The organism is Hahella sp. NS-SX17, from assembly GCF_057367735.1.
Genome location: NZ_CM170632.1, coordinates 2,427,672 through 2,485,342, shown reverse-complemented (window position 1 = coordinate 2,485,342; position 57,671 = coordinate 2,427,672). Strand labels below are relative to the sequence as shown.

Here is a 57,671-nt window from a genome sequence, read left to right as displayed (position 1 = left end):
TTAAATTCGACGCGAAGAGGGTAAAGCTATCATCCCAAGGCAGAGTCAACCGCTGCTCGGGCATAGTGGAAAGCGTAACATTCGCGAAACGACCAGAAGGGCTGATAGCCCGTAAAAACTGAGGCGCGCCAGCAGGCAACAGACTTGTAGTGGATTTGATTGCGCTGATATCCCTCCAGGGAATCGCCAGCAAAATTAAACCCACCCACACAGCACTTAGCGGTCTAAAGACCCACTTCATGCAGGAGTTCCAACTTGCTCGGCGATGGCCGCACGCCAACTATCCCGCCCAAACAACACAAAGCGAAAGACCGTATTGTCATGGGTGCTGATAGCCAGAGAATTAGGATAAAGGGGAACCACGCCAAACAACTTGGTCCAGCACTTGGTTAACTTACAAACCTGCGCCAAAGGAATCTCCGTCACACCGCCCTGCACATTCAGAGCATGCGCCCGAAAAACCAGACGCTGATTAGTCAAATACAGCTTACCGCCCACCGTCTCCACGTTTTTCTGCAAATTGGCGACGCCTTCCTTCAGAATATCTTCACCGGGCGCAAGATGTATCATGGAGACACTTCCAAGTAGATGGCTTAAAAAAATCGCCCGAATCATAGCGTCATCGCGTAAGTCTGGGCAATGGCTTTGCTTTAGCTAGATACGTTAGAGTCTGTACGAGATGAAAAACCTCCGCAACAACTCAAACTTCACAAGGGAAACTTTTCATAAGCCTTTCTTGTATCAAACTCAAAAATATCCACATACTCTTCAATTCCTTTTATAGCATCATCCTCACATAAAAATCTTTTTTGCAAAAACTCCACTGCATCTGAATAAATAAGATCTAAACAGTTTTCAACATCGGACTTTCTAAATCCAATTAAGCAAACAATATACTCACCCTCCTTTTTTTGAGCTGTAACCCAGCAATAACAATCTTCAGATAATCCATACACATCCCCCACCAACAAGTCACCATTTTTAAGTCGAGATGAAACCGACCTTCTTTTAGTTTCAATCGTGACTGGCAAAGACTTTTTTCTCTCTTCATCAATACACCTTTCTAGAGAATATCCATAGTATTCATAAGCATAAACTGCTTCATCCTCAGTTATACAAAGGCTTCTCTTGATTACATCTAAGTTTTTATTAATTTCTTTTTCCAAAATAAGTTTAGCCTCTTCGTAGCCATCACTCATATCAACAGCTTTCTTTATTAGAGAGAGTGGATATTCTGCCTCATTTCTTAGCTTGTTAATTAAACCTATTTTTTTCATTTTATTGGTATCCGGTATCATCGGGCCTGAGCTCCTATTAGCTCCATACAGAACCATCATGCCGGTCAAACCCAAGAACGACTATAAAACATCAAAACAAAGTCATCCGACACACTCTCGCATGAAAAATTATTTATGGACTATCCTGCATATATTCTTTTATACAGACCAAGTTATCTATATACCTATCAATATGAGGAATCGAATCATCTCCTGCGAAATCATAATAGGAATTCCTCATCTTCAAATACAAAGAATTACATCTATCGCTACCGCGATCCTCACATAGATCGAACTTATCATCACAAAACGGAAAAGTAGAAATAAACCTTTTCCTCATATCTAAAACAACGTTCAAAATCTCTTCAGAAAGAATATTTTCAAACTCGAAAAGTGAGTTCCTATACGCCACAGCATCACATATACAATAATCTATATTCCGCCCATAATAATCTACATAATCTTCAACAGACTTCTCGTCCTCATCCCAATCATAGGCATACGGAGGAACAACCCAAAATCTTCTTTCTTTAATCCGCTTAATCGCATCAATCACAATATTTAAAAAACAGTTCCCAGAATAATATTATTTTCAAATCTTTTACCAACATTGACAGCGAAGATACCGTCTACTGCATAAAACAATATCAAGTCTCACTCATCTAGCTGCCTAAAACTATCATACCCTCCATACTCATCCGCCTTCCAGCCTATGAAGATCCACTCTCCAGAACTCTCATAATCATACTCAAAATGAGAAAAGTGCTTAAACCCATAAGTTTGATCAAGGCGCACTGATCCACTATAAACCATCACATCTGCGATGATTGATGGTCTATCTCCGCTGCAGTTCACAATTACATTCACCAACAGTGAAACATCAAGGCAACCAAAACTAGATTCGGCTGTATACCCAATGCAGCCAACGATATAATTATTAGTTATAGGCTGAACATCAAAAAGAATTTTAACGCCTAATTTTTGCGCCAAAGACATAGTCAGCATAGAAAACAATTGGTAGCATTCATCGCCCTCACAAAAACCATTAACTTTAATTTTATTTAAAATAGAATCCATTTTTTTCATAATCAACCCCAAAAATAAATTCATTCTAGCTCAAATAGCGGATAGTCCTTATTATTAATTCTAACATTCCTATCATTAGGATCTATCTCCGCATACCGTTCGTTAATATCGCTACCGTCATCCCCTTTATGCTTCCAGCCAACGACTGACTCTTGGCCGTCAACGGTCCTTTTATATTCAGGGTCAACCCATTGATCAATTTTGACATCTTGAGCATCCCGCCAGCGACCTCTTGTTTTCTTCTTCCCTTCTATACGTCCATATACAGAAATAATACTTCTTTTATTTCCTGCATCAGTGAAAACGGCACTACCTTCTTTATAATATATATCAACGTGATTACCCCACTTATTCCTTCCTGTAAAAATTCGCTCCGGGCTATTCAATATTTCCAACACCTTAGGATCTTTTATGTTTATTTTATGTTTATCTCCAGAGTGTCCTGGCGTCCTGCCCGGCATATCAAAATCATAAACATCATTTTTATCAATTATTTCAAACACATGATCATTCGAAAATGGTATTACACCTCTGTATACTCCATTTTCATCAAACCCAATTCCATTTTCAATGCGATAATTATCAAGCTCTTTACCTTCTTTACAAGTCAACCCAAACGGGTCCACCCATCCTGTGGGGTTTGGCGCATATTGATAGTTGTTGTCTCCCCCCAACAGTCCAACGGGGTCCTGATTGATAAACCGTGCGGCGCTGGGGTCGTAGTAGCGGTGCCGGTTGTAGTGCAGGCCGGTTTCTTCGTCGTAGTACTGTCCCTGGAAGCGCAGTGGGTTCTGCACGTCTTCGACGTCTTTAAGCGCTAGGTTTCCGTAAGCTTTGTAGCGGGCGGACCAGACGACTTCGCCTTCCGCATTGGTCATTTCCTGCGGCGTGCCCAGGTGGTCCAGGTGGTAGTGGTAGACTTGTTTGTCCTGGATGAACGCCAGAGGACGGAAGCTGTTGGGTTCGTAGACGTAGACTTTGTTCAGGTGGTTGCGCTGTTCAGATAACAGCACGTCGCCGTTCCAGAGGAACTCGGTCTTGCCGAAGGCGTCCTGTTTGGCGATGCGGCGTCCCAGGGCGTCGTATTGGTATTCGGTCTTTTGCCCGTCTTTTTCGATGGCGACCAGTTGGTTCTGCTTGTTGTACTGGTAACGGGTTTCCAGCTTGCCGCCTTTGCCGCGTTTTTCGCGGATCAGGTTGCCGGCGGCGTCGTATTCGAAGTGGCGGTCGCCGTGGAAGTTCAGGCGGTTGCCTTTGGCCTGGTTCTGGCCGTCGAGAATATTGCCCGCCGGGTCGAAGGCGAACTCTTCGTTGCAATAGCCTTCGACCGTTTTCAGGCGATCGAGGGCGTCGTAACGGTAATGGGTGGTTCCTTTTTTCAGGTCGTCGATCAGCGCCAGATTGCCACTGGCGTCATAGCCGTAGCTGCGCTCGATGATGCGCGCTTTGCTCTGACGATGACTGACCCGATGACGAATCAGACGTCCCATGACGTCGTAGTCGTAGCGGGATTCCGCCGCGCCCTGGCGGCGACGTAATTCGCGTCCGTCCTGGTCCCGTTCGATGCTGGTCAGGACGTCGCCGTTGTGGCTGACCTGGGTGAACAGGCCATGGCGGTCATAGCCGAAACCGAGGACGCCGCCGTCCGGTAATAGTGATTGGATGCGGGCGCCCAGCGGGTTGTATTCGTGACGCAGACGTTGGCCGTCCTGGATTTCCTCCGCCAGACGTCCTGTCGGCGTATAGGCGAATTCAAGGGTGCGGTATGGGTTGCTGGCCTGCGTTAATTGTCCGTTGGCGTTGTAGGCGAAGCGGCTGATGTCGCCGTCCGGGCTGTGTTTTTCGCGCAGGCGGCCCATGGGGTCGCGTTTGAACAGTGTGGTGTGTTGCGCGCGAATGCGTTCGTCTTCGTGTACGCCTTCGATATGCGCCTTCAGATGGCCCGCCGGGTCATACTGATATTGCTGCACCCGACCGTCGAAGCCGATTTCCTGAATCAGTCGTTCGTTGCGGTCATAGGCCAGTTCATAGCGCTCGCCTTTTTCGTTGATCAGGCCGATCAGGTTGCGTTCTTTATCGTACAGATACTCAAAGCTCTGACCAGCCGGGTCGATGCGCTTGCGCACCTGGGCCAGACCGTCATACACGTATTCCGTGCAACGGCCGGCGGCGTCGATGAAGTGCGTCAGCTGGTCGTTGGCGTTGTAACGCATTTTGAGGACGGAGCCGTCCGGGCGTTTGACTTCGGTGACGTTGCCGTTGCGGTCGTACTGATAGGCTGTGGTTTGCCCCTGATGATCGGTGGCGGCGCGGACCTGTCCCTGCGCATTGTAGGCGTAACGGGTGGTGTGCTGGTTGTCCGTTTCGCTGACCAGTTGGCCTTCCCGGTTCCACTGCAGTTCCCGGGCCTGTCCCAGTGCGTCGATGATCTTTTGCGGCAGGCCCTGGGCGTTGTATTCGTATTGGGTCTGCGCGCCTTCCGGGTCAGTGATGCGGGCCAGCAGGCCCTGTTCGTTGTACTCGCGACGCCAGACATGGCCCAGAGCATTGGTGATCGCCACCGGCATGCCGTCGTCGTTGTAGTCGATCTTGTAATGGCCGCCGTTGGCGTCGATCAGGGCGGTCAACTGGCCGTTGTCATTGTAGGCGTAGTGGGTGCTGTGGCCGTTAGGATCGGTCTGCTCCACCAGATTGCCGGCGTTGTCGTACAGGCGTAGGGTGATGCCGCCCTCTGGATCGATTTCTTTAACGATCTGGCCGCGATCGTCGTAGTGGAAGGTGGTTCTGCCGCCGTTGCTGTCGATGGCGTGGGAAGTCTTGTTGGCCGGGTCCCATTCGAAACGGTAGTCGTAGACGCCCTGATCGCCCCACTGACGCACGCAGCGGGCGGCTTTGTCGTAGCGGCTCCATTCGAAATAGAAGCTGAAGCCGGTCTTCAGGGTGCGGCGGGTGATGACGTGATTACGATAGGCGTAGGATTCACCCGCGCCGGCGGGGTCCCGCACCTGCACCAGATCCTGGGCGTCGTCGTATTCGTATTTGGCCAGGGTGTCCACATCGCCGTCCGCGCGCAGCGACTGGATCTCGCAGATCAGTCCCTGAGCGTTATGCAGCACGTACAGGCGTTTGCCCCAGCTGGTCTGAATAAGGGTGACCGGCCGCTCGTAGCCGTCCAGGTCCTGCCAGTATTGAATACGCACGCCATTGCCGACGCCATCCAGCAATCCTTCCAGACGGTAGACGCCATCAGCGCCTACGAACAAGCGGGTGGGTTCGCCGCGTTGTTTCAGTACGTAATGGGTATCGTCGATCCGACGCAGCTCCAGATGCTCAGCCGAATTACGAACGGTCTGGCCCGGCTCCGCCAAAGGAAAATCAATGTAGCGGCCTTCGTCCGTGGTGAAGACCAGACGCCCTTCCTGCTCCTCCAACTGCTGACACAGCAAATGAGTCCAGCCCACGCCCAGACCGCGTTGATGGGGATTGGAGGATTTATAGGTGCGTTTCCAGATAATCGGCAGCGGGCCGGCGACGGTGAAGTCGGTCAGATCCAGCAATTCCTCGCCGGTGACCATGCTGATGGGTTCGCCGCTGGTGCAGACATTTTTGTTATCCGGCGTGGTCGCGCCATTATCGTTGCTGCCGGATTTTTCGCTAACGCTGCTGTCGCTCGATGGCGATGCGCCACTAGCTCCGCCGGATTTTTCGCACTCCTCGCAGAAAGGCAATTCATCTTTGGCGGTGTTCTTGAGAGCTTGTGCTTGCGCCTGCTCATCCACGGCGCTTTCCGAGGCTGCAGGAGCCGTCTGGGCGGGAGGCGCAGAATAGGTCTTGGGCGGAGCCTGATGACTGGTGGATTCTCTGGGTTTGCTTTCCCACCCCGGATTGCCATTAAGCGCAGTGACATCCATGACTTCGCCAGTGATCGCCGGCGGTGGAGGCGGCGCAGGGTTAGCGCGGTTGATCAGGCGTACGGCCAGCGTCAGTTCAGACACATTGGGCTTGAGGCCGTCTTCGCTTTCACTCACAACAGAGCAAAACGGTTTCTTCTTGTCAGAAAAGACCAGCAGAATTTCGCCGCGCTCGACGCCTTTGACAAAGTCTTCTTTCCATTTGCGCAGATGCCGCGATCCCCTGCCGGGAAACGCGCCAAACGATGAACGAAAGTGACTCCCCTTTAGGTGGTTAACGACATCGCCGACTTTGGCGTCTATGTTCAGACAACGCTCGGCATAGCTGGAGGCGAAGAAAGGTGATTCAACAAACGGCAGGTCAGCATTGGTAATGTCAGTCAAGTGCTTGAACTCATACGAGCGAGAGGAAAACATTTGAAAACATCCCTAGTATTACGCCATTCCCAGCCATGAAGAAAATATGGCAATGAATATTGCGCGGACAATAAATAGCCACATTCTACGTTTCAAAGAAGCACGCATGAATCATCCACATCACCTAATACAGAGGGAGTAATGGACAACTATCATGAAGACTTATGCGACCCAGTCCCAATAAAATCCAAGAGCTATCTGCCGCGATATTCTCAATATCAGCTAACGATTTGCAAAAGGCGCCATAGCCGGATGTCTGACGTTCTCCCAACCTCTCAAAACCACATTGTCGAACGCCGCTCGCATTTGCGTCGCTGACTCGACTGCGTCCATGCTTCCTACGCCAGTGCAAAGGCTGGGTATGGCGATATGCCTGATTTTGTTTTCCGACTTCGCATTGTATCGGGCAAGCGCCAATAACAAGCCGCGCATGGCCAGATAGGCGTTGAGCGTAGCGCTGACGTTGCCGGGAATTCTCATGGTCGGCGCCAGAATCAGCACCGGAAATTGCTGCGTGCGCATATCCAACGCCAACCCAGCGCCGACGGGCAGCTCACCAAGGTACTCCTGACGAATCGCCGCACTGGCTTTTGTTTGCGCCTGGCCGTCATAAAAGTCGTCTATCGCTTTATCTAGACCGCCGCTCATTTCGCCAAAACTGTTGCTGGGGCTGACCAACGCATCACACTTCAAATGCAGGATGTCGCCCTGCGCCACCTCAACTTGATCAATACCAGCAAACGCAGCAACCAGCGCTTCCGCCGTCTTTTCTTCGTACCCACACAGATGAAACGCCACCGCTTTCTTATCCCTATTATCACCAAAAGGTTTCACCACTTGCGGTCGTTTCCCGGTGATAGAGGCGATCATCGATTTGAACATATTTTTGTTTGTCTCCCTTAACGAAAGATCTTTAAAATGCTGCACTCAATGCATTTCTACAATGATAAAGCCTGAAGCCTATGTCCTACTCCGAGCACTATATTGACTCTCATCACTTTACATATGGCGCATCACATTTCCGAGGCGGTCAACTTCCAAGCATAAAGAGTTTATTAAACAAACAGCTTGTAAGAGTCAGAGGCTATCAAAAGTTTATACCTGAATATCCACAAGTGAGATGCTTGCCTTTGGAGTTCTTCTACACCTGCTACCATTGTATCTGCGCCATGGACGCCAAACTTTTCGAAGATATAACAAATAGGGGCAGCCGTAGCCTGGCGTGGGCATCCTGGCTCGCCCTCGTCACGCCATACCCCGAGAGCTATATGCTTCAGCAACTAGAGCAGATTATCGAAAAAAACTCTGACTATTCTGATTTTTATATCTTGACTATGGCGATTCGCAGACTGGAGGAGCAAACGCCAGAATGTCAGGAAACAGCCGATATGTTTAGCGAGTATGGTAGTTTCCTATCCTTGCTTCCAAGAATAAAAATCCCTTTACGCGCCCCCCCGACTGAACACTACTTCAAACAACGTAAATATAGAGCGGAGACCATCAACAATATTTATAAAAACAAAGGGACTGACGCCGCCATAGCGTATATAAAAAGCCTTCCTGTGCAGGAAGAAGATATGGACTATAAAGAATGGTTGCGACTACAGGCTTTGCGAGAAGAGCATCAGCATAAAAACAGTAGTTTCTTAGCCAAACTCTTCCATCATACAACGTAGGTCGGCATAAGGTCTTCTATGCCCATATGACTAAATAGCACTGGGTCTAGAGGCCCCTTTACTTCGCATTTTGGCATTGTCTTTCGATACATGTACCCTTCCTCAGAAACCTAATCCGGCCCCATCGGCGTCATCAAGCTTCACGCAAAGGCGTCAATTTCTGCTTCATATTCCAATCAGTCTGAAACGCCAATCGCCGCAGAGACGCCGCCAGTGAGCGATAGCAAGTCTTGAGGAGCAAGTTCTATTTCCAGGCCTCGCTTTCCTGCGCTGACGAAGATGGTGGCGTAGTTGAGAGAGGTATCGTCAAGGACGGTAGGCAGGCGCTTTTTCTGGCCCAGTGGGCTGATGCCGCCGACAATGTATCCAGTGGCGCGCTCGGCTTCCTTTGGATCCGCCATTTCCGCTTTTTTGGCCCCAAGCGCTTTCGCAACGGCTTTCAGGTCCAACTTGCCGGAGACCGGCACTATTCCCACGGCGAGCTTTTGCGCACCGCCGGTCAATGCCACCAGTAGCGTCTTGAACACTCGCTCGGCGGACACTCCCAGCGCCTGTGCGGCTTCTTCGCCATAGGATTCAGAACGCGGATCATGTGCGTATTCATGAACTTGGTAGGTTACCTTGGCCTTCTTGGCCTGATTAATCGCCGGCGTCATGGGGCTCCCTTCTACTGCTCAGTAAAGTCATTCAAGACTGGGTAGTTTCCACCATTTTTCGGAATCGTCCAAGCGCCGCCAGAAACAAGGCTAATCCAATCGCCGTGATGGCGAGAAATTGAGGCCATACCGCGGAGAACCCGGCGCCGCGATAGATAATCGCCTGCGCAAAACTGACGAAGTGTGTGGTCGGCGCCGCCAGCATGATGTATTGCACAACATCCGGCATGCTTTCCCTTGGCGTAATGCCGCCGGACAGCAACTGCATGGGCAGTATCACCAGGATAATCAGCAATCCCAGTTGCGGCATGGAGCGTGCGACCGTACCGAGGAATATCCCCATGGAGGTCGTGGAGAACAGATGCAACGCCACGCCAAGCAGAAACAGCGGAACAGATCCGGCGATCGGCACATCCAGCGCGCCCTGAATCACCACATACAACGACATGGCGGCTCCCAATAGAACGACCAAACCATTGGACCACACTTTCGCCGCCATGATTTCCAGCGGCGACAACGGCATTACCAACAGATGCTCCAGAGTGCCGTGCTCTTTCTCTCGGATCAACGCAGCGCCGGTGAGAATAATCGACAGCAGTGTGATCTGAGAAATAATCTCCATCACGCCACCGAACCAGTATCCCGTCAGATTGGGGTTAAACATGACGCGCACATTCTGCTCTATCGGCAGCGCTGCTTCGTCTCGGCGACCGCTGACGAACTCGTTCACCTCCGCCGTCACGATACTACGAATATAGGTAGCGCCAATAAAGGCCTGAGTCATCGCGGTGGCGTCGATATTCACCTGCACATCAGAGAATGTCCCCGCCATCACCTCCTTTTGGAACCCGGATGGAATCACCACAACGAAGGTGTAACGTCCCTCATCCATACCCGCGTCCACCTCCGCGTAGGAAATCAGCTCCGGTTCTTTGAAGTGAGGGGGATAAAAGGCATTGGCGACGCGCAGTGACAGTTGACTCTGATCTTCGTCCACAATGGCGATAGGCGCATTGTGTAGCTCCCTTGAGGCGGCAGTGGCGGCGCTGTAGACGATAATAGTGAACGCCGCCAGGACGAATATCAGTAACGCGCGGTCATGCAAAAAACTGCGAATTTCTTTTATTCCCAGACGGAGAATGTTGGCTAGTTTACTGCTCATATCAACGTCCCTGCTTTTTCAGAGTCAACACCGACAGCGCGGTAATCACGGGTATAAAGGCCGCAAGTATCAGGAAGTAATAGTACAGGTCCGCAAACTCCAGCGCCTTGGTGAAGGTTCCCCGACTGATAATCAGAAAGTAAGTAGTCGGATACAGACTGCCGATCCAGGCTCCAGCCCCTTCCAGGGAGGACACTGGATCTGTCATACCGGAAAACTGCACCGCGGGAACCAGTGTGGCCAACGCCGTCCCCGCCAATGCGGCGATCTGGGTCCGGGTGAATGATGACACCAGCAATCCCAGGCCTGTTGTCGCAATGACATACAACAACGCGGCGAAACATAGTGCTGCGAAGCTGCCTTTGATGGGCACATCGAAGAAAAAAACCGACTGCGCCACCAGCAACATAAAGCTGATCATGCTGACAAGGATGTATGGCGCCTGCTTGCCCAGCAAAAACTCCAACCGCGTCACCGGCGTGACATACAGGTTGACGATGGAGCCCAGCTCCTTCTCCCGCACCACCGCCAGCGCCATCAAGATGGCGGGAATGAAAATCAGCAACATGGGTATCACTGCGGGAACCATAGCGTAGATGCTGCGAAAATCCTGGTTGTAGCGATAACGCATTTCCAAGTTGACCGGAGACAACGCTGGCGCAGCCCCCAATGAACGTATGGCGAGATCGCCAAGGTAAGCATAGTGGGCCGCGGACAGATAACCTTTGATCGTCTCGCCCCGGAAAGGCATGGCGCCATCCAGCCAAACCGCCACGCCAGTCTGTCTGCCCCGCTTCACATCACGACCATATCCCGAGGGAATTTCCACCACAAAGCTGAGTTCGCCGCTGCGCATACGGCGATCCACCTCTTCATAGCTAGACGCCTGCGGCTGTTGAATGAAATAGCGAGATCCAGCCAGATACTGGACATAATCACGACTCTCCGGCGTTTGATCCTGGTCATAGACGGCGAACGCCAGGTCTTCCACATCCAGGCTGACGCCATACCCCAACACGAACATCAATATAACCGAGCCCAGCAACGCGAATGTCAGACGAATCGGGTCACGTAAAAACTCCAACGACTCCCGATGCGCATACGCCAACATCCGGCGAACATTGAAGCCTTGCGCCACGAATTTTCCAGAGCGCCCCGCCGCCGCGTCAGCAGCAGAAGGGTCTCCGGCAGCTTTGACTTCCGCCTCTTGACCCTCGCCGGCGGCCTCGCTCAAGCAGCTGACGAACGCCTCCTCGAAGCTCTCCGCCTCCCGCTGCGCCACAATATTTTGCGGACTGTCGCAGGCCAGCACCTTACCGGCATGCATCAACGACACCCGGTCACAACGCTCGCCTTCGTTCATAAAGTGCGTGGAAATAAAAATCGTTACGCCATCCTGACGCGAGAGCTGAATGAGGTGCTCCCAGAACCGATCCCGCGCCACCGGGTCCACGCCAGAGGTGGGCTCATCCAGAATAAGAATTTTTGGCTTGTGGACGACAGCCACCGCCAGAGAAAGACGCTGCCGAATCCCAAGAGGCAGGGATTCCGCAAATTCGTCTTCGTACGCCTGCAAACCAAATCCGTTCAGCAGTTCCTGCGTTCGCACCTCGGATTGACGAGCATCCAGCCCGAAGATCTTGGCGTGCAGCATCAGGTTTTGTCGCACGGTCAACTCAGCGTAGAGCGAAAAAGACTGCGACATGTACCCCACATTTCTCTTCGCCGACAGATCATTCAGCTCCATTTCTGAGCCGAATAAACGCACCACGCCGGACGTCGGCGGAGACAAACCAGTCAGCATCTTCATGGTGGTGGTTTTGCCGCAACCATTGGAGCCGATGAAGCCGAAGATTTCTCCCTGACGGATACTGAAGCTCACCTGATCCACCGCCGTGAAGGCGCCAAAGCGTTTGACCAGTCCTTGTGCTTCTATTGCGGGAACCGGCGATAGCTCACGCCAAGGCGCGATGGTCAGTTCATGATGCCCTTTCCTGCCCTCTTCGGGCAAAAGACGGATGAAGGCTTCATCAAGGTTGCTTGCTCCGGTTTGCGCCTTCAGCTCATCGGGGGCGCCCGTCGCCAGAATGCGGCCTTGATCCATCGCCACCAGCCAGTCAAAGCGCTCCGCTTCGTCCATATAAGCGGTGGACACCAACACACTCATGCGTCCGTCAGCGCCCCGTAGCTCATCAATCAATCGCCAGAACTGACGTCGGGAAAGTGGGTCTACGCCGGTGGTCGGCTCATCCAGAATCAGCAGATCAGGATCGTGAATCAGCGCGCAACATAGCCCCAGTTTTTGTTTCATGCCCCCAGACAATTTCCCCGCCGGACGCTCGCGAAAACGGCTCAGTCCGGTGCTGCGCAGCAGGGTGTTGATGCGGTGATGGCGCTCCCTCTTATCCAGACCAAACAGACGACCAAAAAAATCCAAGTTTTCGAATACAGATAGAGAAAAGTACAGATTTTTACCCAGCCCCTGCGGCATATAGGCGATTCGGGGAGATAAGCCGTCACGGATATTGTCATCGCCCATGTCGCCCCCCAATACACGCACGGAGCCTCTCTGAATTCGCGCCGCGCCGGATATCAAATTCAGCAGGCTGGACTTGCCCACGCCATCGGGACCAATAATGCCGGCGATAACGCCAGACGGGATATTCAGGCTCAGCGTTTGAAGCGCGATAAGGTCGCCGTATCGGTGTTCGAGCCCATTGATTTCAACAACCGGCGCCGCTGGACTCACTGCAGCCTCACTTGCAGGTCTTCCGGCCACTCAGCGTCGTCCTCCAGCTTTACATAAGCCACGCCAGTGACCCCGGTTTTGACTTTCTCCTGATGCGCTTTCAGCAAGTCAGGATCAATTTTCACTTTCACCCGGAACATCAGCTTCTCACGCTCTGTCTGCGTCTCCACCTGCTTGGGCGTGAATTGCGCCCGCGGCGCCACATAAGAGACTTTGGCGGGAATGCGGAGATCCGACAGAGCGTCGACCACTACCCGCGCATCAGCGCCTACCGACAATACGCCAGCCTGATAGGTTGGCAGGAAAATCGTCATGTAGACATCGGTCAGGTCCAACAGGGCCAGCACTTTGCCGCCGGAGCCCAGTACTTCTCCAGGCTCCGCCAATCGATACAGCACTCGGGCGTCGATGGGCGCTTTTAATTCGGACTCGGCAATGTTGGCGTGCAGGCGCTCAATCGCCGCTTGCGCCGCCTCAATCGCCGCCTGAGCTTCCACCACCTTAATGCGGGCGGCTTTCAGCGCGGCTTCCGCACGCAACTTGGATGTCTTATCCAGGTCCAGCTTCTCTGCGGAGACGTGGCCTTTCTGACTTAGCTGACTGGAGCGAGCCAACTCTTTTTCAGCGAAGCTCAGCTCACTTTCATACTGATCCACCACCGCTTCCGCATACTTGGCGGACTCCTGCACCTGCCGCAGCGTAGCCTGAGCCTGACGCAGTTCCGCCTGTAGATCATCCACATTGATGCGCGCCAGCACTTGGCCAGCTTTCACCATCTCGCCCTCTTCCGCCAAAACGGCCTCAACCCTGCCCGGCAGCTTGGTGGCGACATCAATTTCCTGCGCTTCCAGACGTCCATTTCCCTGGGCGATAGAGTCCGGTAGACTGTCCGGCTGGTAGGCCATGTAGACGAATCCGGCCGCCGCCAGCAATAGCGCCGGAGCCAGAAACCTGATCCATTTTTTTTGCGGTTCGCGCTGCAATTCGCTGTTCATTTCTCCTCCTCCCTCGTACACATTCGAAAACGAAAGGAACAATAAAGAAAAATGATCGCGACGGCGCTGACGAGCGTCAAATCCGGCTCGCAAAGACGCTTTGTTATCAGAAACTTAACGGATGGCGGCGGGCGCCGACCATCCCGGAGACTTGGACATGATCAGACATTTTGTATTCGTGAAGTTTAAAGACGGCCTATCCGATGCGGATGTGGCGGAAATGGTCGAGCGTTTCGCCAGAATGGCGGAAGAAATGGACGAAGTCGCCGCGTTTGAATACGGCCCTAACAATAGTCCAGAGGGACTGACCAAAGGCCTGGAGCATTGCTTCAACCTGACCTTCACAACTATTGCGGATCGCGACGCATACCTTCCTCACCCCAAGCATGAAGCGTTCAAAGAGGTGTTCGTTCCAACTATCGCCGACGTCATGGTGTTCGATTACGAAGTGTCGGAATAAGGTAGTGAGCGTCCCGATGCGCGTTCAGAGTGCGTCGGGTCGGCGATGCTGATTTACTCTGCCGCCCCTTTCCGCGAGCTTTGCGATCTCTCCAGAGTTTCCTGATCGACAATATCCCGCAGTTGTTGAATAAACGGGTCTATGTTCGCGTACTTTTTGCCGTATTCCAGGTTAAACGCGTAATCGAAATCCTGAGGGTTTTTGCCCTGGTTGTGCTGCAGGATGGTTTCCATTTTATCCAACGCTTTAGCGACTTTGGCCTCAATGGATTGCACTTGGTCATAATCGTCCCAAAGCGCCAGAATATCCTGCTGCAAATGCTCCGGCAGCGGCTCCAGCAACTGTAGAAGGTCTTGTCGCTCCTGGATGGATTTATCTACGTCTGGAGACTGTGCAGTGGCGGGAATATCGCCGCTGATAGCTTCCCCGAGGTCGTGAATAATGCAAATCTTCAGCAGTTTGGCGAAATCCAGTTCCGGCAGAGCCTTTTCAAACACCATCGCCATCAGACAGAGACGCCAGGTATGTTCCGCGGTGCTTTCATTCCGTCCCGCAGAAGTCCAGGCGGAGCGGATAACGTTCTTAAGCTGCTCCGCCCCTCTTAAAAATTCCAATATTCCATGAATGTCGGATTGCAGCATTCGTCTTCTCCTTTTTGCTGTTAGTACTTCAAATGCCTACTCAGTGCCGGGCTGCTTAACTCTATTCTGAGTTCCCGCAGTCCAACTCAATCGGTTTCCAGGACGGCGGCGTCTGCATGGTATCCGGATAGCCGCCATTGGAATTACGGATGGCCGAGTAATATTGTCCCTTATAGCTTACCAAGTCGGAGACGTAATAGGACTGCGCAAAGCTCCAGGGCTTGATGTCGGCGCAATTGGGACCGTCGAAATCGGTCTCAGGACTCAGCAGGCTTTTAATCTGCGAGACCAGACTTTCTTTCTCACGCCAATCGTCTGAACCGACATCTTGCACTTCCTCTTCAACGCGTTGTTCGACGGGTGGCTTTTCCGTCACTGTCAGTGGGTCACCTGCAACCGAACCGTCCGCTTCGACAGCGTCCCCGCGGTTCTCAGGGGAAGTTTGCCCATCTGCTGAAAAACTGCTTTTAGCCGGCTCCGCCAGCACGTGGTCCTGCTCCTTAGCCGCCTCTTTGTCTGATGCTTTCAGAATCGCTTCGCAAGGCGGCAAGTCCAGTTTCTCCCAGGTAAAACCAATACCCGGCTGCATTCCTGAATGACGCATCCGCGACCGATACCAGACGCCATCATAAAAGGTCAGGTCGCCGGCTTCATAATTCTTGCTGGAGAACCATTTAATGACGTCGCTATCGCAGGTCGTCGCATGGACACTGGAAGCACCGAGAGAAAACATCAGGGCAAGAGCCAGAGTAACGCGTGGGATGATTAAAGTTCTATTCATATACGCCTTATTATTCGTTTCATCAGAACCAACAGTCGCACCTAACTTTACCCTAAGTGCAAGCCAGAAAACGCGCATCATACCGAAAAAAAGATCGGGATAGCCGCCTTTACAATTACTCGCGATAAATATATTTCTTATTGACTAAAAATTAACTAGAATTCCGCTCCCGGTTTAATACCGTTCAGTTGATAGCCTCGACCCGCTCGAACTCCAAACCCCCACTCTCATGCATACTATGTGGCTATGCATAATCAAAGGTTTAGTTTCCTCGGACGGATAGTTTCACAAAGGAGTATTACACTAAATGCAGAATAGATTCGCCCCAAATAGATTGAGCTCAACCACCTTATTTATCGCCAGTGCATTATTACTTTCTGCTTGCGGTGGGGGAAGCGGAGAGTCAGGCAAATACTCTAACTCCGACGGTAACCAACAAAACACTAAGTTACTTGTTATTGACGAAGACAATGCCGTGCAACTGGCTAGCCTAGTAGTGAAACTCGAATCGTTTATCTTTCATGCAGGCGAAGATAGCGACGCCGAAACTGAGTCTTGCCCCCGTTCAGGAACAATTACCACCAAGTTCAAACTTACAACTCTGAATCCCTCTGGGAAAAACGACGTAGCGGGCAGCTTTACCCCCAAAAACTGCTCCTATGACGGCAAGCTGGCTTTCAATGGCGGAATCAATTTAACTGGCAGCGCTACTCAGACCGAATTGGACGTGCTAATGACAGGGAAATTGACGGCCGGGCTGAGTGGGTCAAGCAAACAATTAAACGTCAACGATATCAAGGTGGTTGCATCCGACAACGAACTGAGGTCATCCGCCTCATTCAATATGAACTTGAGCGGCACAATCCTATCAAACGCTTCCGTTAAGGTTCAATCAACCACTAACATTGAAACAAATGAAGATTCCGACCGCCCTTACGTTGGTATTTTCCGGATTACTGGCGACCAGAACACTGTGTTAACAGTTAAGTATGACAGCTCTGAAGCTGGCGCTTATTTGGGCGTTAATGGAAACCCAAGCTACTTTATGACTTGGAAACAGCTTGAGAACTCCAATTTATTCGACATCAAGTAGCTTTATGCTCCGCCCGAACAACTTTTTTGAGCGGGCGGTCCACTTCGAATATCGAGCTATTTAACCCCAGCCACTCTGAAAGCCACCCGCGCCGTCTTACCCGCCTGATCCATCACGGATACGACATGCGGGCCGTTATTCAACGAAGTCAGCGTCCACTCCTGACCGGATTCCACGGAACCCAGCCATACTCCATCGAGAAACCAATGGTTTTCTCCCTGAGCGCCGTCCGCTTTCAATTTCACCTCTGGCAGCTCGCCTTCGCCCGGAAGAGGCGTTAGCGTGGAGCCGGGACGAACGCCCTCCATCGACAGGACGCCGATCGGCTGGTCGGCTTCCGCGCCGCAGGCTGGATGTATTGGCGGCAGGAGGTTATCTCTTTGCCGACGTCTGGGCAGCCATGGCTCCAGAGACGAAGGCCAGAGAGTCACCTGGGTTTGACTAACCTTGGGTTCAGTACAGTGAGGCGTGATTCGATATTGTCCTGATCCATCCAGACTCACCGCAACAGAAAGCGACTCCCCAAGGGATTGAAACGGATCTCGCAGCGTCGGCGGCGCTGCTTCATCCAATAGCCAGGCGTGATGCACTTGCTGACAGGCGTCGCCTGACTGCAGTTGCTGTTGCGTGCCCAACGGCCAGCAAATCGAGGCCTGGCGCACGCTCGCAGGCTGTGGAGAGGGTTGCAATGACTCTACGGGCATTAAATGCAGCAGCCGATCTAGCAAGGGCACCGCCGAAAAGCGGCCCGTATTATGGGGCAGCGCCGTGCCGTCAGGCCTGCCCACCCACACAGCTACTGTCACCGCCTCGGTGGAGGCCAGCGCCCAGGCGTCGCGATACCCAAAACTGGTGCCAGTCTTATAGGCGATCTTTGGCATCCAGGCCCGGCTTTGCCGATACAGGCTATTGCTGCGCTCCAAAGGCATACGTAAGGCATTTTGAATAATCCAGGCGGACCCCGCCGACAACAATCGCCGCTCCACCTTGGGGTCATCTGGTTGCAGTCGTATATGTCCCGCCATTCCCTGACGTCCCAATGCAGCATAAGCGCCGGCCAGTTCTTCCAGGGAGGCGCCCGCACCGCCCAGAACCAGAGACAAGTTTGGTCGCGCTCCGGGCGGCAGACGCAACCGAGTCCCCGCGTTGGCGAGTCTCGCATAGAACAGTTCCGGGCCCAACGCATCCAGCACCTGTACAGCGGGCACATTCAAAGAGCGACGCAGCGCATCGCTGACGCTGACGGGACCGGAAAAGCCCGTATCGAAGTTCAGCGGCCGATAGCCTGCGAACGCCAACGGTGCGTCCGTCAGTAGCGACTCAGAGTGAATCACGCCTTCATCAATGGCCATGCCATACAAGAACGGTTTCAATGTACTGCCGGGAGAACGCACCGCCTGAACCATATCCACATGCCCCGCCCTTTCCTCGGAACCGAACTCCGCGGTTCCCACATAAGCGCGCACCGCCAGAGTTGCGTTATCCACCACCAATACGGCAGCGGAAGTCTGCTCCGGAAACTGCCGAATATAATCCCCCACCAGTCTTTGCGCGGCCGTCTGCTGCGCACTGTCGATATTGGTTTGAATCAACGCCTGCTCTGGAAAAGCCTGACTGAGTCGTCGCGCCAATAATGGCGCCAGCATGGGATGAGGATTGAACAACGCGCTGACAGGTTCCTGCATCGCCTCGCGGGTTTCCTGCTGCGTCCATAGAGCGAATGTGCGCATGCGCTGAATAACCTTATCTCGGGCCAGACGCGCACGCTGTGGATAGCGGTCCGGTCGCAACGCCGAGGGACGCTGCGGCAACACCGCCAGTAGCGCCGCCTCAGCATGAGTCAACTGTGCGGCGGGTTTGCCAAGATAGGTATAACTCGCCGCCTGAACGCCTTCTACAGCGCCGCCGAATGGCGCGTAGTTGAGATACAGCGTGAGGATTTCTTCTTTGCTGAAATGCGTTTCCAGCTGCAACGCCCGAAACATCTGGTATACCTTTCCAGGCAAGGTGCGTGAATGCGGATGCAGTATTCGCGCGACCTGCATGGTCAACGTAGAGCCGCCGGAAATAGTCTCACGATGGTAAATCCACTGTCCGAAGGCGCGAACCAGCGCCAGTGGATTAACGCCCGGGTGATAGTAAAACCAGCGGTCTTCATAAGACATCAAAGCTTGCAGATAACGCGGCGACACCTGCTCCGGCGTCACAGGATAACGCCACACGCCGTCTTGATCCGGAAACGCCCGCAGCGGCTGTCCCTTGGCGTCCACCACCACCTGAGCGAAGCGGCGTCCTTGCTCTTGAGGCGCCTGCAAGGGAAACAAAGCGTCAGCGACGACAAACACGACAACCCAAAACAACAGGGCGCAGCCCAGCGCCAGCAGCAAATGAAGAAGGCTCTTGTGACGCCCTCTTCTACTTTTACGCACAGGTTGCGCCGCCGTCATCATTGCGCGGCGCGCTCCTTGATGGTCACTTTTCCTGGCGTACTGCTGATCGCGCGATAATACGGGCGGTACATGTCCTCCACAATCGTGGGAGGAATCACATACTCACCCGGCGACACTGCTCGCGCCAGATAAAAGATCACGGATGTGCTGTAGGCGTCTAGAGGGACTGCGGCGACATAACGGTCATCGAGGTACTCCTGGTGCAACACTCTGGTGTCCGCCACCCAGTCTCTGACCATTTTATTGCGCACCACCACTTCATCGAAGCGCGTGGCGTTAGCCAGATTCTGGTTTTCCAGCTCCAGTCCCGCCGGCAGCAGATCGACCAGCAACGCATCCGGCAGATAACGATTGCCCTGCGAACGCACCTGTAACATCACCAATACGAAGTCGCCGCTTTCCAGCTTTTTCATATTGAGAGGCTGGCCGTTCAAATCGAAAAACTCCCGCTCCAACTCAATACCGTCGTAGGTCGGTTTGGGCGCCTGCGTCGGGTACCCTTGCGCCTTGAACGTAACGAACAGAGGGAAGTCGTTCATGTTGCTCAGTTGCACATCGCCTGGCCAGGAGCCCTTACTCCAAGTGTTGATCCACTGCTGCGTCTGCTCGAACACCTCACTGTCGCCATTCAGAGCCAGGGAGGCTTTCCATGTCGCTCCAGCCTTGCTGTTCAGAGCAAGGGACAAACGGTAAAGAGCCATTTGTTCCTGCGTGGACAACCAGCGACGGTCGCGCAGCTCATCCCGCAATGGATAAATCAAGTCCCAGGGTTGCTTGGCGACAGCGCTATCCAGCGACAGTAACAGTGTCCAGGCGAGATCGCGCACCGGTGAACCGTAGTCGCCAGCGTAGTAGTGTTCAATTTCACCCCAATGCAGCGCTTTGTACCAGGCTTCCTGCGCGCGACGGGCGTCGCCCAGTTTCTCCAGCGCCAACGCCAGTTGCGCCAGCGGCAGAGGCGATTTGGCCCACTTGCTGTAGTTATCGTACAGAGTGCGAACGTCCGCCAGTTTGGCTTGCTGCACGGACGCCAACACCAGTGCGGCGTAGGCGCGATAGGCCAAGTGATAATGATCGCGGGCTTCGCTGTAGTAGCTGTTCTCGGTGCTGAGGCGCCCTTGCGTGGTCAGATACGTGCGCAGGCGGCCCAGTGCGTTATCAAGCAGCCCCTGATTCACGTTGTAGCCACGTTGCTTCGCCCCCAGCAGCAGATCCGTGGCGTATACGCTCAGCCAATGATACTCATCGCCGTCGTTGCCCCAGAGTCCGAAGCTGCCATCGTAGCGTTGCATGCCGGAGATGCGTCCCAGACCTTTCTCAATCCACTGGTCGCGCTCTTTGGCGAGCTGCTTGCCACTACTGCGGTCGTACTTGAACAGATCCTGCTCCGTCGCCAGCAACAGCGGCCAGACACGGCTGGAAGTCTGTTCAAGGCAACCATAGGGGTACTGGATCAGGTATTTCATGTATTCGTTGGAATCCAACGGCGGCACGGGGCCGACTGACAATTGCGTTTCCAGCGACGAGCTCTGAGCCATATCAATCAATGGGTCGGTCAGCGACATGGCCGCGCCGGATTCCAGCACGTGACTTTGTACATTCAACTGCGCCGGATAGGGCGGACGCAGGCCCAGTTTCCATTCACGTTGAATGTTGATCGCCGGTTCCAGACCATCTGTCGACGTGACGCTCAACGACAGTTTGCCCACGCCTTCCGCATCCATCGCCTCCAGAGGCAGACGCACCCATTCACGGCCTTTGCCGGCCAGGGTTGCTTCCGTAGCGGATTCCGCACCGCCCAGAGGGCCGTCGGCACTGACTTTGACACTCAGTTTACGTTGTTCCGGCAGCAGGTTTTGCAGGTCCCAGAGCGCTTCGGTTTTGTCGCCAAAGGCCAGGAAACGCGGCAGGTTGATCTCGGCGACAATCGGCGCCGCGATGGTCATGCGCTTTTCCGCAGAGCCGCTACGCGCCTCATCAAACGCCACCGCCATCAAGCGCACTTCGCCATTGAAATAAGGCAGCTGCAATTCGATGGTCCCCTTGCCTTCCGCATCCAGCGCCACTTTGCCTGAGTAGAGAGAGACAATCTGCACATCGCTGACGGGGGCATCGCCGCCACGGGACATCTCATCCGCATCGCCGCCGAAACGTTGTCTGGCGCGGTCCGCGCTGCTCATTTCAATCAGACTGGAATAGGTGTCGCGAATTTCCGCCGAGTAGCTGCGCGGACTAAAGAACCAGGCGAATGGGTCGGGCGTTTTGAAGCGGGTCAGGCTGAGGACGCCGGTATCCACCGCCGCCAGAGTCACCGCTACAGTCTTGGATGCAGTGGCGCCCGGCTGCACCTGAATCTGTACTGCAACCTTGCTCTCGGGCTCAACGCGCTCCGGCGCTTTCAGTTCGATCTGCATTTTTCTGGCTTCGCGGTCCAAAGGCAGATGACGCATGCCCCAGGCGCGACGCGGCATTTCCATGGCGGACTGTTTTCCAGGACGCAGCACCAGCGCTGTCGCGAACATATCGTGACGCGTCCAGACATCCTTCACGGGCACATTAATGTCCGCTTTGCCGTCTTTTACGTCCACAGCGCCACGCCACAGCAACTCGTTCGCTTCAACAGTGACGATAGCGCGTCCGTCAAACGGCGCCTGCAACCTCAGCTTGGCGGTGTCGCCACCCAAATAGGCGTTCTTATCCCAGCGCAACTCTACCTGCTCCGGGCGCGGACCTTTGCCGCCGCGCTCGCCGTCCCAGCTCCAACCCGCAAAGAACTTATAGGCATTGAGCAGGTTCTGCTGTTTGTCGCGCAACTCCAAACGATAGTTGCCATACTCAACCGGCACGGACACCGTCAAACGTTGCCCTGGCTCGATTTTCATCACGCGATTGTAGACAGGCTGGTTGCGCTCTGTGGTTTCATAATCCCAGCCGTCATCACTCCAACGCCAGTAATAGGCGGAGTCTTCCCGAATCAGAGTAGCGTCCAGGTATTCCATTCCCAGCAGCTCTTCCGCCTGGTTGATATGAATCAGCTCAAACACGGCGCTGGTTTCAGGATCAGCGATGTCGCCATCCCACAACGGACGCACGCCGACCAGGCTTTCGCTGGGCCATAGCGACTGTTGCCACTGACGGGCGACGGGACGGCCGCCAGACTCAAATACGCTGACATTGGCGCGCACACGTACAGGCATGGTCGCTTCCGACCAATGATTGGGAAGCGCCAGTGAGTACTGACCTTCATCATCGAGTTCCACGGGCGGCAGGGACAGCGTTTCTCTAAGCGCTTCGTTATCCTCACCGAAGATAAAGTCGGAAAAGGTTTCCGAAACCGTGCGCGCCGGCGCAATCTGTAATGTCGTTTCAGCCCGATTGCCGGAGGCTGGCGCGCCCCACAGATACTCTGCCTGCAACTGCAGGTTGATGGTGTCTGTGGTGCTGTAATTTTCCGCATCCGGCTTAATGTCCAAACGCATGCGTTCTGGCAGGAAATCTTCGACCTGCAGGCGATACAGGAAGTAATCGCCATTGCCTAATGTGGCTTTGAAAAACCAGTCTCCGGTCAGAGTGTTTTCCGGTAAAGAGAACGTGGTGGTATAAAAGCTCTGCTCATCCCCTTGCCAGGTGAACGAAGTGTGCACGCGACCGTCTGGACGGGTTAACTCCGCCTGGATCGGCATGGCGGTAACCTTGCGGCCGTCATGATCACGCAGCAAGGCGTTGATATGTACGGTCTCTCCTGGTCGATACAGGTCTCGCGGGCTGTACAGAAACAGCTCCAGCGGGTTTTGCTTACGGCTTGGCAGTTTAAACTCAGTCAAGTCCATCGCAGGCTGATTCAGGCGCACCAGCGCCAGTTGTTTATCTGTGCGCGCAATCGCCAGCACTGCGGACGTTTCAGCGCCTTCGAAAGTCGCCACGCCATCGGAGTCGGTTTTGGCGTTTCTCAGCAATTTGCCTTGCTGATTAAGCAACTCAATGCTGACGCCGCTGCGTGGCTTGGCGTCAGCCAACCCATTCACCCAGGCCAACATCTGATTTTGATAGGTGCGTACTTGCAGCCCAATGTCGCTGACAGTGAACCAGGTGGTGACGTATTCATAAGGGTAATGCCCGGCGCCTTTCATAATGGCGACGAAAATGCCCGGCTGTTTGAGAGGTTCGACAGAGGAAAGATCAACCAGACGACGTTTGCGTTTATTCACGTCGATATTCAGGTCGAAGCGACCGCCGTACACCAGCTCTCCCCAAGAGCGCAGTTGCTCCAGTTCGTAATAGCTGCGTCCCAGATAACCGCTGACAAAGTCGGTCATTTTGTCGTCGCTGATGCGCCAGATATCTATGTCGATCGCGTTGATATTCAGCGCTTCTATCTCCAGACCGTCAGTCAGCTCCGGCGACAACTGCGCGCCACGGCTGATAAAGCGAACGCTGGGGTCCAAACGGCGAGTATTGATCTGCTGACTGGCGCCCTCTTCCAGCATGCGCCCGGTGATAGCCGCCAACCCTTGCGACACAGTGACGGTATAACGCTTTTCAGGCTCGACAAAAGGAAAGAAGGCGGTTGTGCCGACGGGATTAAGAATCCAGTCTCCCGCGACCGGCTGATTCTGCTCATCCGCTACGGTCAGATAACGACCCAGCATCGTATCCTGATCCAAAGGCGCGGAGAAAGTTACGGACAGCGCAGGACCGTCATCCCAGGGTTGTTCGCCAATGCGTAGAATCTTGAATGGCGTTTGCGCATATTCTTGCTTGAGCGTTTCCCGGTCCACTTTAACCGGCGGCTTTTTGGCCTCTGGCTGTGGCGTCGGAATGGAGGTCTTTTTCTCTGCAATGGCCTGAGACTGTACTGCCTTGACGCTGTCGTCGTTGCCGGACTCGCCGGAGCAGCCGACCGTCAACACCAATAGTAAGCCCCATGCCCAACGGGTCAGAACTTCTCTCATACACTGTCCTTTAGAAGAGGTTAGTCGTAGCGATTTTTGATAAGCGTTTTTTTGAAGGATATCGCCGCACTTCGCCAACGCCCGATAACAGGCGGTCTGTATCAGCGTAACAAAGGTTTAGGGAATTATGCGGGCGAATTATGGCGAAAAATGGCGATAAGGGAAGCGGATTCTTGTGACGGGCCAGCACGACCAGCCTGCAAGGCTTGCGCTGGGCCGCTTAGCGCCTGGATAGGTAGTTGCACCTGTATCAAAGCCAGGCTGGCCGCTTTGCAGCGGCCAAAAGAAAGCAGAGCGATCAGTCGTCCAGGGTGTAGGCGGTTTTCTCCAACGTGCTTTCAGCGCCCTCGATAAAGGTAAAAGCGTTCCAGGCCACTCTAACCACATCGTTGTTATTCAAGCGACGGCGACCGCTGACCTTTTCATCATTGACGAAGGTGCCGTTTGTACTGCCATTGTCTGAAATAAAGACATCCAGTACGCCTTCCATGTATTGGTTCCGCTCTACCTCAATCAACGCGTGTTTGCCGCTGACGGCGATGTCATTAATCTGGATATCGCAGTTAGGATGCCTGCCGATTACGATTTCCGACTTCTCCAGAAGAAATTTATTCGCCACCACATCATCAATCAGTTGCGCTAGCATGGGCATACTCACATTTACCTCACTTCTTGCGGTCCTTCCGCTGAACATAGTCCTGTTTACCACTTCTTTCTTACAACGCGTCGCATCAAGCATCAACGGCCACGCCGCTTACCTCAACCATTAATACGGAGACATTGTCTTCCGCGCCTTTATTCAAGGTGGCTGCGATCAGGCTGTCTACGCGTTCTTCCTGTGGACGAACGCCGCTGGCCAACTCCCCAATCACCCCATCAGGCAACATATTGAATAAACCGTCAGAGCAAAGCAGAAGTCGCTCCCCCTCTTTGAGAGTGACATTGATGCAACTGAACAGCAGATCTTCCTGACACCCCAAGGCCTTGGTCAGCATATTACGGTAGGGTACGTTCGGTGCGTCCTGCTCTGTAATAGAGCCGTCGTCCAGCATCTGCTGCACGACGCTATCATCCCGGGTGAGCTGCCTCAGTTCCCCGGGTCGCGAGACTAAATAGCAGCGCGAGTCCCCGGCGTGCACAACACAGGCCTCGCCGTTATACGAGAACACCGCCACCAATGTGGTCCCCATACCCGACAAGGCGTCATTCAGCCTGCGTTCGACGCACACCGCCTCATTGGCCGCTTCGGCTGCGTCCAACAAGCGCTCGCGAATCAGGTACTCGGATAACTCGACATTGCGCCACATCAGATCGATGGCGCACTCAATAAAGGCTTCGACTGCAATGCGGCTGGCTTCAGCGCCCCCCGCGTGACCGCCCATGCCATCCGCCAACACCGCCAGCGCTCTACTTCCGTCAGTGGAAACGCGCCAGCCGATATAATCTTCATTCGCGCGACGGACACAGCCCACATGGCTTTGCCCACTTACTTTATATGTCAGCATAAGGCGGTTTTTCCAAACTCGTTCATGCAACATCTCCTTAGTTGTTCCGCCATTTCGCCTGCATTGGCATATCGCTTGGCAGGGTCCTTTTGCAACGCCTTATTGGTAATTCGAACAGCGCTTGCGGGAAGCTCCGGCCTCAGCTCTCTGACGCTACGGTGCTTTTTGTTCAGAATCTGCTGAGTCAATTCAGGTAAGGAGTCCGCGTTAAATGGCGGCTCCCCTGTCAGCAACTGATAAAATGTCACACCCAAACTGAATATGTCCGAGACACCGTTCACTTTGCCGCCTTTCAATTGTTCCGGCGACATATACAACGGGCTGCCCAGCATTTGTCCAGTGCGTGTTTTCGACTTGTCGGAGATCCGCGCAATGCCGAAATCAGTTACTTTAACCTGTTGGTTATCCGGGTTGAAGATGATATTTGCGGGTTTGATGTCGCGGTGCACGATATTTTTCTGGTGGGCGTACTCCAGCGCATCCGCCACTTTCGCCATCAACATGTACACAACCTCAACAGGCAGCAGTCGACCAGGCTTGGCGTAAACGTTAAGGCTCTTGCCTTGAATATAGTCCATGGCGATAAAGGCGAGGTCGGCTTCTTCACCGACATCATAGACCGTCACGATATTGGGATGATCCAATCTGCCCGCCGCTTCCGCCTCACGGAAGAAGCGCGCCTTGAGATCAGCCAGGCGATGGGAGTCGAATTGCCTGTAATTCAACGTCTTAACGGCGACCTGACGGGATATTTTAGGATCGCGCCCCAGATACACCACGCCCATAGCGCCGCGTCCCAACTCGCGCAGGATTTCATAGCGCCCCAACACCGGACGGGATATATCCGCTGGCGTAGCCAGCGTTTGTGTCGCCGCCCACTCGGTGTCTCCCGCCTGCTGCATCGTTTCGAATTTCGCCAGTTTCTTAGCCCGTTCCGCCACATCGCGGAATTTGGGATTGGCGGCGGCAATGGATAAGTAGGTATTGGCGGCGGCGTCATACTGACGCTTTTTTTCCTGCTGCACTGCCACGTCGTACACAATGGCGCAGGCGTCTTCTCTGGACAAACACGGACGCAGCGTCGTGAGTGTTTCTTCCAACATGCCTTGTTTCAGCTGCATTTTACCCAGACGTAAACTGACATCCTGACGCGCCTCCCGCAACGCTTCGATTTGCTTTTGCTGTTTCAGCCAGAACGCCATGATCAGATAACCCGCCACCAGGAACTGGATCGTCACTCCCAGCGGCAGCCATCTGGACTGCGCCACTTGCATTCCTATCTGGATAACAGAGAGGGAAACCACAAACACAGCAACAGTAAAAAAACCCGCCGGCCACGTCATTCTGGGCAGTACGGCCACAAGCAGCAGCATGCAGAGCAAAATGAGCGCTTTCTCAGCCAGGAAAAACCAGGGCGGCGTCTGCAGACCCGGCGCGACGCGGAACGCATTGGCTTCAATTTGACTGGCGGCGTCTAATTTCGCCGAAGCCAGATAGGGGTCTAAAAAGAATACTGGAGAAGGCGCCAGCCCCGGCATCAGCCTTTGCGTCAGCGGAACATCATCGGCAGGTTTGATGGGGGTGTTCTTGTTCAGGCTCCAGGCCGCGTTATACAACCAGGTATCCAGGGAGGGAATATGACGGGCCAGTTGCGGCGCAACCACGATAAGACAAGCGGCCGCAACGACCACCGTACGTAAGCTATATGCGCGCGCCAGCAATCGGCGCACAGTATTGAAAACCGAATGACGCTTCGCCGCCACGCTGAGTATCCCTGCTTTAATTCTGATGAAAAATGGCGATCAGCCGATTCTGCAGAGATTAACGGACACTTAGAGAAACTTATAGATAAATTAGTTTAAGTTTCGTTACATATTGTTGTGTTCTAACACAACTAACGAGGAGCCCCCCAAAAAGGGGACGGCTCTCGTCGCTCCAGGGGGGGGAGTTAAGCTAACTGGAAAGGATACAGCGGGCCTAATTGCAGCAGCTGAGTCAGTTCGTCCAGCGCCTTACGGCACTCGGTCAACAACTGTGGGTCAGCCAGATCCTGCTGGGAAATGCGGTCGCGGTAGTGCTTGTCCACCCACGCATTAAGGGTGTCGAACAATGCGTCGGACATCATTACATGAGGATGCACCGCCGCCAGCTCCGCCTCCGTCAGCGCCACCCTCAGACGCAAACAAGCAGGGCCGCCGCCGTTTTTCATGCTTTGTTTCAGGTCGAAAACTTCCACGCGCTTGATGGGACCGCCGCGTGTGACCAAGTCGTCCAGATAGGCTTTCACGTTGGGGTTGTCACGGCACTCATGAGGCACCACCAGCATCATGTCGTCGTCATTCAGGCTCAGCAACTGGCTGTTAAACAGGTAGCTGGACACCGCGTCCGCCACGGACACTTCGCTATCGGATACCTTGACCGCCTTCAGTAGACAGCCTTGCAGCTTCGCTTCCAGCTCGGTCAGGATCTTCGACGTGTGCAAAAACGCCTGCTCATGGTAGAACAGCACATTGCGATTACCTACCGCGATCACGTCATTGTGAAACACGCCCTGGTCGATGACCGCCGGGTTTTGCTGCGCGTACACCACTGACGAATCGGCCAGTCCGTGCAAACGCGCTACCGCCTGACAGGCCTCCAGCGTCTGCCGCGCAGGGTATTTCATTGGACGCGGCGCGTTCTCGTCGAACGCCACACGGCCGTACACAAACAGCTCCACGCCCTTGTCTTCATAGTTTTTACAAAAACGGGTGTGGTTGGCCGCGCCTTCGTCGCCGAACTGGCTGGTGGGCGGCAGCGCCTTATGATGAGCAAAGTGCTGCTCGTTATTGAAAATGCCCTGCAGAATGCGCGTCGTCGTCGGATGCTCGATCGAACGATGGAATTTCGCGTTCAGGTTCGCTGCGGTGAAATGTACGCGGCCATCCGTCGTATCCGCGCTGGGCGAGACCGTCGCCGCGTTCGCCGTCCACATACAGGAGGCGGATGCGACCGCTCCCAGAAACACCGGCGCTTGATGGGCCGCCTGCAGCAACACTTCCCGATCAGAACCGGCAAAGCCCAGTCCGCGGAGCGTTGCAATGTCCGGGCGTTCCTGCGGCAGCAACACGCCCTGCTTAAAGCCCATGTCGTGCAGGGCCTTCATTTTGCGCAGCCCCTGCTTGGCGGCTTCCTTGGGGTTGGACACATCGCGAATATTGGTTTCTGAGGCCACGTTGCCGTATGAGAGCCCGCTATAGTTGTGAGTCGGCCCCACCAGCCCGTCAAAATTGACTTCAAATGCCTTCATCGTCTATCCGCCTCTTTTACTCGTGTAAATTCTTTGCTGTTTTGCAAGCCATAACGCTTATAAGGACATGCCCGGCGATAACTGCGCTGGCGCCTGCGCCTGATCAGCTTCAAGAGAAGCGACCGGATAGGCGCAATAGTCCGCCGCATAGTAGGCGCTGGGGCGGTGATTGCCGCTGGCGCCCACACCGCCGAACGGCGCGGCGCTGCTGGCGCCAGTGAGAGGCTTGTTCCAGTTGACGATGCCCGCGCGCACTTCCAGCCAGAAGCGGTCATACAGCTCGCGTGAGTCGCTGATCAGCCCCGCCGCCAGACCGAATCCAGTCTTGTTAGCCAGTTCCAGAGCCTGATCGAAATCGCGGTAGCGCAATACTTGCAGCATAGGTCCGAAGTGTTCTTCGTCAGGCAGCTCCTGCACATCGGTGACGTCGATAACGCCAGGACTCAACAGGCTCGCGTTTTCCTGCAGACTGCGCATCTCCAGAAGGATACGTCCGCCTTCCGCAGCCAGTTTGTTTTGCGCCGCCAGCATCTGATCCCGCGCGCGCAGGGAAATAACGCCTCCCATAAATGGCTGAGGGTCCGCGTCATAGCGCCCTACCTGCAAATTAGCCGCCGCAGCGACCAGCTCATCCAGAAACGCCTGGCCTTCTGTTGTATCTGGAACCAGCAGGCGGCGTGCGCAAGTGCAACGCTGGCCAGCAGAAACAAAGGCGGAGAACAGCGTATGATGCACTGCGCCTTTCAAATCATAGGGAGGCGCGATAATCAGCGGGTTGTTGCCGCCCATTTCCAACGCCAGGATTTTCTCAGGACGACCGCCGAACTGACGGTGCAGGCTGTGTCCGGTCGGTGAACTGCCGGTAAACAGCAGTCCGTCGATTTGCTCGTTGGCGGCCAGAGCCACGCCGGTTTCCCGCGCGCCCTGCACTAAATTCAATACCCCGTCCGGCAAGCCGGCTTTCGCCCAAATGCGCACCGTTTCTTCCGCGAACCAAGGGGTCAACTCGCTTGGCTTGAAGACAATCGTATTGCCGGCAATCAGCGCAGGTACGATGTGCCCGTTGGGCAAATGACCCGGGAAATTATAGGGGCCAAAAACCGCCAGCACGCCGTGCGGACGATGCTTCAACACCGCATGTCCCGCCGCCACATCCTGCTCGGATACGCCAGTGCGCTCATTAAACGCCTGAATAGAGATCCCCACTTTGGCGACCATGCTGGCCACCTCGGTGCGCGCCTCCCACAACGGCTTGCTGGTCTCTTTGCCGATGACTTCGGCGAGGCGCTCTTTGTCCTCTTCCAGCAACGTCGCGAAGCGTTTGACAATGTCGATACGTTTGGCGACATCCAGACGTCCCCAGCTGCGAAACGCCTGACGGGCCGCTTGCACCGCCTGCGCCACGACTTCATCAGAAGCCGCTGCGCCTTTCCACAAACAATCCTGGGTCACTGGGTCCAGGGACTCAAATTCCACGCCGCCGCCGGCAAGCCAGCGTCCGTTAATAAATGCGCTCTCACGTACTGTCATGCATCGCTCCTCTTCGCTTTCAACGCGACCACTCGTACGGTATCCCCTGCCCCCATTTGTAAATGGTCCATCAGGTCATGGTTAAGAGATACGGTGTCGGATTTAATCTGGTCGCTGTCGAGCAGTCCCACCCTGAAGTTGGAGAAGGACCGGTTGGAAATCATATAGGGTTCAGTAATGTCGCTGGCGCCGGTTTTCTGCACCGGCATGACAAACCGCTTGGCGCTGTCGCGCACGCTGCGGATGCCGTGAATGAAAGACTCCACCAACGGGCCGGCGTCAAAAATGTCCACCAGTCCATTGAAATTAAAGCCTTCGCTTTCCAGCATGGCCAGCGCAGGCCGGGTATGCTCATGCACCCGGCCAATCACATCGCGGGCTTCCTGGCTGAAAAAGGGCACATAAATGGGATACTTGGGCATCAGTTCGGCGATAAACGCTTTGTTGCCGATGCCGGATAAATAATCCGCCTGAGAGAACTCCAGGCTGAAAAACTTACGGCCCAGGTCTTCCCAAAATGGAGACTGGCCTTGTTCGTTAGTGTAACCGCGCATTTCAGCGAAGATCTTATTGCTGAAACGCTCAGAAAAGTCCGCCAGAAACAGAAAGCGGCATTTCGACAACAGCTGGCCATTGAAGCTGTTGCGGTATTTCTCATGCAAGAACAACGTGCAGATCTCGCTGCAGTTAGTCATATCGTTGGTGAGGTACAGCGTCGGCGTCTGTTTGTGAATGCCCAGTTCTTTGGAGGCGTTCACCGTGGTGGACACCCTGTAGTTGTACCAGACTTCATCCAGACCGACTCGCGCCTTGATGGCGCTGACGCCGACAATCGTCCCGGCGTCGGTATCCTCCAGCCCGAACATATAGTAGGCGTGTTCCTGCTCGATGCGCTCAGAAAAAGAGCGCTCCGACTCTTCAATTCTCTGCGACAACAGCTCGCGGTTGGCGGGCAGCGTGGTTACGCCAATGCCAGCGCTTTTCGCCAGTTCGTATACCGCATCCAAGTCTTTGCCGCTAATGGGGCGAATGATCATCATGTTGAAATCCTCTTGCTTCGGCCCTGTCTTATGCTTCGCTTAAAGTGTTAGTTCCAACGCCGATCACAAGGGCGCGAACTGAACGTTGTCGCCTTCCGACACCAGAATCGCCTCGGCGGTGCTGCGCTTCAACCGCAGCAGGTCGCCCATGCCATCAGTGACATTGGCCAGCGTCGCCCGGAAGTCTTCGAACAGGGTGTTGCACATCAGGTACTGCAGGCCGGTTTGGTTATCCGACAGCTTGACCTGCTTGGATTTGGTGGATTTCACGGTGGTCAGATTGTCCAGATCCGCCTCCAGTGTCGGGCCACCGTCGAAAATGTCGATATAGCGGCCCATGCGGAAGCCTTCCCGATTCAGGAACTGGCAGTTGTCCCTGGCCGCCGAGTGCGGATGCGCAATGGCGTCCTGAGCGTCTTTGGTCAGCAGGTTCACATAAATCGGATGAGGAGGCATCATTTCCGCAATAAAGGTTTTGCTTTTGATGCCGGAGTAGTAATCCGCCGTCGCGAAGTCCATATCGAAGAAATGGCGGCCAAGGCTATCCCAGAACGGGGAGTCGCCGTTATCTCCCTGCTTGCCCTGAATTTCAACAATAATGCGGGACTGGAAGCGTTCGCGGTGCTGCCCCATGAACAGGAAACGCGAACGCGACAGTAAATCGAAATACTCCGTTTTGCGATAACGGGGAGAAATGGTCAGCGAGCACAGCAGCGGCGAGCCAGTGAGCTCATGGGTCATATAAAGAATGGGAACCTTGTTGAACACCCCCAGCTGCTGCGAGGAGTGAATGAGTTCATCCAGCCGGTAGTTATAAAACGGCGCGCCATTACCGGCGCAGGCGTCAATGCCTGATGTGCCGAGAATTTCCTTGTTTTCGGTATCCTCAAGCACAAACAGATAGCGCTCCTTGCCCGCCATGGATTCATCGCCGGCGAAGGAACGGCAGGACTGGTCGATTTTCTCGCCCAGTTTGTCGCGGTCCGCAGGCAGGGTGGACACCTGCGCTGCGCTCTCGTTTATCAACTTTTCAATGCCGGGCAGGTCGGCGAAGCGGCTGGGGCGAAAAACCACCATTCTCATTCCCTCCAATTAATTCAGACTGACAGGTTGTACAAGTTAGTTCCCTTTAACTTTCCTTATTGCCCTTGCGCGACGCGGGCCACTGCTCTTTCGAAGCGAGCCAGTCCTTCTTTTATCTCGTCATCGCCGATGATTAGAGAAGGCGCCAGTCTTACCACGCTAGGCCCTGCGATCAGCGCCAGCACGCCTTCTTCCAGCGCCGCAGTCATGAACTGCTTGGCCTTGCCCTGCCACTCTTCAGTGAGCGCCGCCCCGATCAGCAGGCCCATACCGCGAACGGCGCTGAATATGCCATATTTCTCATTGATCGCCTTCAGCCCGGACACCATCAGCTCATGCTTGCGCTCAACGCCCTGCAGTACTTCCGGCGTGTTAACGATATCCATAACCTTGTTCGCTACCGCGCAACCCAGCGGGTTGCCGCCGTAGGTGCTGCCGTGAGTGCCCACAGTGAGGCTCTTCGCCACTTCCGTGGTGGTCAACATGGCGCCGATAGGGAAACCGCCGCCCATCGCTTTAGCGGTGGTCAGAATGTCCGGCGTCACGCCATACTTCATGTACGCATACAGCGCTCCGGTGCGGCCAACGCCAGTCTGTACTTCGTCGAAAATCAGCAACGCGTCGTGCTGGTCGCACAACTCTCTGGCGCGCTTCAGGTAGGCTTCATCCGCTGGCGTGACCCCGCCCTCGCCTTGCACAGGCTCAACCACGAAGGCGCAGGTGTTTTCATTGATGGCGGCTTCCAGAGCGGCGATATCATTGAAAGGCACATGCTTGATGCCGCCGGGAACCGGCTCGAAGCCTTCGCGATATTTGGCTTGTCCGCCAACGCTGACAGTAAACAGGGTACGGCCGTGGAAGCTGTTGTTACAGGCCACGATTTCATGCTTCTGCGGCCCATGTTTTTCCCAACTGTAACGACGCGCCAGCTTGAACGCCGCCTCGTTGGCTTCGCCGCCGGAGTTGGAGAAGAACACGCGGTCGGCGAAGGTCATGTCCGTCAGCTTTTTAGCCAGAAGAATAGCCGGTTCGTTCGCCAGTACGTTGCTCAGGTGCCACAGTTTTTGCGCCTGCTCGGTCAACGCCGCCACCAGTTCCGGATGAGCGTGCCCCAAACCGGTGACCGCAATGCCGCCCGCCAGATCAATGTATTCTTTGCCAGCCTGGTCCCAGACTCGAGAACCGATGCCGTGAGTGGGAATAATCGGGCCCGGCGCATAGTTGGGAACCATTACCTGATCAAACATTTCTCTGGTGACTTGGCTAGAGGTCATTCATCTTCTCCATTCAGGTGGACCGGCCAACGCTCCGCAGCGTCTCCGGCGAAGTTATTTTTTACGGGCCTGCTCAGCCCAATGTCAGTTAGTTTAGGAACAAAAGAAATAGAAGGATTTCGCAAAGGCGACATGAATTTACAGATTTGCGCACCCCGACGCAGGCCGCCATACGTAGTTAAGGCAATTTCAATGGGCTATAGCATATTGATTCGCCAGAGAATAATACTGTCGCGCGACAGTCCCCGTCTCGCTTAGTATAGGAAGGCTTCTATAAAGGGTGTGAATAACCATGAAAAAAACGCTCGCAAAAATCAAGGACGTAAAAAACCGGTACAAAGAACGCCGCACGCCTCTGGGGCTGGAGTTCGCTATCGCTGATAGCGTCAACTTTCTCAACGCGGCGGATTGGGATCGCATCGCTTCCTCCGCATCCGTCTTTCTGCAGCGGGACTACTTACAGGCGCTGGAGTTCAACGCGCCAGACAATGTTTCCCCCCGCTACGGCCTGATATATAAAGACCGCACCCCTATCGGCGTAGTCAGCTGCCAGATCGCAGACGTCTCCGGCGACCGCATGATCAAGAACGAAAAAACCGACAACGCCAAGGCCAAACTGAGTCAGAAATACCAGGAGCGCATTTTGGTCTGCGGCAATCTGGTATCCTGCGGCCTTCACGGCGTGGCGTTCGCTGAGGGCGTCGATGTGGAACTGGGATGGCGGGCCCTGGCGGAGTTACTGTATCGAATTCGCCGCGGAGAAAAATTGGGGGGCGCCATCGATTTTGTCATGTTGAAGGACTTCAACAGCGAACTGTTGCCGCAATCCGACACCCTGAAACGCTACAGCTACCGCTCCATTCAAACCGATCCGGAGATGGTGCTGACGCTGGAGCCGGGAACCCGAACCTTCGAGGACTACCTGCAAAGCCTCACTGGCAAGTACCGTAAACGTATCACCTCCATCATTAAGAAGCTGCAGGACGCTGGCGTGGAAACGCAATCACTGGAAAGCATCAGCAAAGAACAAGACGAAGCGCTGCACGCGCTTTACCTGCAAGTGGAGAATCGCGCCGCCGCCCGACTCGCCACCTTGCCCAAAGGTTATTTCAAAGCCTTGTCAGACTCATTAGGCGACCGTTTCGCCTGCACAACACTGTCACAGGGTGGCCGTATTGTGGGCTTCGTCACTTCCGTAAAAGATCGGGACACCTCCATGGCCTATTACGTGGGCATGGATTATGAGGTCAATGCCGAGCTGCCCCTGTATTTTCGTCTGCTGCAACTCTCTATCGAGCATGGCTGCCAATTTGGCTGCAGCAAAGTGTCGTTAGGGAGGACCGCCCTGGAGCCGAAGGCCAATCTCGGCGCCAAACCTGTGGAATGTCATCTGTGGATGCGGCATCGCGCCGCGGCGGTCAATTATGTGGTGCGCAAACTGTTTCGAGCGATCCCTCATGCGGAAGCGCCGACTCGTAATGCGCTAAAGACTGTCGAGCAGTAACCGCTATTCGCCGGCGGCCTTCAGGGCTGACCGGCTCTCTCTTCACTGGGCGTCAATCCATACAGGTTTCGATAAGCAGTGGAAAAGTGAGCGCCGGAGGAAAATCCGGTTTTCAATCCAATGTCGGTGATGCTCAAGGGGGAGGAACATAGCATATCCCGCGCTTTTTCCAGGCGGATTTGCAGGTAATAACGGGAAGGTACGGAATCCAGGTAGCGCTTGAACAGTCGTTCAAGCTGACGCCGGGAGATTTCCAAATGCTTGGCGATATCATCCGTCGTCAACGGCTCTTCTATATTATTCTCCATCAGTTGCACCGCATCGCAGAGCGCTGGAGCCTCTCTTTTCGCCAGCAGATCTGGGCGCTTGCGCCCGGTAGTTTTGGCGCCGCCAAGACGCTCCCGCATGATGGCCTGCGACGCCATTTCCGCCAGTTCCACCCCGTGATGCCGCCCGATCATGAACAACGCCATGTCCAGCGCAGCGGTGCCGCCGCGACAGGTCCATATATTTCCGTCAACGGAAAACACATCCTGGGATGGAAAACACGCTTGCGCCTGCACTGAAAAAGCGTCTGGAATCTGTAAAGAGGCTTTTTTCCCCCGCAACAATCCCAACTCAAGCAACATAGAACAGCCGTTAGCCACGCCCCCCAGCCAAGACAGGCTTTTGTTGTGCGTGGCGAGCCATTCTTTTTCCAGAAGCGGCGTTTTATAAAGTCCCACAGAACCGCAGACGACCAGCGCATCCAGGCCGGCGGCATGCGCCAGAGAGCGGTCCACAGACACCGCCACGCCGTCTCCCGACGTCACTACCGGCTCCGCGCCCAGGCGCACCAGCCGATACTTGCGTTCATCCAACAGCTCATTACAAACCCGCAACGGCTCCACCAGGCTGGCGTATGACAGCATGGAAAACCCCGGCAGTAACAATATGCCCAGTTTGCAGCTCAAGACCGATTCCTCACTCCCGGTAGCCCGCCGTCGGGCGGCGCTGAAAAATTCTGCTATAAATAAGAGTAATAATAGATTAAGCGGCTGCGACAAAACCATCTAAAGAACGCCACGGCGATGCCGGGATGGCGGCGTCGCGTCCAGCGGTTAAGGAGCTTATCCTATTCGTCCGCGAAGTATAACTCCCGCCGCCTGTTGAACTAAATTCAAAGACGGAAGCGACATGGCTAACATCTTCAAACGGGCAACCAAGCGCATCACCATATTCCACCGAGCACTAATGATGAGCGGCGTTTTCGCCATTATCCTCACCTGCGCGCTTGTTTACTTGCTGGGGGCGGTGCACGACATGCTCAGCACCATCGAAGGTCAGCGCAGCATGGTGGAGCAGCAAAACACAGCTGTCGCCAAGCAGAATCAGCTGGTCAGTCAGCAACAACACCTCAACGCTCTGCTGGCGGAAAGCCAGACCGCCTTCGCCCAGTATTCCGAATACCTTTATTGGCGTCTGGACTCCGCCACCACCGCCGAAGAACGCTCCATCAGTCAGGGCGACAAAGCAGAGAAAAGTCTGCGCGACACACTGGATAAAATTGCTGGGACCGATGAGGAAATGGCGGATGTAGCGGATGTCGTGCTGATGTATCTGGACGACTTCAACAAGTCCATCGCCGAAGCAGTGGACCGCACTCGCAACAATGATTCCCGCCAGCGCGTCAGCGCAATGATTGGCGAAGCCCGCACCGCCAGCATGGCGATGAGCTCCACGTTCAAAATCATACTGGAAGAAGCCGCCAAGGCGGCGGCTGCAGCCAACGAGGGGGTTGGACAGGCGGCGCAAGAGGTGTCTCTCGCAGCCAGCCAAGTACTGGAGGCCAACGACTCCGTCGCCGCCAGCGGTCGCAGTCTGCAGCAGGAAGTATTGTTCATTCTTGTGGTGTCGGTCACCGTTTCCCTGCTCGTCGGCTTTCTGTTATCGCGCTCGATCACTCAGCCCATTCACCGCCTGCGTCGGGTGATTGCTGAAATAGAAGACACCAACGATCTCACCAAACGCGTGGATTACAATCGTCAGGACGAAATCGGCGCCATTGCTTTGGCGTTCAACGCCATGATGGATAAGTTCTCCGTTATCGTGGGCGATCTGGCGAAAACCACGGATGAGCTGTCTTCATCTTCAGAACAAAGCGCTCGCATCAGCGCACAAACTAAAGAGTCCGCAGAACAGCTCAGTCATGAAACTGACCAGGTGGCGACGGCATCTAACGAAATGACCGCGACCGTGAAAGGTATTAATGAAAATACCGACAACGCCGCCAATATTGCGTTAGAGGCGCGTAAAGCCTGCGAATCCGGCAAAACCGCTGTGGATGGCGCTATGACTCGCATCAATGAACTGACTCAGGCGATCAACGAAACCTCGGACTCTGTCGGCCAACTCGCCAAAGAAAGCGAATCCATCGGCGCCGTCCTGGACGTTATACGCGGTATCGCCGAGCAGACCAACCTGCTGGCGCTGAACGCCGCCATCGAAGCCGCTCGCGCGGGAGATCAGGGGCGCGGCTTCGCCGTAGTCGCTGACGAAGTGCGCACGCTCGCGCAGCGCACCGGCAATTCCACGGATGAAATTCAAAAAATGATAGAACAGCTCCGCGCTGGCGTTAACAAGGCGGTCAGCAGAATGGAGCAAAGCCGCAAACGCGCGGAAGGTACAGTCACTCAAGCGAATCAAGCCAGCGAATCGATTGACCAGACGCTCTCCGCCGTCACCTCCATGCATGACGCCAATCAGTATGTAGCGCAGGCCACCTACGAACAACGCGAGGCGGCGGAAAGTATTGACCGCAGCATCGTAAACATCAGCGAGCTGTCGCAAACCCTGCACACCGCTGCGGAGGAGAACTTCCAGTCCAGCGATAACCTGAAACAGATGGTGACCCGGCTCAGGCAATTAGTCGTGCAGTTCAGATACTGATCGACGTAATGCGACGCCTGTGGAAAGCCCTGTCGCCATGGCGCTCGCTAAACAGTGAGAGCAGTCGACGCGTCGCTCAGGATCAGAACTAGTGCAATGTCCCCAGCCTTTCTCTTTTATAGCGCACCCACTCGCCATCCACACACTTGTAATAGAACGCCATCATGTACGTGCTGACCGGCATTTGAATGCGAATGATATCTCCGTTGGATGAAACCTGCATAATCAAGCCCTCGTATAACAGTGCCGGCGTTCCTGCTTGTGCGGCGACGCCGGGAAGTGTTTAAAAATACAGTACTGTAATCTTATACAGTATTTTTAATTCTGTCTACACTTTGTTCAACTCTTGTTTTGTTGGCATCCCCTTTCGCATTGGTTAATGTACTGGCGCCCGCCCGGAGCAATCGGGCCAATAGAATGAATAAGGTTTCGACACCCCATGAAGAAAAAAATACTGACAGGACTGTTAATCACACTGATCATCGCAGTCCTCTCATTTTTCGCCCTGGTTCCGCCACTGGTGGATAACGCCAGCAATCAGCTCACGAGCTCACCGCCGCAACCGGCGACGGATAAAGTCAAAAGCCTGCACCAGTCTCTGTTCATCGCCGACCTGCACTCCGACTCCCTGCTATGGGGCCGCAATCTGTCCAAGGGCTATCAGCGGGGCCATATGGACCTGCCACGTCTGAGGGAAGGAGGCATGGCGCTGCAGGGGTTTTCGGTGGTGACGAAAGTTCCCTTCGGTCTGAACATCCAGAAAAACGCGGGGGACAGCGATATGATCTTTTGGCTGGGGCTGTCCCAGGCCTGGTCGCCCAGCGCATTACAAAGCCTGCTGAGTCGCGCCGAACGTCAAGCCGGGATGCTCAGTGACATCGCAGCATCGCCAGATAACAAGTTCAAGCTCATTCTAAGTCGTAAGGATTTGCAGGATTTCATCGCAGTGCGCAAAACTGACAAGGACGCTCTCGCCGGCTGGCTCACACTGGAAGGAGCGCAAGCGATGGAGGGTGATCTGAAAAACCTTGACGCGCTATATGAAGCTGGCTTCCGTATGATCGCCCCTACCCACTTCTTCGACACGGAGCTGTCCGGCTCCGCTCACGGCGTCAGCAAAGGCGGCCTAACCGCGCTGGGGAAACAGTGGGTTAAAGCTATGGAGGATAAGTCCATGATTATCGACCTGGCCCACGCATCTCCCAAAACCATTAGCGACGTGCTGAACATGGCCAAGCGCCCCGTTATCGTGTCGCACACTGGCGTCAAAGGGACATGCAACAATAACCGCAATTTATCCGACGCTCAGCTAAAAGCCATCGCCGCCAACGGCGGCATCGTCGGCATTGGGTTTTGGTCAACCGCGGTATGCGGACGCGACGCCGCGTCCATCGCCCGCTCGATCAAATACACGGTCAACCTGATTGGTGTGGAGCACGTGGCGATGGGCTCAGATTTTGACGGAGCCGTGGCGACGCCCTTCGACGTCGCTCACTTGGATGGCTTAACTGAAGCACTGCTGAAAACAGGACTGAGCGAGCAGCAGATTCGCAAGGTAATGGGCGAGAACATCCGCGATTTTCTGCTAAAAAACCTCCCGCCCGCTTGATCCTTCCAGCCTCAAGGCGCCGCTACTGGCGCTCTTTTGAGGCGATACAGCTGACGATCATGTATCCGCCCCAGAATAAGCAGGGCGGAAATGGCGCCCACCAGGGCGTAGCACATGTCTGACTGGGTATCCCACTCGTAGCCTTGCGTGCCGAGAAACGCGACGGAAGAGTCTCCACTGGCCACCGCCACCCACCATTCGATCAGCTCATAGAAGGCGCTGATCGCCAGCGCGATACAGATGATGAAAAAGTTCATCCATCCGCGTCCTTTCACCACCCGCAGCCGCAACAAGACTTCTCTGGCGACCATCGCGGGAACAAAACCCTGGGCGAAGTGGCCCACTTTATCGTAGTTATTCCTGCCCCATCCCATCATTTCCCCAATACGGTCGAACAAGGGCACCTCCGCGTAGGTATAGTGCCCCCCTACCATAAGAATGACGCAGTGAACCAGAATCAACCAGTACAACAGCGGCGTCAGTGGAAAACGCCGGTAGGTGAACGCCAGAATCAGCGCAGCGATCACCGCCGGCAGCACTTCCAAAAACCAGGTGAAACGCTCTTTAGGCCACAGCCCCGACCAGACCAGCACGCCCAAGAAGATGAGAATCCAAACTACGCCAGCTCCAACGCCGCCCCGGCTATGCCCCATATGATTGATCCTTAGCAGTTATAAATGCGGATCAACAACATAACGCATTATCCGGCGGGAGGCGATCCCCAAGGGAATTATCCCGCTTCTCTCACATCCGCCTGCGGCTGTGGTGATTGCGGACCTTGCTTCAGCAGACGTCCCAGTTTGTAGCCTTCTTTACCCAGCATCGCAAAGCTGGTCATGACGCCCCCCATCAACGCGCCGCCCACCCCGGCGGTAACCACATCCGCTCCGGTGAGATAGAAGTTTTTGATAGGCGTCACCGGATGCAGCCACTCCTGCTGAAAGCGTTCGACGGTATGATCCACACCATAGATTTCTCCTCCCATGTTCATCTGGAACCACTGCGTCGACAGCGGCGTCGATAACTCATAGAAGTCCAGCGCAGCCTCCAGTTGCGGCAGACGCTTATACAGTTCATCAAGCATCCGGTGAGAAAACTGTTCCTTCAACTCCAGATAATCTTCGCCGCGCTTGTTCCACTGCGATCCCGCCCACTTATCAAACCACTGGTTGTTGACGGGCACAATGATCTCCACGGTGGAACGGTCTGGATAACGCGCATTCCAGCTGGGATCTTTCGCCGAAGGAAAGGACACATAGGTGACAGGAAAAGGCGCAGACGGGTCTTGCATAAACTGAGCGACATTGCCGTCATGATCATCGGAAGGGTAAATCCAGAAGTTGCTCTTAGGCATGCCCAGACTCTCTGGCGAGCCTCGGAATCCTGCATACAAACAGAGATGAGAGGCGGATAGCGCAACACTCTCCAGTTTTTTCAGCAACTCGCTTTTCGCCGCGGCGGACTCCGGCAACAGATGCCTGATTGTGGGAATGACGCCCGCGTCGCTGACCACGGCGTCCGCCTGCAGCTCATCGCCATTGCTTAAGCGCACGCCATAAGCGCGATTGGAGCGCACCAGGACCTCCTCCACCTTCGCGTAGGTGAACACTTCTCCGCCGCTGCGGCGGATCACTGGAATAATTTCCTCTGCGATGCGCCAGGAGCCGCCGGCAGGATAGTTGCCGCCGGTGATGTAATGCTTCGCCACCATCGCATGCATCATGAAGGAAGAAGTCGTGGGCGGCAGGCCGTAATCGCCCCATTGCGCCGTTAATACGGAGATCAAACGCTGATTTTGCGTCAGACCTTCCAGCACTTCACGAGTGGTCTTGAAAAAGTAGTCCGGCAGAAGAAAACGACGCGCTTTGTAATAAGCCCAGGCGGCGATTTTGGGCAACGCCTGTCCGGCGAAAAACTTGGGAATGCGTCGACTTACCGAATACAGTAAATCGACATAGCGGCGGATGGCGTCTTCCTCGCCGGGAAAGCGTCTCGCCATTTCGTTAATGAACGGCTCTTTACCGGCGATGAACTCGTAATTGTCTTCGCCAATAAAAATACGGTCGTAGCACGGGTCCATCTGCGCCCACTCTATCTTGCCGTCGCTGATCAGGTCGAAGACCCGGCGAATCATCGACCAGGGCTTGTGCACTTCGCCAATATAGTGCACCCCGACATCCCATTCATAGCCGTTGCGTTCATAGCTATGGGTATAACCGCCCGCGGTGTAGTGCTGCTCCAGCACGCAGACTTTCTTGCCGATCAGGGACAACAACGCGGCGTTGCATAATCCGCCAACGCCCGATCCGATGATGATCACGTCATAATGATCATCCGCTCGATTCTTACGGTAACGCTTTCCCGTTCTGACCATATTCTCCAGCCTCCTTCCTGATTATTGTTTTAATACGACGTCGCCAGTCCAATGCATCATACTGCTCACACCCATAAGTGTGAACTGTCAACATTGCTTTTTTAGGCCTACGCCGCATTTACAAAACCAATCGCCAGTTGCTAGGGTCTGTTGTGATTTTACCCCGTTTCAATGTCGGAGACGCCTATGTGCGAGATATACGCTAACACCGATCCACAGTTGTATGAGGCTCATTCGAAGTCTGTGCGTCTGCGCGGGTTTGTCACCAGCGTGCGCCTGGAGCAACGCTTCTGGGTCCTGTTAGAGGAAATTGCAGACTCTGAAGGCATGTCGACGTCTCAGTTCATGACGAAGCTGTATGACGAAGTCGTGGAGAAAAGAGGCGAAGTTGGCAATTTCGCCTCTTTACTGCGCGTGGTGTGCGCGACCTATCTGGAAAGGAAGTACAGCGCGGGACTTATAGCAGTTTAACGAACTGCGCCAGCCATGCCGGGTGAGCAGGCCAGGCCGGCGCCGTGACGAACTGTCCGTCTGTTACAGACTGATCCACAGCGATGTCGGCATACTGAGCGCCCGCCAGTTGCACTTCCGGCGCACAGGCGGGATAGGCGGAAATCTTTTTCCCTTCGATAACCCTGGCCGCCGCCAGAATCTGCGCGCCATGGCAAATCGCCGCAATAGGCTTGCCTTGTTGCGTGAACTCCTGCACCAGACTTATCACTTTCTCTTTCAGGCGCAGATACTCAGGCGCGCGTCCGCCGGGCAGCAACAGCGCGTCAAACTGCTCGGAGCGCACGTCGGCGAAAGTGGCGTTAAGCGTAAAGTTATGCCCAGGCTTCTCTGTGTAGGTCTGATGCCCTTCAAAGTCATGGATCGCCGTGGCGACATTGTCGCCCTGCTTCTTGTCCGGGCACACCGCGGCGACTTCGTACCCCATCGCCTGCAGCGCCTGGAAAGGCACCATCAGCTCATAGTCTTCGGCAAAGTCGCCCGTGATGATCAGAATTTTTTTAGTCATGCCTCTATCTCCTTGTCATTTCAGGTTGCAGACATCGCTCGCCGGTCAAAGCGTTCAACCAGTCAGAGTCGAAAGCCACTCAACAGACTACCAGTCTAGGCTCCTTTTCCAGGCGTCGGGTAGTAGCGGGTTACTACAGAGTCCTGTCGGCGTCGAAAAGCAAATCGATAAAAAAAGAGAGAAGGCGGCGCTCTATGCAAGAACGCCGCTTTTGACAGGATTATTCGAGTTGATCGGGCTTATTCGCGGAACGACGCTCCGCCAGCCACTCTTGATAGGTCTGCGCGGCTTCGTCTCCTGGCATGCTGTCGATGATTTCGAAGTAGTCTTCGTTAAATTCATCCAGCATGACTTCCGAGCGAGGTTTGCAGCGCACCGCATACACCGTTTGCACGTTTTGATGATCAAACTCGCGCCAGTACTGTTCGTCTTTCAACAGCGTGTAGCGATGCCCTTCCAGTTCTTTTATGACAGACGCCGTCCTGAATGTGCCTGCGCGCTCCACCGCGTCTTTGTATTGCCACAGAATACTGTAGGCGGAGGCGGCGGATGAAGAAGGCCGCAAGCCGTACAAGTCAGAGAACTTCTCTACGAACTCCTTGCCCTTTGGATGATTGAAAATGTATGGCACCTCCCAGGTCCAGGGCGCCGCGCCGACGACGCCTTCCATGATCGCAGGACCCGCCGCCTTCGCCATGCCCAACGTCAGGTTCGGCACCACGATTTTCATCTTGTCCTTCATGCCCATGGAAGTAGCCAGCTCCAGGGCGCGCACCATATCGTCGCCAAACAGAACCAGCACCAATATTTTGGCGTCACTGGCCTGCGCCTGATTTAAGGCGTCGACGAAGTCTTTTTGCAAAGCAGTGGGGAAAGGCGTCAGCACACCCGGATGACTTTCTTTATCCTGCGTGTTGCTGAAAATACGAATCGACCGCTCAGTACTCCACCCCCAGGTGTAGTCCGCAGTAATGAAGAAGTATTTTTGTCCGGCGTAATTGGTTTTCAGGTACTTGGAAAGCACTTTGGCGCCCATCCAGGCGTTATAGCTTTCCCGGAACATGTGGGTATGCCCCTCAGTCCCTGTCGTTTCATTCGAATAGGTGAGCGTACCGAAGTAGATGCGATCCCGCGCTTTAGCGGCCTTCCCGCCGGAGATCGCCACCGCGCTGGATGATCCGCCGAATACGGCCACAACGCCATCTTCGTCCACCAGTTGCGCGACATTTCTCTCAGAACGATCAGGTTTGGAGCCGGTATTCTTAATCACCAGTTCCACCGGCCGACCAAGAATGCCGCCAGCGGCGTTTATCTCATCCACAGCCATAAAAGCCGCCCTGCGTTGGGCCAGACCTTGTTCCTGGTATCGTCCAGTCTGGGGATAATTGAGACCAATTTTAACGGATGGAGCAGCGAGTAATTCACCACTAACGAACAGGCAAAGCAGCGCAATGCTCTTCCAGATATAGCGCATACAGAGAACCCTCAATTTTTTTTGTAAGCAAATCGGGTTAATAGAGGTTTTGTGATTACCGGCTTCAAACATTCCCTGAAACCGGCGTGCTGACTACAGTAGTTGTAACCAGGAGCGGGGTAAAGTAGCGTATTAAAAATGACGACCTTATTAGCCTTTAGTCTAATATGAAAATGCAGAAACAAATCAAAACACACCTCCGCCGCCCTATAGCGCTATACTCGCGCCGGATCGCTTCGGATGGACGCCGATACGCATCGATTGTCGGAATTTCACGCAATTTCCATTAGGCTTTTAAACTCGCGGCCTGACGACGGACATAATAACGCCTGTTATAAGCGTCCTGTTTAACGGGCCAAATAAGCAACAAAACATGGACAAGTCGGAACCCTGGATGCCGATGAACACGATAAGATGGCGCTTTTTTCTCGGACTTGTGATGTGCGCCACATTTTCAAACTCTTCCGCCGCGATAAAACTAACCGTCGGAGAGTGGCCGCCTTACGCATCAGAGAGCCTGCCCTTTAAAGGGTTGCTGCCCAAATTAGTGACCGAGGCCTTCGCTCTTGAAGGCATTGAGGTCGAATATGACTTCATGCCCTGGGCGCGGGCTTACGAGTTCGCCCGCAAGCCCGGCTGGGACGGTGCGGTCGGCTGGGTTGACAACGCCCAGCGACGACGCAACTTCTGGTTCAGTGACCGTATTATTTACGGCAGCAGCGCGCTGTTTCACTTGAAGGACCAAGATTTCACCTGGAATGAGCTGAAAGACCTTGCGCCTTACCGGGTTGGAGTCAGCGTCGGCTACAGTTATGGAGAAGCGTTTGATAACGCCGTCGCCAACCAGAACCTGCAGGTTATCCCCGCCGTGAATGACCGGCAAAACCTGGTCAAACTGCTGCGCCGTGAAATTGACTTATTTCCACTGGACGCCAAGGTAGGCGAATATTTGCTGCAACATGAACTGCCGGAATATCGGAGCCTCTTCACCTATGATGAAAAGCCACTGATTCAGGACGGTTTGTCGGTGATGTTCCCCAAAAACGGCCCTAACAGCCGCAGCTATGTCGCCATCTTCAACCAAGGCCTGAAACGCCTCAAACGCAACGGCGACTATTCCCGGATTCTCAACAATATTGACGTCATCAACGGCATCTCGCAGCTCCACTTTTATAGCGAAGACTATGCCCCCTTCAATTATCGCGAAAATGGCGTGGCCAAAGGCCTCGCCTTGGACCTTTTCGATGCGATCATGGAAACTATAGGAGCCGATAAAAGCCGCAGCGACGTACATTTCATGAACTGGCCGGAAGCCTATAAAGCCGCCTCCAGCCAGCACCGCAGTGCGCTGTTCACCATGACCCGCACGCCGCAGAGAGAGGACAAGTTCAAATGGGTTGGGCCCATCTACCGCTCTAAAGTGGTGCTGATGGGAAAACGTAACGGAGAAGAAACCGGAGAGAGGGAGCAGCCCGAACCGATTCGCCTAAAAGAGCTTGGCCCCAAGCGGATTTGCGTCATTCAGGACGATGTTGGCCACCAGCTTATGGTCAGCGCCGGCGTCAAGGACAGAAACCTGACTACCACGACCCACCCGCTCACCTGCGGACAAATGCTGAACAATGGCGAAGTGGACTATTGGGCGTATGGCTCGCAAACCGCTAATTGGTATTTACAGCAACTGGGCTTAGACGCCAGCGACTATCAGGAAATGATGACAATAACGGAATCCTCCGAGTATTTCGCCTTCAATCTGGGTGTGGACGACCGCATTATCGAGTCATTTCAAAAGGCGTTGGATTATCTGAAACTGAGCGGCCAGATGCATGACATTCTGCAGCGCTATGTTCCCAATTAGGCGGCGCGCAGCAGGTGAAAAAGCGAACGGACGGCAGTCGGGTCTACCGTCCATTCGAGAAAGAAAACAACTCCCGACTTACACTTTGAAGCGCGCTACTTGTTGCCGTAAATGTTCGCCCAGTTCCGCCAACTGGGTACTGGTATTGGCGGTTTCCTGAGTTCCCCGCGCGGTCTGCTCCGCGGCGTCGGCGATGGAGGTAATGCTGCGGCTGATGTCTTCCGTCACAGCAGTCTGCTCTTCGGAAGCCGCGGCGATCTGGGTATTCATGCTGCTAATGGTGGTGATCGCGGAAACTATCGCGTTAAGCGATGAGCCCGCCGATTGCGCTTTATCCACCGCCGCCTGCCCGTTGTTGCGGCTTTGCTCCATACTGCCCACCGCTTTATTAGAGCCGTCCTGCAAGCGGCTGATCATGGCCTGAATCTCTTCCGTGCTTTCCTGCGTTTTGCTGGCGAGCGCCCGCACTTCATCAGCCACCACGGCGAATCCGCGTCCCGCTTCACCTGCCCGCGCCGCTTCAATGGCTGCGTTCAGAGCCAGCAAGTTGGTTTGTTCGGCAATGCCGCGAATAACGGAAAGCACTGACACAATTGAGTTAACATCCCCTTCCAGGGCATTGATGACTTCCGACGCACTGCCAATTTGGGTGGAGAGTTGTTCGATAGACTTGATAGCGTCGTCCACAATGCGCTTAACGTTGGCGCTTTCGTCATCCGCCTCTTGCGCCGCCTCCGCCGCCTGTTGCGCATTCTGAGCAATTTCCCGCGCAGCGGCGGACATCTCATTCACCGCCGTCGCCACCATCTCCGTTTCCTGCTGCTGCGAGGCCACCGCCTCGCTGGTTTCCGCCGCAAAGCCTTTCATCTCCCGCACCGCGGCGGACATACTTTCTATGGAGTTTTTGATATCGCCGACCAGATTCTGCACCTTGGCCACAAAAGCGTTGAAATTGGTGGCCAGACGGGTGAATTCATCTTTGCCGGATACGTCCAGGCGCTGAGTCAGATCGCCCTCTCCTTCCGCTATATTCTCCATGGCGTCGCCCAGTCGTATTACCGGCCGCATCAAGGTATTCAGCAGTAACGTCATCAAAACGCAGACCACCAGCACCCCGATAATCGCATAAACAATGGCCGAATTACGAAAATCCGCCAGAGAGGCGAACGCCTTCTCTTTATCTATAACCACGCCTAGCCGCCAGGACACCGAGGCGATGCCGGAAATGGGGAAAAAGCTGACCAGTACGACCTCTTCGCTGCTTGTCGTTTCCTGCAAGTCGCTGGCGTTCAGCTTTGGCGTTTCTTTGGGAAACAAATCCGTCACATTCTTATCGACCATGGTCACATCAGGATGCACCAGAACCTTTCCTTTATCCGTCACCAAAAAAGCGTATCCCAGGCCAAAAAAATCTACGGAGTTGACCATTTTGGTGACCACATCCAGATTAAGATCCGCCCCTGCGACGCCTGAGCTGGAGCCTGAAAACGGCGCCGCCGCGGTAATGAGCAATTCCTTCGTCAGTACATCTCGATAAGGCTCGGAGAAAGTCGGCGATCCCTTTTGCTGGGCTGTCGTGTACCAGGGACGTTTACGAGGATCATAATCAGAGGGAAAGGATTCATTGGCGTCATTGTATATAAATGTCCCATTCGACAAGCCTGCATACATGCCCGCCACTTCTTCAGAGACCGCCCCAACTTGAGCGTAGGCCCTGATCGTCTCCACATCGGTGGTTTGCGCAGCTTTCAGCGCTACGCCGCGCACCAGGTCCAGCTTCCCATTCAGCCAGCTTGCAATGCTGCCGGATACAGCTCCGGATAGTTCCTGCATGCCGCCTTCCAGGTCTTTTTTGGTTTGATCGGCCAGGAAGTAATAGTTATTGGCCGCAAACGCGACAATTGAGAGCAGCAGTATCCCACCGCTCAGAATGATAATCTTATGCCGGAACTGCATAGCTAAACTCATGCGTCAGAACTCCAAATTAAATCCCGTGGAAGAAGCCCCCTGAGCCGTACTCGGTCGGAGCCGATAAAGCGCTTTACGAACAATGACGTAAGCGGAATCGGAGCAGGCTTTATTCTTTAGCTTAGACGGAATTTGAAATAGTGCACTGCGCCGGTTATATCCGGCGCCTGCTGAGATGGGATTATAAGTAAGAGGGAGTAAACGCTATCGCACTCGACGCAGCAACACGACGCCCAACAGCGCACATATGCAGATCGGCGCCAGCGTCGCAATCACAGGATTGAAGCCGAATACCAGGCTTGCCGGACCCAACAGGTCCTGCATGTACTTGAATAACAGCCCGATGATAATGCCGCAGAAGACGCGAAAGCCCATGGTGACCGAACGCAGCGGCCCAAAGATAAAGGAGATCGCCACCAGCACCAATACAGAAGTCGCCACCGGCTGCAGCACCTTTTTCCAGAACGCCATCAAATAAGAATTCGCGTCCAGACCCTGCTCTTCCTGATAATTGGCGTAGGTATACAAGCCTTTGATGGACAAGTACTCAGGCTTGATGATGAGAATTTCCAGAATGCTGGGCGACAAACTGACATTCCAGCGCAGAGAGTCGAATGTCTGCACATTGCTGCCGTCATCCTTGATCTCAGTACGATCAATGTCCTGCAACAACCAATGATCGCCCTGATAAATCGCGCGCTTGGCGAACGTAGAACGCACCATGCGTCGTTCGTCGTTGAACTCGAACAGGCTCACACCATGCAGCACGCCTTTCGGCTCCACCGCATTGAAGTGCATAAACACATTGCCTTCACGCCGCCACATACCGGCTGAAGAAGCCACATTCTCAGCGGCGCCTTGCTCCAACGCTTTTTGCGTCTGTGCAATACGCTCCGTATGCGGGGCGACGAACTCGCCCACCAGAATGCTTACGACCACTACCGCCAAAGCCGGCTTCATCGTAGACCAGACAACCCGCACTACGGAGACGCCTGCAGCGCGGATAACCGTCAGCTCACTGTTGTTGGCTAACACGCCCAGCCCCACCAGACAGCCTATAAAAGCGGCCAGCGGCAGGTAATCATATATACGCCTGGGCACAGTGAAGACGATGTATTTCATCGCCTGAAAGGTTTGGTAATCGTTCTTCAACTCGTCCATTTCAGCAATGAACGCGAACACCAGATCAAGAGACAGCACCACCAGCAGCACCAGCAGCATGGCGGAAGCGACAGTTGCGACGATGTAGCGATCAATTTTGCGCACGGGCCGCCCTCCTCTTCTGCCGCCAGTCAGGACCGAACATCAATACCAGCGCAATCGCCAGAAAGGTTCCATGCACCCACCACATGCCGACCCACTCGCTGATGCGTCCTTTTTCCAGACTCTTGCGACTGGCGATCAGCAGCCCTAGGTAGGTGATGTAAATCAGCATGGCGGGCAGCAAATGGAAGAAGCGGCCCTGCCTGGGGTTCACCCGACTAAGGGGGATCGCCAGCAGCGCCACGATGGGAACCAATAAAGGGATGGAGATACGCCATTGCAGCAGCGCCCGATCCTTTGGTTTTTCAGAGCGCCACAGCTCACTGGTAGGCCTGGCTTCATCCCGGGTTTTCTCTGCTTCTGCGTCCGGTTCAGCAATCTTGATGCCGTAGGCGTCATATTCAATAACGCGATAATCCATTTCTCCAGGACGTCCCTGATAACGCGCGCCTTCGTGCAGAACGACAAAGCGGCTGCCAGTATTAGGATCAACCAATTGCGTTCCCCGCTTGGCGGCCAGCACAGAGATGCTCCCGTTCTCCGAATCCCGCTCCGCGATAAAGACATTCTGCATTTCGCGTTTGTCGTCGCTCAGCCCTTCGGTGTATGTCACCCTTTCTCCCGAACGCAAGCTCTGGAAGCGACCCGGCGCCAGCAATTCGAACTCTGTAATTTTGGATTGGTCAGAAAAAATCTCGTCTACCTGACGCAGTCCCCAGGGGCTCACGTAGAGACTCATGGAGCCGACTACTAACATCACCAGCAGCGCAGAAACCATCGTCAGCTTGATAAGCTGGAGACGGTTCATGCCGCAGGCGAACAGCACCGTCATTTCACTTTCCAGATACATGCGGCCGTAGGCGAGCAAGATGCCAATAAAAAGCCCCAGCGGCAGAATCAGCTCAAGGAAACCCGGAAGGCGGTAGCCCATGATGGCGAACAACACATCCGCCGACAGTTTTCCCTGGGCGGCGTCGGCCAGATACTTGATAAACCGTCCGCTCATAAATATAAGCAGCAGCACGCCCGCGACAGCGACCATGCTGACGAGTAACTGCCTGGACAGATAACGAAGGATAATAAACAACGAAATTACCTATTTACGTTCTTCCGCAAAATAAACCGAAGCGCGCGGAACGGCGCGTCAGGACAGGTTAAGCGGCGCAGCGTTTTTGAGCGCGCGTCAGAGTGACGCAAGATACCAGACTCACATGCAAATTTCATAGCCTTAACGTAGACTTGATTGCGTATGCAATACGTCTCATATAGATTGCCATTTGCAACGGCGGGCGACGCTCCCGCACCGAATGAGACTTCTGCGGCGCCCCAGGGAAAGCCTCCGGCGCCTTCCATCAAGCGGACGTTGGTCCGGCATGGAGAACTAAGCCCAATGAATTTAGGTTAAGAGGATTCGCAACCACTATGAATTATTCCGCTCTTTCCACCGACCCGATAAAACAAAAAAGCGACTGCCTTGTGGTCGGCGTTGTCGAAGGCAAATCCCAGTCAGCTATCTGGACAGAACTAGACCAGCAGTGCAAAGGCGTTCTAGGTAAGTTGCTCTCTTCTGGAGATATCTCTTCCAAGTTAGCGACCACCAGCTGGTTTTATCCACAAGAGGGCGGCGTCAAGCGCCTATTGTTCGTCGGCTTGGGTAAAGAGAAAGAGCTGAGCGAAGCTGGCTTCCGCAAAGCCGCCAAGTCAGTTATGCAAAGCCTGAGCAAAAGCGGCGCAAGCAATGCAGTGGTCGCACTCTCCAGCTTGACCCTGAATGCGTTGAAGGCCGGATGGGCCACGGAGCAACTGGTCATTGCGCTGGAATCCGCGTGCTATATCTTCGACAACCTGAAAAGCGAGAAGGCGACGCCGACCAAAGTCAGCCAGATGAAAATCGCTGGCGACAAGCGCGATAAAAGCGCTATCGAGACGGCAATCGCCAAAGCCGCCGCAGTCGCAAAAGGCATGAGCCTGACCAAGGATCTTGGCAATCTGCCCGGCAATGTCTGCACCCCTGATTACCTGGCCAAACAAGCAAAAACGCTAGCCAAAGAGTACAAGTCCCTGAAAGCGGAAGCCCTGGGTGAAAAAGAGATGAAAGAACTGGGCATGGGCTCTTTCCTTTCCGTCTCCGCGGGCAGTGATGAACCCGCCCGCCTGATCGTCATCGAATATAAAGGCGGCGGCGACAAACAAAAGCCGCATGTACTGGTGGGCAAAGGCATCACTTTCGACAGCGGCGGCATCAGCCTGAAGCCTGGCGAAGGCATGGATGAAATGAAATACGACATGTGCGGCGCCGCCAGCGTGTTTGGAACGCTGTTGGCGCTGGCGGAAATGAAAGCCCCGGTTAATGTCGTCGGCGTCATCGCCGCAGCGGAAAACATGCCAAGCGGCAAAGCCACCAAGCCCGGCGACATCGTCACGACCATGTCCGGCCAGACGGTGGAAATTCTCAACACGGACGCCGAAGGCCGTCTGGTGTTGTGCGACGCCCTCACCTATTGCGAACGTTTCAAGCCAGAAACCGTGGTTGACATCGCCACTCTGACCGGCGCCTGCATTATCGCCCTGGGCAACCACGCCACCGGTCTGCTGGCCAACGACGACAAGCTGGCTGACGCACTGCTCGCCGCTGGCGAGAGCACAGGCGACAGAGCCTGGCGTCTGCCGCTGTGGGACGAGTACCAGACTCAGCTGGACAGCAACTTCGCGGACATGCAAAACATTGGCGGCCGCCCCGCTGGCACTATTACCGCCGCCTGCTTCCTGTCACGCTTCACCAAAAAGTACCGCTGGGCTCACTTGGATATCGCCGGCGTCGCCTGGACTTCAGGTAAAGACAAAGGCGCTTCCGGACGTCCAGTGCCGTTGTTGACCGAGTATCTGTTAGGTCAAGTCAAAGGCTGAATGCGACGCATATAAAGCGATCCCTGTCACAGACCATGGTATTCGATTCGGATACCATGGTTATTTAATTATTCCGATTAATTATATACATTACATGCCAAAAGCCGACTTCCATCTGCTTTCTTCCGGCGATATTGCACAAAGGGACTTTTATCTTTGTAGACTCTGCGAAAAGATATATCGATTAGGACATCGGATATATATCCTATGCAAAGACTCAAAAGAACTAGAACATTTGGACGATTTATTATATTCCTTTCGGCCGGAAAGCTTTATTCCACATAGTATTGAACCTGAATCCCCCACTTCCGAAACACCTGTTTTTTTATGCACCCGTCTACCTGAAACAACTTCCGACGAAGTTGTTATAAATCTCACGGAAGCCCCACCAGACAAGGCTGACAGAGTAATAGAGCTGGTAACCGGCGAACCTGACGCCCGTGCGAAATCCAGAAAAGTGTATAAACTGTATAAACAATTAGGCTTCGAGTTGCAGACTTATAACATCGAATCTGCTTAAATATTGAGTAGGAAACGGGAGCCATTTCTCGGCGACGAGCAAGTCATCGTTTCCATAAAGACCCATAGAGGTCTAAATAATAATTAAATTAATCGGAGCCTGATTAATAACTACAATTGAAACTTGGGATTTACGAGGAATATAACCGATGAGTTCTCCTGTAGCTGACAGTGAAAGTGATCTCATTCCCTTGTTGGATGAAATAGTGATTGATGACTCGGAGCTGGCTTCTTCCCATCCCGGCCTTACCGAAATTCAGAACAATCAACCCCAAACGCAACTTAGCAAGGAGTGTGAAAGTATGGAGATGACACCCGCGAACGGACAGGTTGACGTAAAACCGACCAGTCTGCGGGGCAATAATCCATTCTTGCCCTATGAGCACTTGGAAAAGCTGGCGCTGGAGCGCATGGAGTTTCAGAAGGAGTTTGAGGCCTTTTTCAAGAAACAAAGTACGCACGCCGCGGCCAGTTCGGTTTTGAAAGAAACCAAAGATCTGGAGCGGATCGTCCACCTCACTACGCAGAAAGTGGTGGCGGAATACATGCCTCAGATCGAGCAAAGGGTCCGCGCCGAGGTCATCCGTCACCTGAACAGTCTCAACTTATCCAAATAAGCTGAGCATCCCCTCCGATAACGGCCACGCTGCGGGATGCGGCGCGGCCTGATATACGCCCTGCGGCTATCAGAAGTTCCCATCCGTGTGTATAATGCGGCCTTTTCCAGGGCCGTCTGATCAACGCTGGCATCTACTATTCCGCCCCCGTGCGTATACCCGTTGCAGACGCCCATTAAGCGGCCTCTTTCGGCTATTATTCTTAGATTCCAGAATCAAGCACCTGAGCGAAACGAATACATATACGTCATGATGGAAAAAACCTACCAACCCGGCCAGATTGAAAGTCAGTGGTACGCCTTTTGGGAAGAACAAGGCTTCTTCAAACCCAGCCAGCAGGGCGAGCCCTTCAGCATCATGATCCCACCGCCCAACGTCACCGGCAGCCTGCACATGGGGCATGCTTTCCAGGACACGATCATGGACGCCCTGACCCGCTACTATCGCATGCAGGGCCGCGACACTTTGTGGCAGGTTGGAACGGACCATGCTGGCATCGCCACTCAAATGGTGGTCGAACGCAAACTGGCGGCGGAAGAAGACAAAACCCGCCACGACCTGGGTCGCGAAGCGTTTCTTAATAAAGTCTGGGAATGGAAAGCGGAGTCCGGCGGCACTATTACCCGTCAGTTGCGTCGTATGGGCGCATCCGTGGACTGGTCCCGCGAGCGCTTCACCATGGACGAGGGCTTCTACAAAGCGGTGCAGGAAGTATTCGTTCGCTTGTATGACGACAAACTCATTTACCGCGGCAAGCGTCTGGTTAACTGGGACCCGAAACTGCACACCGCGATTTCCGACCTGGAAGTTATCTCCGAAGACGAGAAAGGCAAGCTGTGGCACTTTCGCTATCCGCTGGCCAACGGCGTAAAAACTGCGGACGGCAAAGATTATCTGGTTGTCGCAACGACGCGCCCGGAAACCATGCTGGGCGACACCGCCGTAGCCGTTAACCCGGAAGACGACCGCTACCGCGATTTGGTCGGTAAAACCGTGGTTCTGCCTGTGGTTAATCGTGAAATCCCCATCATCGCCGACAGCTATGTGGATATGGAGTTCGGCACCGGCTGCGTAAAAATCACGCCGGCTCACGACTTCAACGACTACGAAGTGGGCAAGCGCAATCAATTGCCGATGATCAATGTTTTCACTATCGACGCCAGCATCCGCGACGAAGGCGAAGTGGTGAACAGCGACGGCACGCCCAATCTGAACATTCAGGCGGCGATTCCCGCTGGCTATCCCGGCCTGGACCGCTACGAAGCGCGCAAGAAAATCGTCGCCGACTTCGACGCACTGGGCTACCTGGAAGAAATCAAAGATCACGCTCTGAAAGCGCCTCGCGGCGACCGTTCCGGCGTCGTGATCGAGCCTTACCTGACCGACCAATGGTTCGTAGCGGTGAAAGCTCTGGCGGAACCCGCTATCAAAGCCGTTGAAGATGGCGATATCCAGTTCGTGCCCAAGCAATACGAAAACATGTACTTCTCCTGGATGCGCGACCTGCAGGACTGGTGTATTTCCCGTCAGTTGTGGTGGGGCCATCGGATTCCAGCCTGGTATGACGACCAGGGCAATGTTTACGTCGCCCGCAACGAAGAAGAAGTGCGCAGTAAATACGGCGTCGACGCCAGCGTCTCGCTGCATCAGGACGAAGACGTTCTGGACACTTGGTTTTCCTCCGCGCTGTGGACGTTCGGCACGCTGGGCTGGCCGGAAAATACTCGCGAGCTGCAAACCTACCACCCCACCTCCGTGCTGGTGACCGGTTTCGACATTATTTTCTTCTGGGTGGCGCGCATGATCATGATGACCATGCACTTCATCAAAGACGAAGACGGCAAGCCACAGGTTCCCTTCAAAACTGTTTACGTGCACGGTTTGGTGCGGGACTCCCAAGGCGCCAAGATGTCCAAGTCCAAAGGCAACGTGCTCGACCCCATTGACCTGATTGACGGCATCGAGCTGGAGCCGCTGGTCACCAAACGCACCAGCGGTCTGATGCGGCCTCAGGATGCGCAGAAAATCGAAAAAGCCACCCGCAGCGAATTCGCGGAAGGCATCGCCTCCTACGGCACCGACGCACTGCGCTTTACCTTCTGCTCTCTGGCTTCCACAGGTCGCGACATTAAGTTTGACGTGGGCCGTATCGAAGGTTACCGCAACTTCTGCAACAAGATCTGGAACGCAGCGCGCTACGTGCTGATGAACACAGAAGGTCAGGATTGCGGCCAGAATAACGAAAGTTACGAGTTGGGTCTGGCTGAACGCTGGATCATTTCCCGTCTGCAGGAAACGGAGCAGCAAGTAGAGAAAGCGGTTGCCGCCTTCCGCTTCGATCAGGCCTCTCAGGCTATTTACGAGTTTATCTGGAACGAATACTGCGACTGGTATCTGGAGCTGTCCAAGCCGGTGCTGTGGGATGAGTCCGCTTCCGCCGAACTCAAGCGCGGCACTCGTCGCACACTGGTCCGCGTACTGGAAACCGCTCTGCGTATGGCGCATCCGTTCATGCCTTACATCACGGAAGAAATCTGGCAGAAAGTGAAAGAGCTCGCAGGCAAATCCGGCCCCACCATCATGCAGCAACCTTATCCGGTGGCGGACGCCTCCCGCATTGATCAGGAAGCCGCCGCCTCTATTGAATGGCTGAAGGGCGTCATCCTGGCTGTACGTAACATTCGCGGCGAAATGGACATCTCTCCCGCCAAAGCCATCAACGTCATTCTTGCGCAAGGCGACGAGAGCGACAGAGCGCGTCTGCAAGCCAACCAGTCTTTCCTGATGAAACTGGCCAAGCTGGAGTCCATCCGCTGGCTGGCGGCGGACGAAGAGGCGCCAATGGCGGCCACTCAGTTGGTGGGAGCCATGCAGGTGCTGGTGCCAATGGCGGGCTTGATCGACAAAGAAGCCGAACTGGCGCGTCTGGGCAAGGAGATTGACAAGCTGTTGAAAGAACAGCAGCGCCTGCAAGGCAAACTGGGCAATGAAAGCTTTATCAGCAAAGCGCCGGAAGCCGTTGTAGCGAAAGAGAAAGAGAAACTGGCGGATGCGGAAGCCGCGCTGGCTCAGCTGCGCGAGCAAGTATCCCGCATCGAATCAATCTAATTCTCAAAGATAAAGGGGCTGCGACTGACGCACTAAGGATAGACCGGTATGAAACACCGGATACATATTCTGGGGAACGGATCGCTGGGAGGCCTATTGGCCTGCCGGCTTTTCCCTTTCGCCGATGTGCGCATGATTCTACGCAGCCCCCCAACCTCTCCTTCCAACACCGATGATAAGCAGCTTTCTTTAACCTTGGACCAGGAAGGGGAGCGTCAATTGCGCCGAATTTCCTGGGAAACGGCGAACACGCCCGAACCGATCTCTACCCTTTTCCTCACCACTAAAAGTGACTCCGCTGTCAGCGCCATGAACTCAATCAGACATCGGCTCGCTCCGTCATGCCGTATTCTGCTTTGGCAAAACGGCCTGGGCAGCCAGATGCAGATTGCACAGGACTACGCCGCTATGGCTGTTTTCGTCGCCTCCACTACGGAGGGGGCAAACCGACCGGAATCCGGGCGTATTGTCCACGCCGGCCATGGCCAAACCTGGGT

Annotated in this window: 44 protein-coding genes (1 of these 44 only partly in view); 13 read left to right on the top strand and 31 right to left on the bottom strand. The window is 54.3% G+C overall.

From position 1 onward, the window contains the following. Window positions 1-237 precede the first annotated feature (237 nt). The 6 genes from AC2IBB_RS11235 to AC2IBB_RS11210 all read right to left on the bottom strand — a co-directional run bounded on the left by AC2IBB_RS11235 (window position 238) and on the right by AC2IBB_RS11210 (window position 7,573). Window positions 238-570: a GRAM domain-containing protein gene (locus tag AC2IBB_RS11235; RefSeq protein ID WP_486332945.1), complete on the bottom strand. Its 333-nt coding sequence runs from the start codon at window positions 568-570 to the stop codon at window positions 238-240. A 137-nt stretch (window positions 571-707) separates the two neighbouring features. Then, window positions 708-1,337: a hypothetical protein gene (locus tag AC2IBB_RS11230; protein WP_486332944.1), complete on the bottom strand. Its 630-nt coding sequence runs from the start codon at window positions 1,335-1,337 to the stop codon at window positions 708-710. A gap of 73 nt (window positions 1,338-1,410) precedes the next feature. Then, complete coding sequence (locus AC2IBB_RS11225) at window positions 1,411-1,833, bottom strand: hypothetical protein (RefSeq protein ID WP_486332943.1); 423 nt, start codon at window positions 1,831-1,833, stop codon at window positions 1,411-1,413. Between the two features lie 98 nt (window positions 1,834-1,931). Next, on the bottom strand, window positions 1,932-2,363 hold the full coding sequence (locus AC2IBB_RS11220) for a hypothetical protein (RefSeq protein WP_486332942.1): 432 nt from the start codon (window positions 2,361-2,363) through the stop codon (window positions 1,932-1,934). A gap of 20 nt (window positions 2,364-2,383) precedes the next feature. Beyond that, window positions 2,384-6,691, bottom strand: coding sequence for an RHS repeat-associated core domain-containing protein (locus AC2IBB_RS11215; RefSeq protein ID WP_486332941.1), 4,308 nt, complete (start codon window positions 6,689-6,691; stop codon window positions 2,384-2,386). 222 nt (window positions 6,692-6,913) lie between these two features. Beyond that, window positions 6,914-7,573, bottom strand: coding sequence for a macro domain-containing protein (locus tag AC2IBB_RS11210; RefSeq protein WP_486332940.1), 660 nt, complete (start codon window positions 7,571-7,573; stop codon window positions 6,914-6,916). A gap of 386 nt (window positions 7,574-7,959) precedes the next feature. Between AC2IBB_RS11210 and AC2IBB_RS11205 the strand changes: the two genes are divergently transcribed. Then, complete coding sequence (locus AC2IBB_RS11205) at window positions 7,960-8,367, top strand: hypothetical protein (RefSeq protein ID WP_486332939.1); 408 nt, start codon at window positions 7,960-7,962, stop codon at window positions 8,365-8,367. A gap of 176 nt (window positions 8,368-8,543) precedes the next feature. Here the strand turns inward: AC2IBB_RS11205 and ybaK are convergent, their stop codons facing one another. From ybaK to AC2IBB_RS11185, 4 genes are read right to left on the bottom strand one after another with little or no spacing between them, the layout of a single operon-like run. Continuing rightward, window positions 8,544-9,023, bottom strand: coding sequence for a Cys-tRNA(Pro) deacylase (ybaK, locus tag AC2IBB_RS11200; protein WP_486332938.1), 480 nt, complete (start codon window positions 9,021-9,023; stop codon window positions 8,544-8,546). Between the two features lie 31 nt (window positions 9,024-9,054). Next, window positions 9,055-10,185, bottom strand: a complete 1,131-nt coding sequence (locus AC2IBB_RS11195) for an ABC transporter permease (RefSeq protein ID WP_486332937.1) — start codon at window positions 10,183-10,185, stop codon at window positions 9,055-9,057. A 1-nt stretch (window position 10,186) separates the two neighbouring features. Next, the gene (rbbA, locus tag AC2IBB_RS11190) at window positions 10,187-12,934 is read right to left on the bottom strand and encodes a ribosome-associated ATPase/putative transporter RbbA (RefSeq protein WP_486332936.1); all 2,748 of its coding nucleotides are present in this window, start codon (window positions 12,932-12,934) and stop codon (window positions 10,187-10,189) included. Then, window positions 12,931-13,929 carry an HlyD family secretion protein gene (locus AC2IBB_RS11185; RefSeq protein WP_486332935.1) on the bottom strand — a complete coding sequence of 333 codons (999 nt, stop codon included), beginning with the start codon at window positions 13,927-13,929 and terminating at the stop codon, window positions 12,931-12,933. Before AC2IBB_RS11185 ends, rbbA begins: the two co-directional genes overlap by 4 nt. A gap of 157 nt (window positions 13,930-14,086) precedes the next feature. Here AC2IBB_RS11185 and AC2IBB_RS11180 point away from each other — a divergent pair, with 157 nt between their 5' ends. After that, window positions 14,087-14,389 carry a Dabb family protein gene (locus AC2IBB_RS11180; RefSeq protein WP_486332934.1) on the top strand — a complete coding sequence of 101 codons (303 nt, stop codon included), beginning with the start codon at window positions 14,087-14,089 and terminating at the stop codon, window positions 14,387-14,389. 53 nt (window positions 14,390-14,442) lie between these two features. On the opposite strand, the gene AC2IBB_RS11175 is transcribed toward AC2IBB_RS11180, so the two are convergent. Both AC2IBB_RS11175 and AC2IBB_RS11170 read right to left on the bottom strand, forming a co-directional pair. After that, window positions 14,443-15,030 carry an HD domain-containing protein gene (locus AC2IBB_RS11175; RefSeq protein ID WP_486332933.1) on the bottom strand — a complete coding sequence of 196 codons (588 nt, stop codon included), beginning with the start codon at window positions 15,028-15,030 and terminating at the stop codon, window positions 14,443-14,445. A 61-nt stretch (window positions 15,031-15,091) separates the two neighbouring features. Beyond that, window positions 15,092-15,811 (bottom strand): hypothetical protein, encoded by a 720-nt coding sequence (locus tag AC2IBB_RS11170; RefSeq protein ID WP_486332932.1) that lies wholly within the window; start codon window positions 15,809-15,811, stop codon window positions 15,092-15,094. 307 nt (window positions 15,812-16,118) lie between these two features. Here AC2IBB_RS11170 and AC2IBB_RS11165 point away from each other — a divergent pair, with 307 nt between their 5' ends. Then, a complete protein-coding gene (locus AC2IBB_RS11165; RefSeq protein WP_486332931.1) occupies window positions 16,119-16,904 on the top strand; it encodes a hypothetical protein in 786 nt (261 codons plus the stop codon). 56 nt (window positions 16,905-16,960) lie between these two features. Here the strand turns inward: AC2IBB_RS11165 and pbpC are convergent, their stop codons facing one another. The 10 genes from pbpC to AC2IBB_RS11115 form a co-directional block, all read right to left on the bottom strand. Further along, window positions 16,961-19,354: a penicillin-binding protein 1C gene (pbpC, locus tag AC2IBB_RS11160; RefSeq protein WP_486332930.1), complete on the bottom strand. Its 2,394-nt coding sequence runs from the start codon at window positions 19,352-19,354 to the stop codon at window positions 16,961-16,963. Then, entirely contained in the window at window positions 19,351-24,306 is a 4,956-nt protein-coding gene (locus AC2IBB_RS11155) for an alpha-2-macroglobulin family protein (RefSeq protein WP_486332929.1), read from the bottom strand. Before AC2IBB_RS11155 ends, pbpC begins: the two co-directional genes overlap by 4 nt. A gap of 298 nt (window positions 24,307-24,604) precedes the next feature. Beyond that, the gene (locus tag AC2IBB_RS11150) at window positions 24,605-24,958 is read right to left on the bottom strand and encodes an FHA domain-containing protein (protein WP_486332928.1); all 354 of its coding nucleotides are present in this window, start codon (window positions 24,956-24,958) and stop codon (window positions 24,605-24,607) included. Window positions 24,959-25,037: 79 nt separating this feature from the next. Beyond that, window positions 25,038-25,811 (bottom strand): PP2C family protein-serine/threonine phosphatase, encoded by a 774-nt coding sequence (locus AC2IBB_RS11145; protein ID WP_486332927.1) that lies wholly within the window; start codon window positions 25,809-25,811, stop codon window positions 25,038-25,040. Next, window positions 25,805-27,574, bottom strand: a complete 1,770-nt coding sequence (locus AC2IBB_RS11140; RefSeq protein WP_486332926.1) for a serine/threonine-protein kinase — start codon at window positions 27,572-27,574, stop codon at window positions 25,805-25,807. Before AC2IBB_RS11140 ends, AC2IBB_RS11145 begins: the two co-directional genes overlap by 7 nt. Before the next feature lie 185 nt (window positions 27,575-27,759). Continuing rightward, window positions 27,760-29,100, bottom strand: a complete 1,341-nt coding sequence (gene astB, locus AC2IBB_RS11135) for an N-succinylarginine dihydrolase (RefSeq protein WP_486332925.1) — start codon at window positions 29,098-29,100, stop codon at window positions 27,760-27,762. A gap of 57 nt (window positions 29,101-29,157) precedes the next feature. Next, window positions 29,158-30,630, bottom strand: coding sequence for a succinylglutamate-semialdehyde dehydrogenase (astD, locus tag AC2IBB_RS11130; RefSeq protein WP_486332924.1), 1,473 nt, complete (start codon window positions 30,628-30,630; stop codon window positions 29,158-29,160). Beyond that, window positions 30,627-31,670 carry an arginine N-succinyltransferase gene (gene astA, locus AC2IBB_RS11125; protein WP_486332923.1) on the bottom strand — a complete coding sequence of 348 codons (1,044 nt, stop codon included), beginning with the start codon at window positions 31,668-31,670 and terminating at the stop codon, window positions 30,627-30,629. The genes astD and astA overlap by 4 nt, the downstream gene beginning before the upstream one ends. A gap of 63 nt (window positions 31,671-31,733) precedes the next feature. Next, window positions 31,734-32,747 (bottom strand): arginine/ornithine succinyltransferase subunit alpha, encoded by a 1,014-nt coding sequence (gene aruF / locus AC2IBB_RS11120; RefSeq protein WP_486332922.1) that lies wholly within the window; start codon window positions 32,745-32,747, stop codon window positions 31,734-31,736. Window positions 32,748-32,809: 62 nt separating this feature from the next. Then, complete coding sequence (locus AC2IBB_RS11115; protein WP_486332921.1) at window positions 32,810-34,027, bottom strand: aspartate aminotransferase family protein; 1,218 nt, start codon at window positions 34,025-34,027, stop codon at window positions 32,810-32,812. Between the two features lie 292 nt (window positions 34,028-34,319). Between AC2IBB_RS11115 and AC2IBB_RS11110 the strand changes: the two genes are divergently transcribed. Next, complete coding sequence (locus AC2IBB_RS11110) at window positions 34,320-35,531, top strand: GNAT family N-acetyltransferase (RefSeq protein WP_486332920.1); 1,212 nt, start codon at window positions 34,320-34,322, stop codon at window positions 35,529-35,531. A gap of 20 nt (window positions 35,532-35,551) precedes the next feature. Here AC2IBB_RS11110 and AC2IBB_RS11105 read toward each other — a convergent pair whose 3' ends face one another. Continuing rightward, window positions 35,552-36,484 (bottom strand): GlxA family transcriptional regulator, encoded by a 933-nt coding sequence (locus tag AC2IBB_RS11105; RefSeq protein WP_486332919.1) that lies wholly within the window; start codon window positions 36,482-36,484, stop codon window positions 35,552-35,554. 223 nt (window positions 36,485-36,707) lie between these two features. Here AC2IBB_RS11105 and AC2IBB_RS11100 point away from each other — a divergent pair, with 223 nt between their 5' ends. After that, on the top strand, window positions 36,708-38,459 hold the full coding sequence (locus AC2IBB_RS11100) for a methyl-accepting chemotaxis protein (RefSeq protein WP_486332918.1): 1,752 nt from the start codon (window positions 36,708-36,710) through the stop codon (window positions 38,457-38,459). Between the two features lie 88 nt (window positions 38,460-38,547). Here AC2IBB_RS11100 and AC2IBB_RS11095 read toward each other — a convergent pair whose 3' ends face one another. Further along, a complete protein-coding gene (locus AC2IBB_RS11095) occupies window positions 38,548-38,682 on the bottom strand; it encodes a hypothetical protein (RefSeq protein ID WP_011395847.1) in 135 nt (44 codons plus the stop codon). Window positions 38,683-38,898: 216 nt separating this feature from the next. On the opposite strand from AC2IBB_RS11095, the gene AC2IBB_RS11090 reads away from it, so the two are divergent. After that, on the top strand, window positions 38,899-40,068 hold the full coding sequence (locus AC2IBB_RS11090) for a dipeptidase (RefSeq protein ID WP_486332917.1): 1,170 nt from the start codon (window positions 38,899-38,901) through the stop codon (window positions 40,066-40,068). 11 nt (window positions 40,069-40,079) lie between these two features. Here AC2IBB_RS11090 and AC2IBB_RS11085 read toward each other — a convergent pair whose 3' ends face one another. Next, window positions 40,080-40,721: a DUF2238 domain-containing protein gene (locus AC2IBB_RS11085; protein ID WP_486332916.1), complete on the bottom strand. Its 642-nt coding sequence runs from the start codon at window positions 40,719-40,721 to the stop codon at window positions 40,080-40,082. A 77-nt stretch (window positions 40,722-40,798) separates the two neighbouring features. After that, a complete protein-coding gene (locus tag AC2IBB_RS11080) occupies window positions 40,799-42,442 on the bottom strand; it encodes a phytoene desaturase family protein (protein ID WP_486332915.1) in 1,644 nt (547 codons plus the stop codon). Between the two features lie 186 nt (window positions 42,443-42,628). Here AC2IBB_RS11080 and AC2IBB_RS11075 point away from each other — a divergent pair, with 186 nt between their 5' ends. Continuing rightward, window positions 42,629-42,913, top strand: a complete 285-nt coding sequence (locus AC2IBB_RS11075) for a ribbon-helix-helix domain-containing protein (protein ID WP_486332914.1) — start codon at window positions 42,629-42,631, stop codon at window positions 42,911-42,913. Here AC2IBB_RS11075 and AC2IBB_RS11070 read toward each other — a convergent pair. Both AC2IBB_RS11070 and AC2IBB_RS11065 read right to left on the bottom strand, forming a co-directional pair. After that, entirely contained in the window at window positions 42,900-43,460 is a 561-nt protein-coding gene (locus AC2IBB_RS11070) for a DJ-1/PfpI family protein (protein ID WP_486332913.1), read from the bottom strand. The two genes, AC2IBB_RS11075 and AC2IBB_RS11070, sit on opposite strands and share 14 nt — an antisense overlap. A gap of 220 nt (window positions 43,461-43,680) precedes the next feature. After that, window positions 43,681-44,934: an ABC transporter substrate-binding protein gene (locus tag AC2IBB_RS11065; protein ID WP_486332912.1), complete on the bottom strand. Its 1,254-nt coding sequence runs from the start codon at window positions 44,932-44,934 to the stop codon at window positions 43,681-43,683. Between the two features lie 373 nt (window positions 44,935-45,307). On the opposite strand from AC2IBB_RS11065, the gene AC2IBB_RS11060 reads away from it, so the two are divergent. After that, the gene (locus AC2IBB_RS11060) at window positions 45,308-46,792 is read left to right on the top strand and encodes a substrate-binding periplasmic protein (RefSeq protein ID WP_486332911.1); all 1,485 of its coding nucleotides are present in this window, start codon (window positions 45,308-45,310) and stop codon (window positions 46,790-46,792) included. A 78-nt stretch (window positions 46,793-46,870) separates the two neighbouring features. Here the strand turns inward: AC2IBB_RS11060 and AC2IBB_RS11055 are convergent, their stop codons facing one another. From AC2IBB_RS11055 to lptF, 3 genes are all read right to left on the bottom strand, one after another. Continuing rightward, window positions 46,871-48,760 carry a methyl-accepting chemotaxis protein gene (locus AC2IBB_RS11055; protein ID WP_486332910.1) on the bottom strand — a complete coding sequence of 630 codons (1,890 nt, stop codon included), beginning with the start codon at window positions 48,758-48,760 and terminating at the stop codon, window positions 46,871-46,873. A 204-nt stretch (window positions 48,761-48,964) separates the two neighbouring features. Beyond that, window positions 48,965-50,026: an LPS export ABC transporter permease LptG gene (lptG, locus tag AC2IBB_RS11050; protein ID WP_486332909.1), complete on the bottom strand. Its 1,062-nt coding sequence runs from the start codon at window positions 50,024-50,026 to the stop codon at window positions 48,965-48,967. After that, window positions 50,013-51,110 (bottom strand): LPS export ABC transporter permease LptF, encoded by a 1,098-nt coding sequence (gene lptF, locus AC2IBB_RS11045; protein WP_486332908.1) that lies wholly within the window; start codon window positions 51,108-51,110, stop codon window positions 50,013-50,015. Before lptF ends, lptG begins: the two co-directional genes overlap by 14 nt. A 335-nt stretch (window positions 51,111-51,445) precedes the next feature. Between lptF and AC2IBB_RS11040 the strand changes: the two genes are divergently transcribed. The 5 genes from AC2IBB_RS11040 to AC2IBB_RS11020 form a co-directional block, all read left to right on the top strand. After that, a complete protein-coding gene (locus AC2IBB_RS11040) occupies window positions 51,446-52,930 on the top strand; it encodes a leucyl aminopeptidase (RefSeq protein ID WP_486332907.1) in 1,485 nt (494 codons plus the stop codon). A 94-nt stretch (window positions 52,931-53,024) separates the two neighbouring features. Then, complete coding sequence (locus AC2IBB_RS11035) at window positions 53,025-53,450, top strand: DNA polymerase III subunit chi (protein WP_486332906.1); 426 nt, start codon at window positions 53,025-53,027, stop codon at window positions 53,448-53,450. A 148-nt stretch (window positions 53,451-53,598) separates the two neighbouring features. Next, entirely contained in the window at window positions 53,599-54,066 is a 468-nt protein-coding gene (locus AC2IBB_RS11030; protein ID WP_486332905.1) for a hypothetical protein, read from the top strand. A 252-nt stretch (window positions 54,067-54,318) separates the two neighbouring features. Next, window positions 54,319-57,174: a valine--tRNA ligase gene (locus AC2IBB_RS11025; RefSeq protein ID WP_486333950.1), complete on the top strand. Its 2,856-nt coding sequence runs from the start codon at window positions 54,319-54,321 to the stop codon at window positions 57,172-57,174. Window positions 57,175-57,222: 48 nt separating this feature from the next. Next, a protein-coding gene (locus AC2IBB_RS11020; RefSeq protein WP_486332904.1) for a 2-dehydropantoate 2-reductase crosses the window boundary here: on the top strand, window positions 57,223-57,671 show its 5' portion. The gene runs 490 nt beyond the window's last position; 449 of the gene's 939 nt are visible here — the first part of the coding sequence; it begins with the start codon at window positions 57,223-57,225; its stop codon lies off the right edge, out of view.

Coding starts and splice junctions, on each gene's coding strand:
- AC2IBB_RS11235 (WP_486332945.1), bottom strand. CDS start 570: ATGATACATCTTGCGCCCGGTGAAGATATTCTGAAGGAAGGCGTCGCC.
- AC2IBB_RS11230 (WP_486332944.1), bottom strand. CDS start 1,337: ATGATGGTTCTGTATGGAGCTAATAGGAGCTCAGGCCCGATGATACCG.
- AC2IBB_RS11220 (WP_486332942.1), bottom strand. CDS start 2,363: ATGAAAAAAATGGATTCTATTTTAAATAAAATTAAAGTTAATGGTTTT.
- AC2IBB_RS11215 (WP_486332941.1), bottom strand. CDS start 6,691: ATGTTTTCCTCTCGCTCGTATGAGTTCAAGCACTTGACTGACATTACC.
- AC2IBB_RS11210 (WP_486332940.1), bottom strand. CDS start 7,573: ATGTTCAAATCGATGATCGCCTCTATCACCGGGAAACGACCGCAAGTG.
- AC2IBB_RS11205 (WP_486332939.1), top strand. CDS start 7,960: ATGCTTCAGCAACTAGAGCAGATTATCGAAAAAAACTCTGACTATTCT.
- ybaK (WP_486332938.1), bottom strand. CDS start 9,023: ATGACGCCGGCGATTAATCAGGCCAAGAAGGCCAAGGTAACCTACCAA.
- AC2IBB_RS11195 (WP_486332937.1), bottom strand. CDS start 10,185: ATGAGCAGTAAACTAGCCAACATTCTCCGTCTGGGAATAAAAGAAATT.
- AC2IBB_RS11185 (WP_486332935.1), bottom strand. CDS start 13,929: ATGAACAGCGAATTGCAGCGCGAACCGCAAAAAAAATGGATCAGGTTT.
- AC2IBB_RS11180 (WP_486332934.1), top strand. CDS start 14,087: ATGATCAGACATTTTGTATTCGTGAAGTTTAAAGACGGCCTATCCGAT.
- AC2IBB_RS11175 (WP_486332933.1), bottom strand. CDS start 15,030: ATGCTGCAATCCGACATTCATGGAATATTGGAATTTTTAAGAGGGGCG.
- AC2IBB_RS11170 (WP_486332932.1), bottom strand. CDS start 15,811: ATGAATAGAACTTTAATCATCCCACGCGTTACTCTGGCTCTTGCCCTG.
- AC2IBB_RS11165 (WP_486332931.1), top strand. CDS start 16,119: ATGCAGAATAGATTCGCCCCAAATAGATTGAGCTCAACCACCTTATTT.
- pbpC (WP_486332930.1), bottom strand. CDS start 19,354: ATGATGACGGCGGCGCAACCTGTGCGTAAAAGTAGAAGAGGGCGTCAC.
- AC2IBB_RS11155 (WP_486332929.1), bottom strand. CDS start 24,306: ATGAGAGAAGTTCTGACCCGTTGGGCATGGGGCTTACTATTGGTGTTG.
- AC2IBB_RS11150 (WP_486332928.1), bottom strand. CDS start 24,958: ATGCCCATGCTAGCGCAACTGATTGATGATGTGGTGGCGAATAAATTT.
- AC2IBB_RS11145 (WP_486332927.1), bottom strand. CDS start 25,811: ATGCTGACATATAAAGTAAGTGGGCAAAGCCATGTGGGCTGTGTCCGT.
- astB (WP_486332925.1), bottom strand. CDS start 29,100: ATGAAGGCATTTGAAGTCAATTTTGACGGGCTGGTGGGGCCGACTCAC.
- astD (WP_486332924.1), bottom strand. CDS start 30,630: ATGACAGTACGTGAGAGCGCATTTATTAACGGACGCTGGCTTGCCGGC.
- astA (WP_486332923.1), bottom strand. CDS start 31,670: ATGATGATCATTCGCCCCATTAGCGGCAAAGACTTGGATGCGGTATAC.
- aruF (WP_486332922.1), bottom strand. CDS start 32,747: ATGGTGGTTTTTCGCCCCAGCCGCTTCGCCGACCTGCCCGGCATTGAA.
- AC2IBB_RS11115 (WP_486332921.1), bottom strand. CDS start 34,027: ATGACCTCTAGCCAAGTCACCAGAGAAATGTTTGATCAGGTAATGGTT.
- AC2IBB_RS11110 (WP_486332920.1), top strand. CDS start 34,320: ATGAAAAAAACGCTCGCAAAAATCAAGGACGTAAAAAACCGGTACAAA.
- AC2IBB_RS11100 (WP_486332918.1), top strand. CDS start 36,708: ATGGCTAACATCTTCAAACGGGCAACCAAGCGCATCACCATATTCCAC.
- AC2IBB_RS11095 (WP_011395847.1), bottom strand. CDS start 38,682: ATGCAGGTTTCATCCAACGGAGATATCATTCGCATTCAAATGCCGGTC.
- AC2IBB_RS11090 (WP_486332917.1), top strand. CDS start 38,899: ATGAAGAAAAAAATACTGACAGGACTGTTAATCACACTGATCATCGCA.
- AC2IBB_RS11085 (WP_486332916.1), bottom strand. CDS start 40,721: ATGGGGCATAGCCGGGGCGGCGTTGGAGCTGGCGTAGTTTGGATTCTC.
- AC2IBB_RS11080 (WP_486332915.1), bottom strand. CDS start 42,442: ATGGTCAGAACGGGAAAGCGTTACCGTAAGAATCGAGCGGATGATCAT.
- AC2IBB_RS11075 (WP_486332914.1), top strand. CDS start 42,629: ATGTGCGAGATATACGCTAACACCGATCCACAGTTGTATGAGGCTCAT.
- AC2IBB_RS11070 (WP_486332913.1), bottom strand. CDS start 43,460: ATGACTAAAAAAATTCTGATCATCACGGGCGACTTTGCCGAAGACTAT.
- AC2IBB_RS11065 (WP_486332912.1), bottom strand. CDS start 44,934: ATGCGCTATATCTGGAAGAGCATTGCGCTGCTTTGCCTGTTCGTTAGT.
- AC2IBB_RS11060 (WP_486332911.1), top strand. CDS start 45,308: ATGGACAAGTCGGAACCCTGGATGCCGATGAACACGATAAGATGGCGC.
- AC2IBB_RS11055 (WP_486332910.1), bottom strand. CDS start 48,760: ATGAGTTTAGCTATGCAGTTCCGGCATAAGATTATCATTCTGAGCGGT.
- AC2IBB_RS11040 (WP_486332907.1), top strand. CDS start 51,446: ATGAATTATTCCGCTCTTTCCACCGACCCGATAAAACAAAAAAGCGAC.
- AC2IBB_RS11035 (WP_486332906.1), top strand. CDS start 53,025: ATGCCAAAAGCCGACTTCCATCTGCTTTCTTCCGGCGATATTGCACAA.
- AC2IBB_RS11030 (WP_486332905.1), top strand. CDS start 53,599: ATGAGTTCTCCTGTAGCTGACAGTGAAAGTGATCTCATTCCCTTGTTG.
- AC2IBB_RS11025 (WP_486333950.1), top strand. CDS start 54,319: ATGGAAAAAACCTACCAACCCGGCCAGATTGAAAGTCAGTGGTACGCC.